This is a genomic window from Kitasatospora sp. NPDC088346, assembly GCF_044740765.1.
Taxonomy (GTDB): Bacteria; Actinomycetota; Actinomycetes; order Streptomycetales; family Streptomycetaceae; genus Kitasatospora.
Genome location: NZ_JBIURH010000004.1, coordinates 283,187 through 338,051, shown reverse-complemented (window position 1 = coordinate 338,051; position 54,865 = coordinate 283,187). Strand labels below are relative to the sequence as shown.

The window sequence follows — 54,865 nt, the reverse complement described above, 5'->3', positions numbered from 1 at the left end:
TAGATGTCCTCGCGGTCGAAGGGCGTGATGAAGGAGGAGTTCAGCTGGTGGAACACCGCGTGGGTGGTGTCGTCCCCGGCGTGCTCGGCGGCGCGCATGCGCTCGACGATGTCCGCGCGGGCCGACACGTCTGCACCCAGCAGTTCCAGCAGGAGCTTCGAGCCGACGACCAGGTTCTCCGCGGCAGCGGCGAACATGTCGTAGAAGCTCGTCTCCTTCGGGGTCAGGCTAAAACGCACGGAAATCTCCGATGTGCGGGGGCGGGACTGAACGATGCTAGGCGCAAGCCGTCCGAACAGTGCAAACGGGGGTTGACGTGACGCCTCAGTGTGGCCCAAACTCGGCCGGTTTGCTCCTGCCCTGCACAGGCCGTCCGTACCCGGCCGCCCGGACGGCGGAACACCGTTCCGGCCCGGGGTGTTGGACACTGGGGGTTCAGACGGAGGCGACCAGCAAGGACGGAAGGCGAGCCGGATGACCACGATCCCGACGCGCACCGAGGACGGACCGGCGCCCGGCGACGCCGGTGCGGGGCACGGTGACGGCGGGCACGGCCCGCACGGTTACAGCTCGCAGAAGGCCGAGCACCTCAAGAGACTGCGGCGGATCGAGGGACAGATCCGCGGTCTGCAGCGGATGGTCGACGAGGACGTCTACTGCATCGACATCCTCACCCAGGTCTCGGCCGGGACGAAGGCCCTGCAGTCCTTCGCGCTCGCGCTGCTGGAGGAGCACCTGCGGCACTGCGTCGCCGCCGCGGCCGAGGAGGGCGGCGCCGAGCTGGACGCCAAGGTGGCGGAGGCCACCGCGGCCGTCGCACGGCTGCTGCGGTCCTGAGCCTGCGCGGTCCTGAGCCTGCGGGGACCTCAGCCTGCGCGGTCCTGAGCCTGCGCGGTCCTGAGCCTGCGCGGCCCTGAGGCTCTGGGGCCCGCGCGGGCGGGTGCCGCGCGGGCAGCCGGCCGGGCGGCGCCGCCGCGTTGAGGGCCGGTCAGCCGCCGGGCCCGTCCGACCGCGGGTCGGTGGTCCGGTCCAGCAGCACCTCGTCGATCTCCTCGGTGGCCAGCCGCTCCTCCGCGCTGGTGGAAGCGGCGATCATCAGCTCACCGGCCAGCTCGATCTCGTCGAGCGCCGTCTTGTCGTGGCCGCCTGCGCGGCCGTCCGCGGACGCCACCTGCACCACCACCCCTTCAGCGCCACCTGCCGGTCCGGACGGCAGCCCCGGCTGTCCAGCGTAGGCAGGACCGGGCCCGGCCACATGGCACGGACGGGTCATCTCTGCCGCCGAAACGGGTGGGACATCGCGGACTACTTCGCCCCGGGGGACTCGGAGCCCGGCATCGTGTAGATGTCGGCCGCCGCGGGCTCGGCCGCCTGCACCGGCTTGCCGAAGTCGTCGAGCGAGACCGTCGAGACCACCTTGACCTGGTCCTTGGCGGCCTTGGAGCCCGCGACACCGGTGAAGTTGAACGTCTCGACCACCTTGCGCAGCCGCCCCTGCGAGTCCAGCCAGGCCTCGTAGGGGACCTCCTTGGTGGTGAAGGTCTGTGCCCCCATCCGCAGCGAGTCGGCCCCGCGGCCACCGGTGGCGTCGGCCGCCTTGGAGAGGTCCAGGGAGCCCTTGTAGTGCTTGAGCTCGACGCCGCCGACCGTCTCGGTGCCGACCAGCTCGGAGGAGGTCACCCCGCGCAGCGCACCGGCGGCGCCGGCCGGGTCGGTGGCGCCGCTGCTGACCAGGTTGCCGTCGGGGAGCTGGCGGACGTCGAGCTTGACCCACTTGCCGGCCGGGATCTTGGCGCCGCTGTTCTGCAGGTAGACCGTGCCGGGCAGGACCACCTCCAGGATGGTGCCGGTGGTCGCCGCCCCGGGCGGCACGGTGATCTCCAGCCGGCCGATCCGCTTGACGTAGTCGTACCCGCCGGTGCCGGTGAACACGGCCTTCTTGTCCGCGGACTCGGTGCTCAGCTCCGTCCTGGCGTGGGCCGAGCCGGTGCGGCCGGTGATGTCGGCGGCGCTGCGGACGGCGGTCAGCGGATCGGCGGAGAGCTGGTCCGCCGAGGTGCCCTGGGGGCGGCCGCCGCTGCCACCGCCACCGCAGGCGGCCAGGGCGGCGGCGAGCACGGCCACCGCCGCGGCCGTCCGGACGGGCCGTGCGGACCGGTGGCTCTTGATCGGCTTCTTCACTCTGGACACAACCCCCTCGGGCGCGGATGCCCGGCAAGCAGCTGCCCCGGGTGGGCAGAGCTCTCCACCGTCCAACGAGCCGACGGCCCGGGGGTTACGCCAATGGGGGCGTGTGGAGGTCGTCGCGCGCCGGGTCCGGCTCGGGTTACCGTGAGGCACGTGTACAGCGAGCTGCCGGCGGAGCCCGGCGCGGCACCCGGGTCGGACCACCGTGTGTCGATCGACGAGCGCGGGTCGTTCTGCTTCGCCGAATGCAGCTGCGGCTGGGCAGCCCCGGCACGGCGCTCCCGGGACCGCGCGAGACGGGACGCCGCGGAGCACCTGGCGGCGACTCAACAGCCCCTGGACAGCCGCTGAAGCCGCTCCGGGGCCGCCTGGGACGGGCCCCGGCCCCGCCTGGGCCCCGGGCGGCTCAGGCCGCCAGGTCGCGTTCCTGCGGGGGTTCCTCGGCGGGGGCCACCGGCCGGGCGCGGCGGGAGGCCGCGCGGCGGCGCCGGGCGGGTGCGGCACGCCGCGGACCGGCCACGATCAGGGGTGACACGGCGGTCCTCGTCAGCGCGTGGCAGAGCGGGACCAGCACCGCCATCGCGATCGGGGCCAGCAGCAGGACCACGGCGGTGGCGAGCGCGTAGCCGCCGAGCACGTCGGTGGGGTAGTGCACGCCCATGAACATCCGGCAGAAGCCCTGGAGCAGGGCCAGCACGCCGGCCACCAGGCCGAGCCGCCGGTTGACCAGCATCAGGGCGACGGCGATGCCCATGGACATCGCCGAGTGGTCGCTGACGAAGGAGAGCGTGCCCTCCTTGCCCTCGACCAGGACGTCCAGCTCGGGGTGGTCGACGAACGGCCGCGGGCGGTCGACGATCGCGGAGATGGGCAGGTTGGCGAGCTCGGCGATGGCGACCGCGAGCGGCGCCCAGAGCAGGCCGGCCACCGCCACCGGGGCGTCGGGGGCCCGGCGGGCGCTCCACCAGGCCGTCAGGCAGACGGCGGCGAGGCCCAGCAGGATGCCGTACTCGCCGATCCAGGACACCAGGCCGTCCACCCAGCTCGGCGCGGATCCGGCCAGGCCGTTGACGGCGCGCAGCAGGTCGAGGTCGGGGTCGCCCGTGTCGGCGAGCAGCGTCGGCACGCCGCACCTCCCTCTCTCGTCACACAGGTCTCAATGGTCCACTGGGCAAGAACGCCGTGGACGGGGTTCAGGTTTCCATCCGGAAAGCCTGTTATGGAAACTTGACTGACCGTCCACTGGACACCCACACGCCGAGCTGTCGCCGGGTCAGCTCTTTGCCGGCGTTTGACCGTCCGCCGACAGGGCCGCCGCGGGGCTCGCCGGGCGACTCGCGGCGGTGGTGCCCGGGAGGCCGGGCGCGGGGGCGGCGAGTGCCTGGGCCGCCGGGCTCGCCGCGCCCGCGCCGGGGTTGCCGCCGCTCGGTCCGCCGCCGCCGGTGATGCTGCCGTCCGCGGCGCGCACCGGCAGCGCCTCGGCGCCGTCCTGGGTGATCCGGGTCGCGCCGATGTAGTCGCGCTGGTCGATCCGGTCGTAGCGGATCACCGCGCCGGTGTGCGGGGCGTCGATCATGTAGCCGCCGCCGACGTAGATCCCGACGTGGTGGATGGAGCGCGGATCGTTCAGGTCGTTGGCGAAGAAGACCAGGTCGCCCGGGCGGAGCTGGTCCCGGGAGGGGTGCTCGCCGGCGTACCACTGGTCGTTGGCGACCCGGGGGAGCTTGATGCCCACGCTCTCGAACGCGGCCTGGGTGAGGCCGGAGCAGTCGAAGCGGCCGTTCTGCGAGGGCAGGCCCTCACCGCCCCAGAGGTAGGGCGTGCCCAGCTTGGTCTGGGCGTAGTAGATCGCGCCGGCCGCCTGGTGGGAGACGGTGACGGCCGCGCCGGCCCCGGCGGCGGGCGCCGTGAAGCTGCGGGCGAGCGCCTGGATGCTGCGGACGTAGCCCTGGGTCTCGCGGTACGCGGGGATGCCGCCGGCCCTTATCACCGCGTAGGGGCCCGCGTTGTAGGCGGCGAGCATGTTGGCCTGGCGGTCGCCGGGGACGTTGGAGACGTCGTGCGCGAGGGCGCAGTCGTAGGTGGCGGCGGAGGCGATGGCGTCGGAGGCGTCCCAGATGTCCCGCTTGCCGTCGCCGTTCCCGTCCGTCCCGTACGTCGCCCAGGTGGCCTCCAGGAACTGTGCCATCCCGTAGGCCTTGGCGGGGCTGCGGGCCGACGGGTCGAATCCGCTCTCCTGGTAGAGCTGCGCGGCGAGCATCGGGGGGGAGATCTCGGGGCAGAGGACGCCCCATTGCTGGATCAGCGGCTGGTACGCGGCGGGCACGGTGCCGCTGGAGAGGCCGAGGTTGTTCGCGGCCTGCTGGGGTGCGCCACTGGCGGCGAACGTCCCGACACTGACCAGACCGACGAATCCGAACGTCACAACTACCGCAGCGGCGGCGGCTGCGCCTGCCTTGCGGAGTACCATCAGCACCATCCCGACGAAGCGTCAGTCAGCAGTGTCTCGGAAGGCGTTGCTCAGCGCAATCAACGCGAACACATAGAGTGAGCCGTATCCTTCGTACGGTGGACATCCTGTCGTACGTGTCCCGTGCCGCACGACCAATCCGCGAGAAGCAGCCAAGTCGACATCAGATCTGGCCAAGAATAGGACCGGCCCCTTCGCTCGACCGTGGTTCGGGGCCTTGAATTTGCCTGATCGGGCGGTGAGATGGAAATGAACCTGAGCAGCGTGGGCAACAAGGTGACCGGGTACCTGGCGGAGGATCCGCCGAAGAAGGCCAATATCGACACCATCATCGGTGGGATCGCGCCCGACTGGGGCCCGTTCGCGAGCCTCGGGTCGGAGGCCCGGGTGATGGTGGAGGTCGTCATGGCCGTGGCCATCCTGGCCTGCCTGGGGCTGGCCGTCTGGGGGGCGGCCAAGCAGCGGATCGGTGCCACCGCGATGAGGGACACGTTCAGCGCCGAACAGGGCAAGGGGCTGATCATCGCGGGCCTGACCGGCGTGTTCATCATCGGTTCGCTCGGCACCCTGTTCACCATTGTCTACGGCATGGCGATCTGACGATCAGATAGTCGTCCCGGCGGACCGGTCGCGCCGCGTCTGCTGGGGCAGTCGTGTTCCACCAGCGGAGCCCCCACCCGGGCTCCCCGCACCAGGAGGGCCGCCGTGCCGTTGTCCGACGACCAGCCGCACACCCGTACGCGGCTACCGGTCGCCGAACAGTCCTCCTACCAGGTGAGCGGGCGTCAGTCACGGCCGCTGCGGACCCTGCTCGCCGTGCTGGTGGTGGTCACCCTGCTGGTGCTGGCCATCTCGATCGCCAACCGCGGCAAGCCGGACCCGGGCGGGTCGGCCGGCTCCGGCGAGCGGACCGGCGGGTCCGCCGGCGACGCCGTACCGGGCGCGGCCGGGACCGCCGCCAGTGGGCAGCAGCCGGTCGCCACCTCCGCCAACGGGGTCGCCAACGGCTTCCCGCACACCGACCAGGGCGCCCAGTCGGCCGCCGCCAACTACGCGGCCGCCCTGGGCTCGGCCGAGATGTTCGGGGCCGACACCCGGCACACCCTGGTGGCCGCCGTCACCGACCCCACCGTCACCGCGCAGCTCCAGGAGCGGCTGGACCGGGCCTTCGGCCCGGAGACCGTCGCCGGCTTCGGACTGGACGCGCAGGGCAAGGCCCCCAAGGGGCAGACCTTCGTCAGCCGCAGCGTCCCGGTCGGCACCCGGACCACCAACTTCGCAGACACCGCCACCCGGGTCGACGTCTGGTGCACCGGACTGTACGGGCTGGCCGGCGAGGGCTCGACCAAGCCGGTGTCCCAGGACTGGTACACGCTGACCGTCACCATGCGGTGGAACGGCGGCGACTGGAAGGTCACCGACTTCTCCCGCGCCGCCGGACCGGCCCCCGTGCCGGGCGACCAGCAGGCGGCCACCGCCGAGGACATCACCAACGCCGTCAGGCAGTTCGGAGGCTTCCGCTATGCCCGCTGACGGCCCGGCCCGCCTGTTGCCCCGGGCGGCCACGCTCGGCGGCGCCATGGCGGCCCTCCAGCTCGCCGCCCTGGTGACGGCGCAGCGGGTCTTCGCCGACCCCACCCCGAGCCCCTCGCCGAGCCCCTCGGTCTCCAAGTGCGCCGGCCAGGAGGCCACCGTGCTGGGCGCCGACCGGCTCTGCGCGCCGCCCGGCGCCGTCGTGGTGCCGGGCAGCGGCACCGTCTCCGGCGTCACCGATCCGCTCGGCTCGCTGGCCAAGGGCTGCGCCCAGGCGGCCGCGTGGGTGGTCCGGAAGCTGTCCGGTGCGATCGACGGCACCACCCAGGTCGACTTCACCAACGCCGCCTTCCTGCAGCAGTACGCGGTGGTCTTCGCCGGCTCCACCATCATCACCCTGGTGCTGTGGCTGCTCGCCGTCACCAAGCGGGCCGTCCGCGGCGCCCCGCTCGGCCAGGCCTTCGCCGAGGCGATCGGCTTCCTGTGGCTGACGGTGGTGGCCTCCGCCTTCACCCCGCTGATCCTGTTCACCCTGGTCAGCGTCACCGACGGGCTGACGGCCGCGATCGCGGCCGGTACCAAGTCGGACACCGGCACCTATCTGGGCGGCTTCGCCGACACCCTGGAGAAGGGCACCATGGGCGGCGGCCCGCTGATCCTGATCATCGTCTCGCTGGTGGCGGTGCTCGCCGCGGCGGTGCTCTGGATCGAGCTGCTGATCCGCGCCGCGATGCTCTACGTCGGTGCGCTGCTGGGCACCGCGGTCTACGCCGGCCTGGTCGACAAGCAGCTGTGGAAGCACGTCCGCCGCTGGGCCGGGCTGATGCTCGCGGTCGACCTGGCCAAGCCGATCATCGTGATCATCCTCGGTCTGGCGGGCGCGGTCGCCACCGGAGCCGGCGCGGACGACGACTTCGCCCGGGTGCTCTCCGGCCTGGCCATCCTGTTCCTGTCGATCTTCGCCAGCGCGGCCGTCTACCGCTTCGTGCCCGGCCTCGGCGACGAGATGCTCCAGCTGCGCAACGCGCGGGCCGGTGCGGTCTCGGCCGGCTCGGCGATGATCAGCGGCCCGGCGAACCTGGTGAAGCAGGGCATCTCCGCCCACGGCTCGCGCGGCGGCCCGCAGACCGCCAACGCCTCCGCCGGCTCCGGTGGCGGCTCCGTCGCCCCCGGCATCGCCGCGCACGCCGGCCGCACCCCCGCGCCCGCACCCCCGCCGCAGGCCCCGCCCATGATCCGTGACAGCAACTCAGCGAAGGGAGGGTGACGGGTCGGTGAGCAGCGAACCGCTCGGCCAGTACGGAACCCAGTACGCCCAGCCGTACGTACACCAGCGCCGCACGTACCTGATCGGCAAGTCCCGGCCCAACGCGCCGATCGGACGCAACCGGGAGACCGGCGAGATCGTGCTGATCATCTTCGGCGCGTTCCTCGGCATGATGTGGGGCCTGCTGCTGCCGATCCTGCCGCTGCGGATCGCCGGCCTGGTCGGCTTCCCGCTGCTCGCCATCATGGCGGTGTACGTGCCGTACCGGCGGCGTACCTTCTACAAGTGGGCCGAGATCAACCGCACGTACCGCCGGACGCTGCGCAGTGGCCGGGCGGTGTGGAAGTCCGAGGTGATCGACGCGGGCACCCGGCTGGACGGGCGCGAGGTCGAGATCGGTCCGCCGCCCGGGGTGGGCCGGCTGCGCTGGCTGTCCGCGCCGTTCGGGCCGGACGAGGTCGCGGTGCTGATGCACCTGGAGCGCCGGACGGTCACCGCCGCGATCGAGATCGAGGGCCCCGGCGTGGGCCTGCGGGACTCCGAGGACCAGGAGACCCTGGTCGACCGGTTCGGAACCCTGCTCAAGCACGTGGCCAACGGCGACGGCTTCGTGACCCGGTTGCAGATCCTGGCCCGGACGCTGCCCGCCGACCCGGACGCGCACGCCAAGGACGTCGAGCGGCGCGGCTCCCAGGAGTCGCCGCGCTGGCTCAAGGAGTCGTACGACCAGCTGCAGTCGATGGTGTCGACCTCCTCCGAGCAGCACCGCGCGTACCTGGTCGCCTGCATGCACTACACCCGCGACCTCGCGGCCGAGGCGCACGCCATGGGCCGGACCGCGGACGGCCGCCGGGTGCGGGACGACGACGGCCTGGCCACCGTGATGGCCCGCGAGCTGACCGACATCTGTGCCCGGCTGGCGGAGGCCGACATCCGGGTCCGCCAGCCGCTGGGCCAGGCCCGGTTGGCCTCGCTGGTGCACTCGATGTACGACCCGGACCACCCGATCGACCACCTGCAGGCGATGAGCCGGCGCAACGCCTGGCCGGCCGAGCTGGACGCCACCCATCCGCAGCTGCTGACGGCCAAGACCAGGGAGTCCGCCACCCGCGAGCCGTGGTGCCACGCCACCGCCTGGATCAAGGAGTGGCCGCTCACCCCGGTGGGCGTCAACTTCCTGGCGCCGCTGCTGGTGCACACCCCGGACGTGATCCGGACGGTCGCGGTGACGATGGACCTGGAGCCGACCGACGTCGCGATCGAGCGGATGCTCACCGAGAAGACCAACGACGAGGCCGAGGCCAACCGCGCGGCCAAGATGAACCGCACCGTCGACCCGCGCGACCTGGCCCACACCGGCCGGGTGGACCAGCGCGGCGACGACCTCGCCTCCGGCGCGGCCGGCGTCAACCTGGTCGGCTACCTCACGGTGTCGGCCCGCAGTCCCGAGGCGCTGGCCCGCGACAAGCGGACCATAAGGGCCTCGGCGGGCAAGAGCTACCTGAAGCTGGAGTGGTGTGACCGCGAGCACCACCGGGCCTTCGTCAACACCCTCCCGTTCGCCACCGGCATCCGCCGCTGACCCCGCAGGAGGCACCGTCATGGCGATCGGCAACCTGACCGAGGCCTTCACCAGCCTGATGTTCGGCAAGGTGGAGACCACCCGGCTCCCCGTCCGCACCTCCACCGGCCAGGCCCAGGCCGTCTACCTGCCCACCGCGGCGCCCGGTCTGGGCGACTCGGGCGTGATCATCGGCCGGGAGGTCTACAGCGGCAAGGGCTACGTCTACGACCCGTTCCAGCTGTACGGCCAGCAGCTGCCGGCCCCGCACTGGCTGGTGCTGGGCGAGTCCGGCAACGGCAAGTCCGCGCTGGAGAAGACGTACGTGCTGCGGCAGTTGAGGTTCCGCGACCGCCAGGTGGTGGTGCTGGACGCGCAGGGCGAGGACGGTGTCGGCGAGTGGAACCTGATCGCCAACGCGCTCGGCATAAAGTCGATCCGGCTCGACCCGATGTCCGCCCGGGACGGCGGCGTGCGGCTGAACCCGCTGGACCCGTCGATCACCACCACCGGCCAGCTGTCGCTGCTGCGCACCATCATCGAGGTCGCGATGGGGCACGGGCTGGACGAGCGGGCCGGCTTCGCGCTCAAGGCCGCGCACGCCTACGTGATCGGCTCGGTGACGGACCGCCAGCCGGTGCTGGACGACATCATCAACACCCTGCGCAGCCCGGAGCTGTCGTCGATCGCCTCGCTCGGGGTGGCGGTGGACGACGTGCAGTCCTGGGGCCTGGACGTGGCGTTGGTGCTGGACCGGCTGGTCGACGGCGACCTGCGCGGCATGTTCGACGGGCCGACCACCGAGGGCATCGACCTGGACGCGCCGCTGATCGTCTTCGACCTCTCGCACATCGACCGCAACTCGATCGCGATGCCGATCCTGATGGCGATCGTCGGGGTCTGGCTGGAGCACACCTGGCTGCGGCCGGACCGGGTGAAGCGGATCTTCCTGGTGGAGGAGGCCTGGCACATCATCAACAGTCCGTTCGTGGCGCAACTGTTCCAGCGGCTGCTGAAGTTCGGGCGCCGGCTCGGCCTGTCCTTCGTGGCGGTGGTGCACCACCTGTCCGACGTGGTGGACGGTGCGGCGGCCAAGGAGGCGTCGGCGATCCTCAAGATGGCCTCCACCCGGACCATCTACATGCAGAAGGCCGAGGAGGCGAGAGCCACCGGCCGGGTGCTCGGGCTGCCGCGCTGGGCGGTCGAGATCATTCCGACCCTCTCGCCCGGCATCGCGGTGTGGGACGTCAACGGCAACGTCCAGGTGGTCAAGCACATCATCACCGAGGCCGAGCGGCCGCTGGTCTACACCGACCGGGCGATGACGGAGGACGCGGTGGCCGAACGGGAGCGCGCCGAACAGCACTTGGCGGCCGAGCCGCGGCGGTGAGGCGGCCCGGGCCTAGTGATGATCACCACTGGTCCGGGCCGGCCGGTGCGGTGCGCGGGGCGGGTGCCCGGCGCTCGGCGCGCCGCGGCGGCCTCCCGGCGGCGCGCCGGGGCCTTCGCCGGTAAGGGCCGTTGGCCGGCGAACCGTCCGGGGGTCGGCCCGGGGCCCGGCCGGGCCGGCCGGGAACGCGGGTCGGACATCAACGGGCCGTCAGGTTCCGGAAACCCGGTCGTTACGTCCAGGGTCCTGACAGCTACGCGCGTTGACCCTAGGCTTCACCCCGTCACACGGCACCTGCCAGCCCGGCCCCGTCCCAGCCGGGGCCCCGACGGTCCAGGGGATCCCTCATGCCCACCACCGGTCTCACCGGTCGCTACCGCAAGGCGGCGTACAGCGCCGCCGCCGCCGCAGGCCTGTTCGGCACCGTGATCGTGCCCGGCGTCGCCCAGGCGCACGACTACGACGACTACGGCTACGGCTACGGTCACCACCACAAGCCGAAGGTCGTCGACCTCCAGCTGCTGGCCATCAACGACCTCCACGGCAACCTGGAGCCCCCGGCGGGCTCCTCGGGCACCATCAAGGAGATCGACCCGGTCACCAAGCAGACCGTCTCCACCCCGGCCGGCGGCGTCGAGTACCTGGCCACCGCGCTGCGCGAGGCCCGCAAGGGCCACTCCAACTCGATCACCGTCGCGGCCGGCGACATCGTCGGCGCGAGCCCGCTGATGTCCGGCCTGTTCCACGACGAGCCGACCATCGAGGCGATGAACAAGCTCGGCCTGGACGTCACCAGCGTCGGCAACCACGAGTTCGACGAGGGCGCCAAGGAGCTGCTCCGGCTCCAGAACGGCGGCTGCCACCCGACCGACGGCTGCTACGCCAAGGGCCGCAAGTTCAAGGGCGCCGACTTCGAGTACCTCGCCGCCAACGTCACCAACGAGAAGACCAACCGCCCGATCCTGGACCCGTACTGGGTGACCAAGGTCGACGGCGTGAAGGTCGGCTTCATCGGCGTCACGCTGGAGGGCACGCCCAACATCGTGACCGCCGAGGGCGTCAAGGGCCTGAAGTTCGGCAACGAGGTCGCCACCATCAACAAGTACGCCGCGGAGCTCAAGCGCAAGGGCGTCAACTCGATCGTGGCCCTGATCCACGAGGGCGGCTACCCGGCCAGCCCGGTCTACGACTTCGACTGCGGCGCGGGCGGCTCCGGCGTCTCCGGGCCGATCGTGGACATCGCCAAGAAGATCGACCCGTCGGTCGGCGCGATCGTCACCGGTCACACCCACAACGCGTACGCGTGCAGCATCCCGGACCCCAACGGCGTCCCGCGCTCGGTGACCAGCGCCGCCTCCTTCGGCCGGCTCTACACCGAGATCGACCTGAAGATCGACAAGCGCAGCGGCACGGTCGTCCGCCCGTCGGTCACCGCCGCCAACCACGTCGTCCGGCAGAACGTGCCGAAGGCCGCGGACATCACCAAGCTGATCGACTACTACCGCACGCTGGCCGCCCCGATCGCCAACCGGGCGCTCGGCTGGATCAGCGCGGACATCAACGGCCGCGGCTCGGCCGACCTGGAGAAGCCGCTCGGTGACGTGATCGCCGACGCGCAGCTGGCCGGACTCGCGCCCAAGGACAAGGGCGGCGCGCAGATCGCCTTCATGAACCCGGGCGGCATCCGTTCCGACCTGGTCTTCAAGGCCTCCGGGGCCGAGGGCGACGGCGTCGTGACCTACGGCGAGGCGTTCACCGTCCAGCCGTTCACCAACATGATGCAGGTCAAGACGCTGACCGGGGCCCAGATCGTCCAGCTGCTCCAGCAGCAGGTGAGCGGGCCCAACGAGGCCGCGCCGAAGATCCTGCAGAACTCGGCGGGCTTCACCTACACGCTGGACATGACCAAGACCGGCGCGGCCCGCGTCCTGGTCGACTCGGTCAGGCTGAACGGTGCCGCGATCGACCCGGCCGCCTCGTACCGCGTCGCGGCCAACGAGTTCCTGGCCGGCGGCGGCGACGGCTTCCCGGCCTTCGCGGCCGGCACCGACAAGCTGGTCGGCGCCTCGGACCTGGACCTGTTCGCGGCCTACCTGGGCGCCAACAGCAAGGCGGGCTCCCCGCTGAAGGTCCCGGCCCAGGACCGGATCAAGATCATCGGCTCGGGCGCGGACAAGGACTGACCCGCTCCAGCGCCGGGAGGGCGGGGCACCTGCGGGTGTCCCGCCCTCGGCGTGCCGCGGCGGGCCCAGGGCGCCGCTACTGCGGCCGGTCCGGCCGGCCGGGCAGCAGGATGGTGGCCAGCGCGCCCGGACCACCGTCCGCGGCCGGGCCGAGCGACACCTCGCCGCCGCCGTCCCGGACGGCCTGCGCCACGATCGACAGGCCCAGCCCCGAACCCAGCAGCTGCCGGGAGGACGGCGAGCGCCAGAACCGGTCGAAGACGTAGGGCAGTTCCTCCGCCGGGATGCCCGGGCCGTGGTCGCGGACGGTCAGCCGGCCGGCGGACAGCGTCACCTCGACGGTCCCGCCGGGCGGGCTGTACTTCACCGCGTTGTCCAGCAGGTTGATCACCGCCCGCTCCAGCGCCGGCCCGTCGCCGTGCACGTACCAGGGGCTGATGGCCAGCTCGAAGGCGAGCCCCGGACCGCGCAGCCGGGCCCGGTCGACCGCCCGGTCGGCGATCTCGTGCAGGGCCACCACGGACATGTTCTGCCCCGGCTTGGGGGAGTCCGGCCGGGAGAGCTGCAGCAGGTCGCCGATCAGCAGGGTCAGCTCCTGCATCTGCGCCTTCATGTTGCCCAGCATCTTGGCCCGGGTGGCGGGCGGCAGCGCCCGGCCGGTGTCGTCGCTGCGGATCAACAGGTCGACGTTGGTGCGCAGCGAGGTGAGCGGGGTGCGCAGTTCGTGGCCGGCGTCCGCGATCAGCCGGGTCTGCCGCTCGCGGGAGTTGGCGAGCGCGGTGGACATCGAGTTGAACGAGGTGGACAGCCGGGCGATCTCGTCGTTGCCGTGCACCGGGATGGTCGTGCCGACCTCCTCGGTACGGGCGATGTGCTCGACCACGTCGGTGAGGTCGTCGACCGGGCGCAGGGCGGACCGGGCGACCAGACGGCCGATGAACCCGGCGCCGACCGTGCCGACGCCGACCACGCCGAGCAGGATCAGGGCGAGGTTGTTCAGGGAGTCCTGCACGGTGTCGACGGGCAGGGCGACCAGCGCCACGTACTGCTTGAGGGGCTGGTCGTCGATGCCGACCGTCACCGGGAAGGCCAGCACCCGGGCGGGGGTGCCGTCGACGTACTGGCCGTCCCGGTAGGAGGCGGTCCGGGAGGTCAGCACCGACAGGTCGGCGGGGGAGGTCTGGACGGCGTGGGAGGCGCCCGGGGGGAAGCAGGCGGAGCCGTCCGCGGCGATCAGCTCGATGTCCCACTTCAGGGGCCGGTGCCGGTCGGTCGAGCTCTTGGCACGGGCGAACGCGGACGCCGGGGTGGTGCCGCAGGCGAGCGTGTTGTCCTGGCGCGGCGGGCCGTTGAAGAACGGGTCGGTGGGCGCCTCCGCCAGGTTGCTGTTGACCTGCTGGTAGAGCCGGTCCCGGACCAGGAACCAGCAGGCCAGCGCGGACAGTGCGATCGCGATGGCCACCGCGGCGGCGGTGAGCATGGACAGCCGGCTGCGCAGCGAGCGGCTGCGGTACCACTCGACCGGTCGCAGGCGCCGTGCGCGCCGCGGCGGGTGGGCGGGCTTCGGCGGGACGGCCTCGCTCACGCTGCCGCGCCGGTGGCGCTCCGCAGGGCGTAGCCGACGCCGCGGACGGTCTGGATGACGCGGGGCATGCCGCCCTGCTCGGTCTTGCGGCGCAGGTACATCACGTACACGTCGAGGGAGTTGGAGGACGGCTCGAAGTCGAAGCCCCAGACCGCCTTGAGGATCTGTTCCCTGGTCAGCACCTGGCGCGGGTGGGCCAGGAACATCTCCAGCAGCATGAACTCGGTGCGGGTCAGTTCGATCGGGCGGCCCTCGCGGGTGACCTCGCGGGTGGCGAGGTTCATCCGCAGGTCGGCGAAGGCGAGCACCTCGCTGGCGTCGGCGTCGACCGAGGCGCGGGCGGCGGCCTCGGCGGCGAGGGCGTTGCGGCGCAGCAGGGCGCGGACCCGGGCGAGCAGTTCGTCCAGCTCGAAGGGCTTGGCGAGGTAGTCGTCGGCGCCGACGTCCAGGCCGGTGACCCGGTCGCCGACCGCGTCGCGGGCGGTGAGCATCAGCACCGGTACGGCGTCGCCGCGCGAGCGCATCCGGCGGACGGTGGTGAGCCCGTCCATCCGGGGCATCATGATGTCGAGCAGGACGAGGTCGGGCCGCTGGCGTTCGACCGCCTCCAGGGCCTCGTAGCCGTCGGTGGCGGTGGCCACCTCGTAGCCCTCGAAGGCGAGGCTGCTCTCCAGGGCGTCCCGCAGGGCGGGTTCGTCGTCGACCACCAGGACGCGGGCGGTGGGGCCCGCGGCCTCGGCAGAGGTGCGGTCGTCGGCGGGGGGATTCATGGGCTCGGGCCCTTTCTGAGTCCGTACGGTCTGGCCATTGTCCTGCGGTGGGGCCCGGTTTACAGGTTCTGACCGGCCTGCAGCCGGGGGAGGACCTGCCTGACGTCGTTGATCGGGATGGCGAAGCCGAGGCCGACGCTGCCCGCGGTGCCGGAGTCCGCGGTGGAGCCGGCGCCGCTCGCCGAGTACATCGCGGAGTTGATCCCGACCACCTGGCCGTTGGCGTTGAGCAGCGGGCCGCCGGAGTTGCCGGGGTTGAGCGCGGCGTCGGTCTGCAGCGCCTGGTAGGTGGCGGTGTCGCCGCCGGACGCGGTGGAGCGGTTGCCGTTCAGGCCGGGCAGGTTGGGGAAGCCGAAGCCGCCGTTGCCCCGGGTGGAGCCCTCGTCGACCTGGACGGTGACCTTGCGGTTCATGGCGCTGATGATGCCGGAGGTGACCGTCCCGGTCAGGCCCTCGGGGTTGCCGATGGCGACCACCTCGTCGCCGACCCGGACGCCGGAGGAGTCGCCGAGTGCGGCGGCGGTGAGCCCGGAGACGCCGGCGGCGTCGATGACGGCGACGTCGAGGCCCTTGTCGGTGCCGGTGACGGTGGCGGTCGCGGTGCGGCCGTCCTTGAAGGTGACGGTGATCTGGCCGCCGTCGGAGACCGCGCCGGAGATCACGTGGTAGTTGGTGAGGATCTGCCCGCCGGAGGTGATGACCACGCCGGTGCCGGTGGCGGTGCCGTCCGCGGTCCTGACGGTGATCTGGACGACGCTGGGGGAGACGGCGGCGGCGATCGCGGAGACGTTCGCGGTGCCGTCGGACTTCGCGGAGACCGGGCTGACCAGGGTGGAGGCCGCGCCGGCCTGGTCGCCCCGGGCGTCGGCGAGCACGCCGCCGGTGACGCCGCCGATCAGCGCGGCGACGGTGGCGACCGCGGCGACCAGGACGAGCCGGCTCCTGAGCAGTCCGCGGCGGGCCCGGCCGCCGCGGTGGTCGGCGGGTCCGGTCGCGGGGCCGGACGCCGGCTCGGGCGGGGCGGGCGGCTCGGGGGTGCCGGGCCGGTCGTGGTGGGAGCCACCGGTGTCGTCCCGCAGGACGGTGCCCTCCAGGACGTGGGCGGTGGGCGCCTCGGCGGGCTGCGGCGGGGCCCAGCCGGCCTGGTCGCCGTACGGGTCGTGGGAGCCGTGGGGGGCGGGGGCGCCGTACGGGTCGTGGGAGCCGTGGGGCGCGTCGGGGTGCCGGTCGGGGTTGCTGCGCTGCTGGTCGCTCATGGAGTCACGGTCCGTCCGGATCATGAAGATCCCATGAGAGCCCGGTCAGAGCCTCCCGAGAAGCCCGTTGACTTCTCATAAAGCCTGGTCAGCGTACGGATGACCGCCGGACGGCATCACTGCTGGTCGGCGCCGCCGCAGCCGCAGGAACGCCGGACCACCAGGCGGGACTGGAAGGTGCGCACCCGCTCGGTGCCGGAGCCGGGGACCATCAGCGAGTCGTCCAGCACCAGGTCGACGGCGGCCCGGGCCATCGCGTCCCGGTCCGAGGCGACGGTGGTCAGCGGCGGGTCGGCGAGGGCCGCCTCGGGGATGTCGTCGAAGCCGGCCACCGCGAGGTCCTCCGGGACCCGCAGGCCGACCTCGCGGGCGGCCCGGAGCACGCCGATCGCCTGGTCGTCGGTGGAGCAGAAGATGGCCGGCGGCCGCTGCGGCGAGCGCAGCAGCTCGACCGCGACCTCGTAGGCGCCGTAGCGGTGGAACGGGGCGTCGATCAGGTTCGGCTCGACGGGCAGCTCGTGCGCCTCCATGGCGCGCTGCCAGCCCTCGACGTGGTCGATGACCGGGTCGCCGGGCGCGGGGGACTCCACCGGGCCGCCGAAGCAGACCACGTACGGGTGCCCGTGCACCTCCAGCAGGTGGCGCACGGCGGTCTCGGCGCCGCCGACGTCCTCGGTGACCACCGCGACGTCGTCGATCGCCTCGGGACGGCGGTGCAGCAGCACCACCTTGGCGCCCTCCATGGCGGCGAACTCCTCGGCGGCGCGCTGCGAGGGCCCCTGGCTGACCAGGATCAGGCCGGAGACCCGCATGCCCAGGAAGGCGCGGACGTAGTGGACCTCGCGGTCGTCGACGTAGTCGGAGTTGCCGATCAGCACCAGCTTGCCGCGCTCGGAGGCGGCGCGTTCCACGGCGTGCGCCATCTCGGCGAAGAAGGGCTGCCGGGCGTCCGGCACCACCATGCCGATCAGGTTGGTGCGGCGGGAGGCCATCGCCTGGGCGACGCTGTTGGGGCGGTACCCGAGCTGCTCGATGGCAGCGAGCACCTTCTCCTTGGTCGCGGGCGCGACAGGACGCGGCCCGTTGTTGATCACGTAGCTGACGACCGCGGTCGAGGTCCCAGCCAGTCGGGCTACATCGTCGCGCGTCACCTTGGCCACGCAGGGAGTCTACGCGGGTGGCGCGGCGGCGGTACGAGCAGTGTCACGACGCTTCGGGCGGCGGCGAGGGGCGATTCGGGCATAGCCCGACAAGCCGGGCGGCCGGCGGGGTGAAGGCCCCGCCGACCGCCGGTTCAGGCCTGCTGCGCGGCGCCGGTCGAGGTGCGCGACTCGTTGCCGGGACGCTCGCCCTTGTCCGGCTTCTCCGGCACCACGAACCGGTAGCCGACGTTGCGGACGGTGCCGATCAGCTGCTCGTGCTCGACGCCGAGCTTGGCCCGCAGCCGCCGGACGTGCACGTCCACCGTGCGGGTGCCGCCGAAGTAGTCGTAGCCCCAGACCTCCTGCAGCAGCTGCGCCCGGGTGAAGACCCGGCCGGGGTGCTGGGCGAGGTACTTGAGCAGCTCGAACTCCTTGAAGGTGAGGTCGAGGACGCGGCCCTTGAGCTTGGCGGAGTAGGTGGCCTCGTCGACCGAGAGGTCGCCGTTGCGGATCTCCATCGGGCTGTCGTCGGTGACCACCTGCAGCCGGCCCATGGCCAGCCGCAGTCGGGCCTCGACCTCGGCCGGGCCCGCGGTGTCCAGCAGGACGTCGTCGATGCCCCACTCCGCGGTGACGGCGGCCAGGCCGCCCTCGGTGACCACCAGGATCAGCGGGCAGCCGATGCCGGTGGAGCGGAGCAGCTGGCACAGGCTGCGGATCTGCGGCAGGTCACGCCGGCCGTCGACCAGGATGACGTCGGCGCTCGGGGTGTCGACCAGCGCCGAGCCCTCGGCGGGCGCCACCCGGACGTTGTGCAGCAGCAGCCCGAGCGCGGGCAGAACCTCGGCGGACGGCTGGAGGGCGTTGGTGAGCAGGAGGAGAGAACTCATACCCGGTAGTCCCCTTTCCGGGTCGTCGCGGTCGCAGGGCGTCGGGTGCCGTGGCCGCCCGTCGCGACTGCGTGGTGGGGTGGGGGGACGTCCGCAGGGTGAGATCCGGCCGGCACGGCGGCGCGCACGGCGGTGCGGAGCGGGTGCCGGGGGTCCCGCAACCCCTGGTGGTGCTCCGCAGCTGCCCTGCCCATCCGCGAACCTTCCGGTCTGTGCCCGCGCCGGGCGGGGGCCCGGCGCCGATTGCGACGCCCCGGCGGACCGCGGCACACCGTCGTGCCGCGCTCGCGGGGCGGTCCTCGCTGAGCGGCGCGGGTGGGGCGCCGTTCGCAAGGACGTCCGTACTGGCGTCCTGAAAGCACAAAAGGACCCGGGGGCGACTCTGCCCGGATCCCTCACGGCACCGAGAATAGCCGACCACGCCGCGCAGCGGGAGGGTGCGCAGCGTGACAGGGCCGGGATCCGGGCCCGTCGGGGCGTGACGTCCGCCACCCGTGGGCGCTTCCGGTGCCCGGTCCGCGACCTGGGGTGTTGCCGCGCGGACGGGTGATGGGGTCATCATGGGAGCCGCACCGGCCGCACCGTACGTGTACACCTTTGGCGTGGGCGGCCCGGCACGGGAGCCGGCCGCCGCACCGGGCGAGGACCACTGGAAGGGGTTGCCATGACTGCGACCACCGATGTCCGGACCGCGGACGCCTCACCCGTTCGAGTGAGCGGGACGCTGCGCTACTGGGCCGCCGCCAAGGCCGCGGCGGGGGTGGCCGAGGAGCCGTACCTGGCCGCCACGCTGGCCGAGGCGCTGGCCGGGGCGCGGGAGCGGCACGCGGACCGGCCGGAGCTGCTGCGGGTGCTCGGGGTCTGCTCGTACCTGGTCGACAGTGACCCGGTCGGCGGGCGGGACCACGCCTCGGTGCGGCTGAGCGCGGGCGGCACGGTCGAGGTGCTGCCGCCCTTCGCCGGGGGCTGAGCCCGGCGCTGCCGGGCATCCGCCAGGAACCATGGCGCCCGGGGTGATCGTCGTATCCCCGTACGGCTGTGAGGATGGACGACTGCACGCCGTTCGGCGGCGACGACCCACGGGGGAGTGAGATGCGGGGCTGGCTGAAGCTGACGATCGGTCTTGGGGTGCTGACCGGCCTGCTGGTCGGGGCGGACCGGGTCGCGGTCGGGGTGGCCGAGGACGAGGCCGCCGACCAGCTGGTGAGCAGCGGCCGGCTGAACACCCGGCCGCACGTGTCGATCGACGGCTTCCCCTTCCTCACCCAGGCGCTGTCCGGGGAGTTCGACGGCGTCCACCTCTCCGCGGACGGGGTGCAGGTCAGCGACGGGCGCCAGCAGGTCTCGGTGCACGCCTTCAAGGCCGGTCTCTCGGGCGTCTCGGTCGGCGACTCCTACCGCAGCGCCACCGTGCGCACCGCCACCGGCAGCGGACTGATCTCGTACCCGGACGCGGCCAAGCTGGTGCAGGGCGCGGACCGGCTGGACCTCTCCTACGGCGGGCCCGGCAAGGTGAAGGCCTCGGTGGCGGGGATCTCGATCGGCGAGGGCAAGGTGCACAGCGAGGGCAACACCGTGGTCGCCGACGGGTTCCAACTCACCGGCATGGCCGCGGCGTTGAACGGGAAGGTGAAGGACCTGCTGTCGCCGCGGAGCTTCACGCTGAGCCGGCTGCCGGCCGGTTTGAGCCTGGCGGGGGTGACCCCGGAGCCGGAGGGGCTGCTGCTGGACTTCCGCGGCAGCGACGTCCGGCTGATCGGCTGACGCCGGGCCCCGCGTTCCCTCCGTCCTCCCCGAGCCCTTCGTTCGCTCCGATCCCTTCGTTCGCTCCGTCCCGCTCCGCGAGACGCGCTGTCCAGCGCCGACCCGCGGAGCGGTGCCGTCCGGGCGTCCGGGAGGTGTCCGGGGCGCCCCGGCGCGGTGGAGTGGAGCCGGTGATTCGGCAAATCTCGCTATTCGGCCATTCTGGTCTCACTATTCGACACGCTGATGACAGCGGGCCCGGGATGTCCCTAGCATCGTCGACATGAAGCGACAGGCGGATCTCACGAAGCGGCGGGCGGTAGACCTGTGCCGCGTGTCCACCTGCCTGTGTCGAATGCGCTGACCGGGCAGTTCTGACCGGTATCTCCGGCTCGCCCGACCCGCTGCGACGACCCGACCCACGATAGTGGGCAGCGTTCGCACCTCCAGCTCCAGCACTGCCGGCCCCGGCCTCCCGCACTCCGCCCTGTCCCAGTATTCGGACAGAAGTCCGGACGGGCAGCCCCGGGCGCCCCCTGAACAGCCCTCTTCCGCCAACCGCCCCCGGATGGAGAAACCACCATGAGCCGCAGCGACGTCCTGGTAGACGCCGACTGGGTCCAGGCCCGCCTGGACGACCCGAAGGTCGTCGTCGTCGAGGTCGACGAGGACACCTCCGCGTACGACAAGAACCACATCCGCAACGCCGTCCGGATCGACTGGAAGAAGGACCTCCAGGACCCGGTCCGCCGCGACTTCATCGACCAGGCCGGCTTCGAGGCGCTGCTCAGCGCCAAGGGCATCGCCAACGACGACACCGTGGTGCTGTACGGCGGCAACAACAACTGGTTCGCCTCGTACGCCTACTGGTACTTCAAGCTGTACGGCCACGGCGACGTCCGCCTGCTGGACGGCGGCCGCAAGAAGTGGGAGCTGGACTCCCGCGAGCTGGTCGTCGAGCAGCCGGAGCGGGCCGCGACCCAGTACGCGGCGCAGCCCGTCGACTCCTCGATCCGCGCCTTCCGCGACGACGTCGTGAACGCGATCGGCACCCTGAACCTGGTCGACGTGCGCTCGCCCGACGAGTTCTCCGGCCGCCTGCTCGCCCCGGCCCACCTGCCGCAGGAGCAGTCGCAGCGCCCGGGCCACGTCCCGACCGCCCGCAACATCCCGTGGGCCAAGAACGCGAACGACGACGGCACCTTCAAGTCGGACGAGGAGCTCGCGGCGCTCTACACCGCCGAGGGCGTCGACCTGGCGAAGGACACCATCGCCTACTGCCGCATCGGCGAGCGCTCCGCGCTCACCTGGTTCGTGCTGCACGAGCTGCTGGGCCAGGAGAACGTCAAGAACTACGACGGCTCGTGGACCGAGTACGGCAGCCTCGTGGGCGTGCCGATCGCGCTCGGCGACAACTGAGCCTCGGCTCCACCGTAAGAGAGGGAAGACAGACATGTGCGGTGCGAAGGCCGGCGGCCCGGACCTGGCAGGAGTTGACGTGGCCAGCGAGACGATCATCCAGGGTTCGGTGACCCGGGACCAGGAGCCGGTGCACGGTTACGTGCGCCTGCTCGACCAGAACGGCGATTTCACGGCGGAGGTGCCCACCTCGTCGACCGGACAGTTCCGGTTCTTCGCCCGGCCCGGCACCTGGACGCTGCGTGCGCTGGTACCCGGCGCGACCGTCGACCGGGTGGTGGTCGCCTCCCAGGGCGAGCTCACCGAGGTCGCGATCGCGGTCTGAACCGACCGATCGCGGTCCGGACGGACCGTGAGCACCGAGGGCCCCCGCTCCGCGGGGGCCCTCGGTCATACCCTGGAGGTGTGCGGGCACACCGGCGCCACGTGCGCTACTTCGTGATGATGGGGGTCTGCCTCGGCCTGTTCGTGCTGGCCTGGGGCGTGGTGCGGTTCTGGTCGGTGCCGGCCGCGATCGGGATGTGCGTGGTGGCGATGGTGATCCCGCCGCTGGCGGCGATCCTCGCCAACCGGCGCGACCCCGAGGACGACTGGTGGAACGACCCGCGCTGGGACGACCCGAAGTGGGACGACCCCGGCCACGACCGGGACCACCCCGACCACGAGCGCCGCCCGTAGGGCGTCCTCAGTAGACCAGGGCCTGCACGCCGTCGGCCATGATCTCGCTCAGGAAGACCTGGGCGCCCGCGATCCGGACGCCCTCGACGGTGTCCTTCTCCTCGATCCCGCGCCGCGCCGCGCACTGGGTGCACAGGGTGACCGTCCCGGCCGCCAGCACCGACTCCAGCAGGTCCGGCAGCGGCGCCGCGTGCGGCAGCTCGAAGTCGGCGGCCCGGCCCGGCAGCGCGAACCAGGACGACTCCCCGGTCAGCCAGAGCGAGACCTCGACCCCGCTGGCGACCGCGACCGCGGCCACCGTGAAGGCCTGCGAGCAGCGCTCCGGCGCGTCGGCCCCGGCGGTGACCTTGATGACCAGCTTCTTCGACATGGCGACACCCTAGCCCGACGTGGTGGGGCTCACCGTGAGCGCCGGATCACCGTTGGATAGACTCGGCCGCGTCCGCCCTGTATGCCAATGCCGTCAATGGGAGCACCCCGTGTCCGGTCTCGAAATCTTCTTCGACAGCCTGCTGGCTCTGATGGCCGTGCTGATCACCTGGTTCGCGATCTTCTCGGTGATGAAGCTCTACCAGGGCCAGCGCTGACCGCGACTGCCGTACGGTTGATGGCGAACCCGTCCCGACGACAGTGACCAGGAACATGATCGAGATCCCTTCAGACCTCCACAAGGACGTCGTCCCGCTGGCCTTCCTCCTGGGGACCTGGGAGGGCGCCGGCGTCTTCGACTTCCCCGGCAGCGAGAAGTGCAACTTCGGCCAGGAGGTCGTGTTCCGGCACGACGGCCGCGCCTTCCTGGAGTTCCGCTCCCGTACCTGGGTGCTGGACAACGAGGGCGAGAAGGTCCGGCCGCTGGAGAACGAGCACGCCTTCTGGCGCGTCACCACCAACCAGCACGGCAGCTCCGGCGAGCGCGAGATCGAGGTCTCCTCCGTCCGCGACGACGGCACCGTGGAGATCTGGTACGGCAAGCTGCACGACGGCAAGCCGCAGATCGACCTGGCGACCGACGCGGTCGCCAGGATCGAGGGCTCGGCGGCGTACAGCGGCGGCAAGCGGCTCTTCGGGCTGGTCGGCGAGGAACTGCTGTGGGTCGGCGAGAAGTCCGCCCCCGAGGTGCCGCTGCGGCCGTACATGTCGGCCCAGCTCAAGAAGGTGCTCAACCCCGCCAAGCTGATCCAGGACATCGCGGACCTTCCGGACGACGGCATCGCCTTCTTCCGCTGAGCCCGCCCGGCACGGCGCAGGACGAGGGACCGACCACCCGGTCGGTCCCTACACTTGTCTCACGACCTCGACCGGGCAGGGACGACACCGTGGCCAACACCGACACCCCCAGCGGACTCCAGGGCACCACCGACTGGAAGACCGACCTGCGCGAGCGCGGTTACCGGCTCACCCCCCAGCGCCAGCTGGTGCTGGAGGCGGTGGACACCCTCGACCACGCCACCCCGGACGAGATCCTCTCCCAGGTCCGCAGGACGGCCAGCGGGGTCAACATCTCCACCGTGTACCGCACGCTGGAGCTGCTGGAGGAGCTCGGCCTGGTCAGCCACGCGCACCTCGGGCACGGCGCGCCCACCTACCACCTGGCCGGCCGGCACACCCACCTGCACCTGGTCTGCCGGGACTGCGACAAGGTCACCGAGACCGACACCGCGATCGCCGCCCCGCTGATCGACGGCCTGCGGGCCGAGCACGGCTTCGACACCGACCTCAAGCACTTCGCGATCTTCGGCCGCTGCGCCGACTGCACGGCGAAGCGGGAGCAGTCGCAGACCGGTTGAGCGGCGGACGTAAGCTGGCCGGTATGAAGAGCCCGCTGCTTGCCCTGCCCGGTGCCGTCCCCGCCGAGGGGGCCGACGAGGGCGTCGCCGCCCACTACGGCAACATCTTCCGCGAGCAGCGCGAGCTCGCCGAGGGACGTGGTTTCGTGGACCTCTCGCACCGCGGCGTGGTCACCGTCAGCGGCGCGGACCGCCTCTCCTGGCTGCACCTGCTGCTCACCCAGCACGTCAGCGAGCTGCCGCCGCAGCAGGCCACCGAGGCGCTGGTGCTCTCCCCGAACGGCCACGTCGAGCACGCCCTGTACCTGGTCGACGACGGCACCACGACCTGGGCCCACGTCGAGCCGGGCACCCAGCAGGCGCTGGTCGCCTACCTGGAGAGCATGAAGTTCTTCTACCGGGTGGAGGTCGCCGACGCGACCGCCGACTACGCGGTGGTGCACCTGCCCGCCGGCTCCACGGCCTCCGCCGAGGGCGCCGCGGCGGTACGCGAACTCCCCTACGGCCGGGACCTGTTCGTGCCGCGCGCCGAGCTCGCGGAGCTGGTCGGGGGCTACGGCCCGGCCGCCGGGGTGTGGGCGTACGAGGCGCTGCGGGTGGAGGGCCACCGGCCGCGGCTCGGCTTCGAGACGGACCACCGCACCATCCCGCACGAGGTGGACTGGCTGGGCAGCGCCGTCCACCTGCAGAAGGGCTGCTACCGCGGCCAGGAGACGGTCGCCCGGGTGCACAACCTCGGCCGTCCGCCGCGCCGGCTGGTCTTCCTGCACCTGGACGGCACCGAGGAGAAGCTGCCCGCGCACGGCACCGAGGTCCGGCTCGCCGCGGACGGCGGGGCGGGCCGCGCCCTGGGCTTCGTCACCTCCTCGGCCCGCCACCACGAGCTCGGCCCGATCGCGCTCGCGCTGGTGAAGCGCAACGTGCCGGTGGACGCGGTGCTGCTGGCCGGCACGGTGCCGGCCACCCAGGACGTGGTGGTCCCGCAGTAGCGGCTCAGACCTCCAGCAGCACGGTGAACGGTCCGTCGTTCACCAGCGCCACCTTCATGTCCGCGCCGAACCGCCCGGTCGCCACCGTCGCGCCCAGCGCCCGCAGTTCGTCCACCACCGCGTCGACCAGCGGCTCGGCGAGCGGGCCGGGCGCGGCGGCGTTCCAGGTGGGGCGGCGACCCTTGCGGGCGTCGCCGTAGAGCGTGAACTGACTGATCACCAGGAGCGGTGCGCCCAGGTCCGAGCAGGACCGCTCGGCCCCGTCCCCGCCGTCGAAGAGCCGCAGGGTCCAGAGCTTGCGGGCGAGTTGGGCGGCCTTCGCCGGGGTGTCGTCGTGGGTCACGCCCACCAGGACGCACAGCCCCGGGCCCTCGATCGACCCGACGCTCTCGCCGTCCACCGTCACGCCCGCCCCGGCCACCCGCTGCACCACTGCTCGCATGCCGCCATTCTGCCGGAGTGCAAGGGCGCGAATGACCTGTCCGCACGCCGGGGTGGCGCGCTGCGCGCCCCTGAGGGCGCGTGCCTGCCTGCGGATTGCTCCGGTCGTATCAGCCACCCCCGTTCGCCACGGGGCCGTTCGGGTGCTCGGGCGTGCACATGCCCGGGCGGGGGTGGCACGCTGTCGGACGGTGCCGTACGGTGCGCCGTCCGACGGTGTGCGGGCGGCTCGTACACCCGTACCGGCCGCAGTCGCCCGGGCGGGTGGCAGCGGGGTGCCGGGGGAACCCCCGGGGATGTCCGGGCGTGCTCCAGTACGGGCCCCGTACTGGAGTCAGGGCGGGATCGGATCACGGCAGGTGGTTGGATGATGGACGCGAGCGGGACGGCCCGGGAACAGGCCGGCTGGATCGGCCGGCTGGGCCTGGAGGAGCTGCGCGCGCTGCGCCGGGACGCCCAGGAGCAGGAGGCCGACCTCTCGTACCTCCGCCGTTTGCTGCACGGCCGGCTGGACATCCTGCGGGCCGAGCTCGACCGCCGGGAGGTGCCGCTCGACGAGTCCGCGATCGCCGCGTTCGACGTCGGCGCGCTGCTGGACCGGCTGCCGGCCATCCTGGCGGACCCCCCGTCCTCCGTCCGGCGCCCGGCCCGGCACGTCACCCTCGGGCCGCCGCGCAGCGAGCAGGCCCGCACCGAGGCGGACGAGCTGATGGGCGACGTCCAGCTGGCCGACCTGGCCGCGCACCCGACCGCCGACCTGCTGGCCGCGGTGGAGCGGCTGACCCAGCACGAGCGGGAGGTCTCCGGCCGCCGCCAGCTGCTGCAGCGGACGGCGGACGACTGCAGCGCGGAAATCACCCGCAGGTACCGTGAGGGTGAAGCACGGGTCGACGACCTGCTCACCGGGGGCTGAGGGGACCCGCCGGGGGCGGGACGGCGGCCGGGCCACCCTCACCCTGTGCCCCTGGAATCACTGGAGTCACCCCATGCCGCAGTCCACTCTGCCCGTACTCGCCGAGGTCGTCCGCTCCGGATTCACCGAGAGCCGTCACCGCGGCTCGCTGGTCCTGCTGGCCGCCGACGGCACGGTCGACCTCGCCCTCGGCGAGCCGGACGCCCCGATCTTCCCGCGGTCCACCGCCAAGCCCTTCCAGGCCGTGGCCACCCTGCGGGCCGGGCTGGCGATCGAGGGCGAGCTGCTGGCGCTGGCCGCCTCCAGCCACTCCGCTGAAACGTTCCACCTCGACGCCGTGCGGCGCATACTCGCCGAGGCCGGACTCTCCGAAGCCGACCTGAGGACCCCGGCCGACCTCCCCCTGGACGCGACCGAGGCCGAGCAACTGCTGCGCCGGGGCGGCGATCGCAGCCCGATCCTGATGGACTGCTCCGGCAAGCACGCCGGCTGGCTCGCCGCCTGCGCCGCCAACGGCTGGGACACCGCGAGCTACCTCGACCCGGCCCACCCGATCCAGTTGCTCGCCCGCGAGGCGCTGGAGGAGGCCACCGGCGAGCAGCCCGCCCACCTCGGCACCGACGGCTGCGGCGCCCCGCTGCTCGCCGTCTCGCTGACCGGCCTGGCCCGTGGCTACCGCGAGCTGCTGCTGGCCGAGCCCGGTACCGCGCCGCGCCGGGTGGCCGACGCGATGCGGGCACACCCGGAGTACGTGGCCGGCACCCGCCGGATCGACACCTGGCTGATGCGGGCCGTGCCCGGGGCACTGTCCAAGATGGGCGCGGAGGCCATCCAGGTGGTCGCGCTGGCCGACGGCCGGGCGCTCGCCTTCAAGATCGAGGACGGGACCGAGCGGGCCTGCGGCCCGGTGCTGGCCGAGGTGCTGCGCCGCCTGGGCGTCGAGCACGAGGTGCTGGACCGGATCGGCGCCGCGCCGCTGCACGGCGGCGGTGCGGTGGTCGGAGAGGTCCGGGCGGCCTTCTGAAGGGCTTCTGACTGGCTCCTGACGGCCTTCTGCGCGGGCGCCTCGCGGCGGTCGGGCGGCGTTCGCGGCGGCGCGGTGGCTCTTCCGGCGGCCCTTGCGGCGGCCCTTGCGGCCGCCCGCCACGGGCGGGTGCTCCGGCGCGCGGGGTGCGGCCGGGTGCGGCACGGTGGACCGGGGGACCTCGGACGTGCCGTACCGGACTGCTCAGGAGACTGCCATGACGGACCACATCTACCGCGTCACCGAGATCGTCGGCTCCTCCGGCGAGGGCGTCGACCAGGCGATCAGGAACGCCGTCGACCGGGCCGCCCAGACGCTGCGCAACCTGGACTGGTTCGAGGTGGTCCAGGTGCGCGGGCACATCGCGGACGGCCGGATCGAGCACTACCAGGTGGGGCTGAAGGTCGGCTTCCGGCTCGACGACGAGGGCTGATCCGGCGGGCCGCCCCACGTACGGTCGGGCAGCACCAGCGGCGCCCCGGTGCGGGGATGGTCCAGCACCTCCACCGGATGGCCGTACACCTCGGACAGCAGCGGCCCGGCGAGCACCTCGCGCACCGGGCCGTCGGCGACCGCCCGCCCGGCCGCCAGCAGCACCACCCGGTCGGCGTAGGCCGCCGCCAGTGACAGGTCGTGCAGGACGACCACCACCGCGTCCCCGGCGGCGGCGCGCTGCCGGGCCAGCCGCAGCACCAGCTCCTGGTGGCGCAGGTCGAGCGCGGCGGTCGGCTCGTCCAGCAGCAGCAGGCAGGCCCGCTGCGCGAGCACCCGGGCGAGTGCCACCCGGGCCCGTTCGCCGCCCGACAGGGCCGTGAACGGGCGTCCGGCGAACTGCGCCGTCCCGGTCAGCTCCAGCACCTCGGCGACCACCGCGTCGTCCTGCGCGGCGGCGGGAGTGCCGGCCCAGGGCGCGCGGCCCATCCGGACCACCTCGTCGACCGGGAAGGGGAACGACAGCCCGGAGGACTGCGGGAGCAGGGCGCGGTGCAGGGCCAGGTCGGCGACCTTCACCTCGGCCAGCGGCCCGCCGTGCAGCAGCAGGCTCCCGGTGGTGGGGGCGAGGTCGCCGGCGAGCACCCCGAGGAGGGTGGACTTGCCGGCGCCGTTCGGCCCGAGCAGGGCCAGCAGCTCACCGGCCCGCACGCCCAGGTCCACGCCCGCCAGCAGTTCGCGGCCGCCGAGTTCGAGCCGCAGCCCGGTCGCCGTCAGCACCTCGGCACCGGCGGCCGGCCGCTCGGGAAAGCGTCGCGCGCGCCTCATGCCCACCCTCCCTGACGGCTCCGGGTCCGGCGCAGCAGCCAGAAGAAGAACGGGCTGCCGATCAGGGCGGTGAGCACCCCGAGCGGGAGCTCGGCGGGCTGGGCGACGGTCCGTGCGGCGAGGTCGCCGGCGGCCAGCACCAGGGCGCCGCCGAGGATGCCGGCCGGCAGCAGGAAACGGTGGCCCGGCCCGGCGGCCATCCGCAGCAGGTGCGGGACGATCAGGCCGACGAAGCCGATCACGCCGCTGACCGACACGGCCGCCGCGGTCAGCAGCGCGACCACGGTGATCAGGGTGAGCCGCATCCGCTCGACGTCCACGCCGAGGTGCCGGGCGGGCTTCTCGCCGAGCGCCAGCAGGTCCAGCCGGCGGGCGTACAGCGGGGCGACGGCCAGGCCGACCACGGCGAACGGGAGGACGCCGAGCACCTTGCCCCAGGTGGCCTGGGCGAGCGAGCCGAGCTGCCAGAAGGTGACCTGGTTGATCGCCGCGCTGTCGGCGGTGAACAGGAAGATGCCGATCAGCGCGCCGCAGAAGGCGTTCACCGCGACCCCGGTGAGCACCAGGGTGACCACCTCGGTCCGGCCGCCGGAGCGGGCGAGTGCGTACACCGCGAAGACGGTCAGCAGGCCGGCGGCGAACGCGAAGACGGTGACCGTCCAGCTGCCGAAGGCGTCCAGGCCGAGCACGATGCAGCCGACCGCGCCGACCGCGCCGCCGGAGGAGACGCCGATCACGCCCGGCTCGGCGAGCGGGTTGCCGAAGACGCCCTGCATCAGGGTGCCGGCGCAGCCGAGCGAGCCGCCGACCAGCAGGGCCAGCACCACCCGGGGGAGGCGGACGTTCCAGAGCACCGACTCGGGCACCCGGTCCAGCGGGTGGCCGCCGAGTCCCAGGCGGTGGGCCAGCGAGGCGAGGATGTCGCCGAGCGGGATGTCGTACGCGCCGACGCCGGCGGCCAGCAGGGCGATGGCGACCAGCGCGGCGCCGAGGGCGGCGGTGAGCAGCGTGGTGCGGCGCGGGCGGCGGCGGCCCGGTGCGGCGGTGGGCGCGGTGGGCGTCACGGTCGGCGCGGTCACCCGGCGGTCCCGCGGTGGAGCTGGTCGGCGATCGAGCGGAGCACCTGGGGGGTGCGCGGGCCGTAGCTGAGCAGCATGCCGTCCTCGACGGAGACGATCCGGCGGTCCAGCCCGGCGGGGGTCTCGGCGACGCCGGGCAGCTTGAGCAGCGCGTCCACGCCGCCGACCGAGTCCAGGCCCTTGCTCATCACCAGGATGGCGTCGGGTGCGGCCTTGACCAGGGCTTCGCTGGTGAGCGGGGTGAAGTCGGAGGTGAGGCCGGAGGCGGTGCCGGCGTCGACGGCGCCGACGGCCTCCAGCAGGGAGGGGGCTCCGGAGCGGGCGCCGCCGAGCAGGTAGACCGAGGCCGAGCCGCGCAGGTAGAGGAAGGCGACCTTGGGCCGGGGGCCGGTGGGGGCCGTGGCGCGGACCTCGGCGGTGCGGGCGTCGGTGCGGTCGGTCAACTCCTTGCCGGCGGCGGGGACTCCGAGGGCGGCGGCGACCCCGGAGATCCGGCCGTCCACGTCGGAGAGCTGCTTGGCGTCGTCCAGGACGAGCAGCGGGACGCCGGCGGCGCGGATCTGCTCGACCGCCTCCGCCGGGCCGGTGGAGCGGTCGGCCAGGACGACGGTCGGGTGCAGGGAGAGCACGCCCTCGGCGGAGACGTCGTGGGCCTGGGTGATCACCGGCAGGGCGGCGGCCTGCTCGAAGGTGGTGGAGACGTCGCGGGCGACCACCCTGGAGCCGAGGCCGAGGCTGAAGACGATCTCGGAGAGGCTGCCGCTGAGCGGGATGATCCGCTCCGCGCTCGCGACGGTGACCTGCCGGCCGTCGGCCGAGGCGGTGGTCGTCGGGAGGGCCGGGGCGACGGCCGCGGTGACGGGTTCGACCCGGTCGGCGGCGGCCGGGGCGGCGGAGGTGCCGTGCCCGGCGCGGTCGGTGGCGCCGGTGCAGGACACCGCGGCGAGCAGGAGCGCCGCGACGGCCAGCGCGCGGGCCCGGAATGTGGTGGTGCTGCTCAACTGCGGCCCCTTCGTAGACCTTTGCCGCCGCGGTCGCTCCGGTGGGAACTGTTGACCGAGTACGGTCCCGGATGCATATATTAGGTTAGCCTTACCTTGGAAGCGCAAGAGGGTGGGTCGCCGCCGCCCCCGAACGCGCCGCCCTCCACCCCTGCCGAGATGAGCTTCGCCATGCCCTTTTCCCGACGGCTGCGCCGGATCGCCGCAGTCCTGGTCGCCGCGCTGGCCGCGCTGCTGCTGACGCCGCCGCAGGCCGGAGCGGCGGAGGGCAGGGTCTCCGGCGGGCGGCTCGACTGGGGCATCAAGCAGTCCTTCCTCGGCTACGTCACCGGCCCGATCGCGCACGGCAGTTGGAACCTCACCGGGGGCGCGGCCACGGTCGGCGGCGCCGGCTTCCGGTTCCACTCGGCGACCGGCTCGTACGACCCGGCGAGCGGCGCACTCACCGCCTCGTTCTCCGGCGGCGTGCGCTTCCTCGGCCACCAGAACGCCGACGGCAGCCACCAGCTCGACCTCCAGCTGGGGCGGTTCGCGCTGCGGACGGACGGCAGCGGCGGCGCCGGCCTGTACGCCGACGTCACCGGCAAGGACAAGGACAGCGGCGCCGTCTCCAGCGTCTCCCAGGCAAGGTTCGCGGACCTCTCCCTCGGCGGCCTCAACCTGCGCGGCGCCACCGGCACGCTGACCCTCGGCAACGTACCGGCGACCCTGACCGCCGCCGGGGCCAAGGCCTTCGGCGGCTTCTACACCGCCGGGACGGCGCTGGATCCGGTGACCGTCTCGGTCAACCTGCCCGCCGAACCGGCACCGCAGCCCTCGGCCCCCGGCACGAAGCCCACCGACCGCACCGGGTCGAGCCCGTCCACCACGGCCACCACCGCGGCCCCGGGCCCGAGCCCGGGTGCGTCGACGCCGCCGGCCCGTACCGAGTTCGCCGCCGGCGCGCTCGACTGGGGCGTCCGCAGGACCTTCCGGGACTACGTCACCGGGTCGATCGCCAAGGGCGGCTGGCAGCTCGCGGACGGCGCCGCGGACGGCGGCGCGTTCTTCCGCTGGGCCGCCGGCCGGGGCAGCTACGACCCGGCCACCGGCGCGCTCACCGCGGCCTTCACCGGGCGGGTGCAGTTCCGCGGCCTGCAGAGCGGCGACGGCTACGGCCTCGACCTCACCCTCGCCAACCCGGCGGTCTCGGTCGCCGCCGGCCGGGGCACGCTCACCGCGGACGTCCTGGGACGCACCCCGGACGGCGCCGCCCAGCAGCGCCCCGCGGTGCCGATCGGCACCTTCGACCCGGCCGGGCTCAAGGCCGAGGGCGGCCTGCTGAAGGCCGTCGAACTGCCGCTCCGGCTCACCGAGGACGGCGCCGGGGCGTTCGGCTCGCTCTACCCGGCGGGCACCGCGATGGACCCGCTGAGCTTCGCGATGGCGCTCGACCCGGCCGCCGCGCTCCCCCCGCTGCCCGACATCGGCAGCGTCTCCCCGTCCGCCCCGTCCGCCCCGTCCGCCCCGTCCGCCCCGTCCGCCCCGTCCGCCCCGTCCGCCCCGTCCGCGCCGGCCCCGCCCGCGGCCTCCCCGGTGGCCGCGGCCACCGCCGGGGGCTCCTCGGCCGGGCCCGCCCTCGCCGTGGTCGGCGTCCTGCTCGCCGCGGCCCTGGCGGTGGCCGGCGTGGTCCTCCTGCGGCGCCGCCGCCGCGCCTCCTGATCCCGTCCCCTTCCCCCGCCACAAGGAGCCCTCGTTCCATGAACTCCCGCACCACGAACCGCGGTCGCCGCAGCCGCCCGCCGCTCGCCGCGCTCGCCGCCGCCGCGGTCGGCCTCGGGCTGACCGCCGTCGGCGCCCCGGGCCCGGCCTTCGGGGCCGGCCCCACCGAGGTGGTCTACGACCAGGGCGGGCTGGACTGGGGCGTCAAGCAGAGCTTCCGCACCTACCTGGAGGGCCCGGCCTCCGACGGCGGGAAGATCCAGACGACCGGCGGCGCCACCCGGAACGCCTCCGGCGCCCTGCACCTCGGCCTCGGCTCCGGCCGCTACGACCTGGCGACGCACACCCTGTCGGCCGCCTTCACCGGCGGGGTGCACTTCACCGCGCACCGGGGCGCCCTGGACATCACCCTGGACGACTTCAGGCTCACCACCACCGGCACCACCGGCACCCTGACCGCCGACACCGCGACCCGGGAGACCCCCGAGGGCTCGACCACCCCGCAGATCGTCAACCGCCAGGACGTCGCCCTGGTGACCTTCACGGTCGGCCGCGACACCACGGCCGGCGGCGACACCGCCACCGCCCTGACGGCGGACGGCGCCAAGGTGTTCGCGCCGTTCTACCCGGTCGGCACCGTGATGGACCCGCTGAACCTGGTGCTGAAGTCCGCTGCGCCGGCCAGCCCCTCGGCCTCCGCACCGGCCTCCGACGCCGCGTCGCCGTCGGCGGGCGCCTCGGCCTCGACGAGCGCCTCCGCGGGCGCCTCGGCCTCGGCGAGCGCTTCCGTCTCGGCGAGCGCGCCGGTCTCGCCGAGCGCCTCCGTCTCGCCCGGCACGCCCCCGGCGGGCGCCCGGCTGCCGATCGTCGACGGCGCCCTGAACTGGGGCTTCAAGGAGAGCTTCCGCAGCTACCTGGCCGGTCCGGCAGCCCAGGGCCGGGTCGAGTTCGGCTCCGGTGCGGCCGACTACCGCTTCGCCGGCGGGACGGGCGAGTACGACACCGCCACGCACGGGGTCACCGCCGCCTTCGCCGGTACCGTGCGCTTCCTGGGCCACCCGGACGCCTCCGGCGGCCACCAGCTGGACCTCGCCTTCGCCCGGCTCGGCCTGAAGGTCGACCGGACCGGGGCCTTCCTGGTCGCCGACGTCACGGCCAAGGGCATGGACGGGAAGACCACCACGCTGACCGCCGTACCGGTGGCCCGGCTGGACCTCTCCAAGGCGAGCTTCACCCCGGTCAAGGGCGTGGTGACGCTCGCCGACCTGCCCGCCACCCTCACCGAGCAGGGCGCCCCGGCCTTCGGGGGCTTCTACCGGGCCGGCGCCGCGCTCGACCCGGTGACCGTCGTGCTGGCCTTCGAGAAGGGCGCGGCGCTGCCGACCGGCGCACCGAGCACCCCGGCCACCACCGCCGCCCCGGTGCCGGCCGGCCCCGGCCTGACCCTCACCGGCGCCACCGGCTACTCGACCGGCGGGGTGCTCGCCTCCACCGGCACCGACACCCCGTTCGTTCCGCTGCTCGCGACCGCGACCGGCCTGCTCCTGCTGGGCGGCGGGACCACCGTCCTGCTCCGCCGCCGGACCGCCCGCGACAGCTGACGCACAGCCACCGGTCCCCCGGCGCGCCACCGCCGGGGGACCGGTCGTGTCCCGCCCCGCGCGCCACCGCCGGAACGCGGTGAGCCGCCGGGTCGTCCACCGACCCGGCGGCTCACCGTCCGCGCCGGCGGGGGTCAGGCACTCAGCGGGTACCGGGTGTCCAGATCGGCGAAGACCGCGCCGTTCAGGGTGAAGGCCCGCTTGCACTCCTCGACCACCCGGCGCCGTTCGACCTCGTCCATCGCGAGGCCCGCCGCGTCGAGCTTCTCCCGGTAGTCGCGCTTGTACGCGGCCGGGTTGGAGATCTCCGCGAAGACGTAGAACTCCACGCCGGCGCCCTTGCGTTCGAAGCCCCAGGTCCGCTCGGCGATGCCGCGGATGATCTGACCGCCCGACAGGTCGCCCAGGTAGCGCGTGTAGTGGTGGGCGAGGTAGCCGTTCGGCCACCGCTCGGCGAGCTCCTCCAGCCGGGCCACGTACGCGGCGGTGGCGGGCAGCGGGGCGAGGCCGTCCCGCCAGCCGGCACCGAGCAGGTGGGCCAGGTCGCGCTCCAGCGCGGCGGTGCGCAGCAGCGCCGGGTCGATCAGCGGGCCGACCACCGGGTGGTCGGCGAGCTCGGCGGCCCGGCCCTCCAGGGCCCGGTAGACGAACCACAACTGGCCGGTGAGCTCGGCGTAGGCGTCCACTCCGAGGCGGCCGTTCAGCAGGTGGCCCATGAAGGGCGAGTGCTCGGCGGCCTCGTGCTCCTGGCTGCTGGCGGTCCGCAGCACGGCGGAGAAGGCGAGGGGCTCGGAGTTGGGCATGCGGTGGCCTCCGGTTCCGGACGGACTGTCCCTACGATTCTTCTGGTTAGGGTTACCTAAGTCAATGTCATGCCGACACCCTGTCGGTAAAAATCCGCCGGCCGCACCCGGCCCCGCGCCGCAGCCCGGTCCGCCCCGGGGCGGACCCCTCCGGACCCCGAGCCGGACCCCTCCGGACGGCAGAAGGCCGGGACGAGCGATTCGCTCGTCCCGGCCTCCCGGTCACCCCGCACGACGGCGGGACGGCGGTTCAGTGACCGCCCTGGTCCTTCAGCCGCTCGATCGAGGCGACGATCTCGGCCTCGGCCTCGACCCGGCCCACCCAGTTGGCGCCCTCGACGGACTTGCCGGGCTCCAGGTCCTTGTAGACCTCGAAGAAGTGCTGGATCTCCAGACGGTCGAACTCCGACACGTGGTGGATGTCCCGCAGGTGCTCCCAGCGCGGGTCGGTCGCCGGGACGCAGAGCAGCTTGTCGTCGCCGCCGGCCTCGTCGGTCATGTGGAACATGCCGATCGCGCGGCACTTGATCAGGCAGCCGGGGAAGGTCGGCTCGTCCAGGATGACCAGCGCGTCCAGCGGGTCGCCGTCCTCGCCCAGGGTGCCCTCGACGTAGCCGTAGTCGGCCGGGTAGCGGGTCGAGGTGAAGAGCATCCGGTCCAGACGGAGGCGGCCGGTCTCATGGTCGACCTCGTACTTGTTCCGCGAGCCCTTCGGGATCTCGATCAGGACGTCGAACTCCAACGGTTCCTCCAAGGTAGGGACTGACAGAATCCAAGTGTCTCCTACGGCAAGGTGTGCTCTGGAAAGGGGCCGGTCGGTGAACGGTGGTACAGGGGTGGGACGGCGGCGCAGGGCCGCGGTCGCGGGCGTGCTGGGGGCGGCCCTCGCGACGTCCGGGCTGGCGGTCGGGACGGAACGGGCGCTCGCCGCACCCTCCCCCGCCGCGGGGCAGAGCGGCAGCCGGGCTCCGGGGACGGCGGCCGTCCCGCTTCCGGGCGGGGCGGTGCTGGCACCGGTGGCGGACGCCGCCGACACCGTGCCGACCGCCCAGGGCCTGCAGCAGGCGCTGGCCCCGCTGCTCCAGGACAAGTCGCTCGGGACGCTGAACTTCGCCGTCTCGGACGCCGCCACCGGCCAGTTCCTGTTCGGCGCGGGCGAGAACGTCCCGGCCACCCCGGCCTCCACCACCAAGCTGGCCACCTCGGTCGCGGCCCTGTCGTCGCTGCCCGCCGACCACCGGATCACCACCCGGGTGGTCGCGGGCGCCAAGCCGGACGAGATCGTCCTGATCGGCGGCGGCGACCCGACCCTCACCGCCCTCCCGGCCGATCAGGTGCAGGTCGGCGGCCTCCCGGTGGACCCGGACAACGCCCCCGCGTCGATGGCCGACCTGGCCGCGCAGACCGCCGCCGCGCTCAAGGCCGCCGGCACCACCACCGTCCGGCTCGGCTACGACACCTCGCTTTACACCGGCCCGATCCGGCACATGGAGAAGGACGACTACAACGTCGCCCCCGTCACCCCGCTGATGGTGGACGAGGGCAAGTACGAGCCCCGCTCCCTGCTGGAGGCGCCGGCCCGGGTGCCCGACCCGGCCGCCCAGGCGGCGGACGCCTTCACGGCGGCGCTCAAGGCCGTCGGGATCACCGTCCAGGGCCGGCCGGCCGCCGCCACCGCGGGCGCCGACGCCCGCACCCTCGGCACGGTCTCCTCGCCCACCCTGGCCCGGCTGGTCGAGCGGCTGCTCACCTACTCGGACAACACCATCGCCGAGGCCGTCGCCCGGCAGGTGGCCGTCGCCGCGCACCAGCCCGCCAGCTTCGAGGGCGCCGCGGGCGCGGTCACCCAGGTCCTGGCCAAGCTCGGGATCCCGACCACCGGCGTGCTGCTCAACGACGGCAGCGGGCTGAGCACGGCCAACCTGATCCCGCCGACCACGCTGGTGAAGCTGCTGGCGACGGCCGCCTCCCCGGACCACCCCGAGCTGCGCCCGGTGCTCACCGGCCTGCCGGTCGCCGGCTTCACCGGCACCCTGGCCGGCCGGTTCGGCGCCAGGTCCGGCGCGGGTGAGGCGTCCGGCATCCTCCGGGCCAAGACCGGCAGCCTCTCGGGTGTCAACACGCTGGCGGGCACCGTGGTGGACGCCGACGGCCGGGTGCTGGCCTTCGCGATGATGACCAGGACCGGGGCCGGCGCGGACACCGCGCGGGCCGCCGTCGACCGGATCGTCGCGCGGCTGGTCGCCTGCGGCTGCCACTGACCTCCCGGCCCGGTCGCCGGGGGAGGGGCGTTCCGCTGCGGACTCCCTCCCCCAGGCGCGTCCGAGCACGTACCGTGAGGGCATGACGAGCGCGAGCGGCAGGGTGGACATGGTCGACTGGGATCTCGCGGTCGCGACGGCGACCCGGCTGGTCCGTCCCGGCCCCGAGGTGTCCCGGGAGGAGGCCCGCAGGGTCGTCGCCGAACTGCGCCGGCACGCGCTGGAGGCGGAGGAGCACGTCCGCGAGTTCACCCGGATGCGCTCCAGCAGCCTGGCCGACGCGGTCGCCACCCCCGTCCTGGTGGTCGACCGGCCGGGCTGGGTGCGGGCCAACGTGGCCGGCTTCCGCACCATCGTCCAGCCGCTGGTCGACAAGCTCCAGGCCCGTCGCGGCTCCGGCGCGGGCACGGCGGTGATGGGCTCCTTCGGCGAGAAGGCCACCGGCGTCGAGGTCGGCGCGGTCCTGGCCTTCCTGTCGACCAAGGTGCTCGGGCAGTACGAGACCTTCGCCCCGGCCGAGCTGCCGGCCCCGCCGGACAGCCCGGCCGGACTGTTCGACAAGCCGCGCCGCGGCCCCGACCTGCCGGGCCCCGGGCGGCTGCTGCTGGTCGCGCCGAACATCGTGCACGTCGAGCGCGAGCTGGACGTCGACCCGCACGACTTCCGGCTCTGGGTCTGCCTGCACGAGGAGACCCACCGCACCCAGTTCACGGCCGTGCCCTGGCTGCGCGACCACATCCAGTCCGAGGTGCAGGCGTTCCTGGCCCAGGCCGACGTCGACCCGGGCGCGCTGCTGGAACGGGCCAGGGAGGCCTTCGGCGGCGGCCTGCCGGGCCTCGGCGGCCGCGGTGACGGATCCGGGCCCAGCACCCTGCTGGAGGCCGTCCAGTCGCCCGCCCAGCGCGAGATCCTGGGCCGGCTGACGGCGGTCATGTCGCTCCTGGAGGGTCACGCCGACGTGGTCATGGACGGCGTCGGCCCGGCCGTGGTGCCCTCGGTGGCGGAGATCCGGGAGAAGTTCCAGCAGCGCCGCGACCGCGGCGCCGGCCGGCTCGACCTGGTCCTGCGCCGGCTGCTCGGCATGGACGCCAAGCTGCGCCAGTACCAGGACGGCGCGGTCTTCGTGCGCGGCGTGGTGGACCGGGTCGGGATCGAGGGTTTCAACCGGGTCTGGACGTCGCCGAACACCCTCCCGACCAAGGAGGAGATCCACGATCCGGCCGCCTGGGTGGCCCGGGTGGTCGGCTGAGCGCCCCAGCGCGCCGCCGACCCCGGCCGGTGGCGCTCCGACGGCGTCCGGTGGCGCTCCCGGGGCCGGCCGCCGGCGCCCGCAGGAGTGGCGCAGCCGTGCAGACGGAGCCCGAATGAACGTTTCTTCATTCACCCGTACGTGGGACGGTGGTCGTACCGGTGGCGCGGGTGGCGTAGCCGGCGGCCGGATTCTGCGACCATCTGTGAGCGCATGGTGACAGAGAGCTGACCGGGTGTTCCCCGCACCCTGTGGCGCTGCCTCCGGCCTGCCCGTTCCCCCCTCCGCCAAGGAGTGCATCCCCGTGGGCCCACATCCTGCTGTCGCGGCGATACGCCTCGCCGTCCGCCGTACCCTCGCCGAACTCGCCGCCGAGGCCGGTGTCGTCCCGGGCTCGCCGACCCGGGCGCCGCGGTTGCGCCCGGCCGCCGCGCCCGAGGCCGCCCTGGCCGGCGCCACCACCCTGATCGGCAACGCCCGCCGACACCCTTCCGGCCTGCCCAGGACCCCGGCCGCGCCGGGGTCCCCACTCGTCCTGGTCGCGGTCAGCGGCGGCGCGGACTCCATGGCGCTGGCCACCGCCACCGCGTTCGAGGCGCCCAAGCTGGGGCTGCGGGTCGGCGCGGTCACCGTCGACCACGGGCTGCAGAACGGGTCCGCCGAGCGGGCCCGGCAGGTCGCCGACCGGCTCGGGGAGCTCGGGCTGGAGCCGGTCGAGGCGATCCGGGTCCGGGTCGGCCGCGACGGCGGCCCGGAGAACGCCGCCCGCGACGCCCGGTACGCGGCGCTGGACGACGCGGCCGACCGGCTCGGGGCCCTCGCCGTGCTGCTCGGCCACACCCGTGACGACCAGGCCGAGACCGTCCTGCTGGGCCTGGCCCGGGGCTCCGGCTCCCGCTCGCTGGCCGGCATGCCCGCGCAGAAGGGCCGCTACCGCCGGCCGCTGTTGGAACTGGACCGCGCGGCCACCCGGCAGGCCTGCACCGCCCAGTCCATCCCGGTCTGGGACGACCCGCACAACACGGACCCCGCCTACACCCGCTCCCGGGTCCGCCACGAGGTGCTGCCGGTGCTGGAGAAGCACCTGGGCGGCGGCGTGGTGGAGGCCCTGGCCCGCACCGCCCGGCTGTTCCGCGACGACGCCGACGCCCTCGACCAGTGGGCCGCCCTCGCCGAGCCCGACCTCCGAACGGCCGAAGGCGCCCTGGACGTCGGCAAACTCACCGGTCTGCCGCCCGCCGTCCGCCGCCGGGTGCTGCGCCGGGCCGCCCTGCGCGCGGGCTGCCCGGCCGGGGACCTGTTCGCCCGTCACCTCGAAGCGGTGGACCTGCTGGTCACCGGGTGGCGCGGTCAGGGGCCGCTGCACCTACCCGGGGGAGTGGAAGCCGTCCGCCGGTGTGGCACGCTGGTCTTTCGGCGACAGGGCGATCAGCGGGCGTGAGCCCGTCCGCTGGTCCCAGGGCCGCCGCCGAACCCAGACCCCGAACGTTTGAGGACGTATCCCCGGTGGATCAGAACGACATGGGCGCCGACCTGGCGAAGGTGCTCATCAGCAAGGACGAGATCGACGCCAAGCTGGCCGAGCTGGCCGAGCGGATCGACCAGGACTACGCCGGTCGCGATCTGCTGATCGTCGGGGTGCTCAAGGGCGCCGTGATGGTCATGGCCGACCTCGCCCGGGCCCTGCACTCGCGGGTGACCATGGACTGGATGGCGGTCTCCTCGTACGGGATGGGCACCAAGTCCTCCGGCGTGGTGCGGATCCTCAAGGACCTGGACACCGACATCGCCGGCCGGGACGTCCTGATCGTCGAGGACATCATCGACTCCGGTCTGACCCTGTCCTGGCTGCTGGGCAACCTGGGCTCGCGCGGCCCGGCCTCGCTGGAGGTCTGCACCCTGCTCCGCAAGCCGGACGCGGCGAAGGTGACCATCGACGTCAAGTACGTCGGTTTCGACATTCCCAACGAGTTCGTGGTGGGCTACGGCCTGGACTACGCCGAAAAGCTGCGAAACCTGCCCTTCATCGGCACCCTGGCACCGCACGTCTACGGGGGCTGAATCGTTCGGGCTACGGGTGGGAACGGAGCACCGTTCCCACCCGTTGAGCCGGGGTAGGAAAATACGTCGTGTCGTCGGTGCTCTCGCCTTGAGCGAGTGGGACTGCGGTACGGTCCAATAAACCGCTCTTCTCATGAGCACATACCCGGATGCGCCCGCGACTCCCGTCGCGCAGCGCCGTTGAGTGGCAGGAGGGACGGGGCGGCAACGCCCCGCATGGATGGACGTCAAGCGATACTTCCGTGCGCCGATCATGTGGATCGTGCTGGCCGTCCTCGCCGTCGTTGTGCTGATGCAGGTCGTCTCCGACTCCGGCGGCTACAAGACGGTGGACACCGGTCAGGTCGTTGCTGCGATCGACAAGCAGCAGGTGAAGTCGGCGGAGATCACCACTGGTGACTCGAACCTGATCAAGATTGAGCTCAAGGGCGACCAGAAGCTGCCCTCCAACAGCTCCGGCAAGCAGCCATCGGGCAGCAAGTTCCAGGCGTCCTACGTCTCGGACCAGCAGGCCAAGGACATCGCGGACCGGCTTCAGACCCAGTTCGCCAACGGCCAGCTGCCGGACAACTACACCATCAGCCCCGAGAAGCAGTCGACCTTCATGAGTCTGCTGCTGTCGATGCTGCCCATCGTGATCATCGTGCTGGTCTTCCTGTTCCTGATGAACCAGATGCAGGGTGGCGGCTCGCGGGTCATGCAGTTCGGCAAGTCCAAGGCCAAGCTGCTCACCAAGGACACCCCGAAGACCACGTTCTCCGACGTGGCCGGTGCGGACGAGGCGGTGGAGGAGCTCCAGGAGATCAAGGAGTTCCTGCAGGAGCCGTCAAAGTTCCAGGCGGTCGGTGCCAAGATCCCCAAGGGCGTGCTGCTCTACGGCCCGCCCGGTACCGGCAAGACCCTGCTGGCGCGCGCCGTCGCGGGCGAGGCCGGCGTGCCGTTCTACTCGATCTCCGGCTCCGACTTCGTCGAGATGTTCGTCGGTGTCGGTGCCTCCCGGGTCCGCGACCTGTTCGAGCAGGCCAAGGCAAACGCGCCGGCGATCATCTTCGTCGACGAGATCGACGCCGTCGGCCGGCACCGCGGTGCGGGTCTCGGCGGCGGCCACGACGAGCGCGAGCAGACCCTCAACCAGCTGCTGGTCGAGATGGACGGCTTCGACGTCAAGGGCGGCGTCATCCTGATCGCCGCCACCAACCGCCCGGACATCCTCGACCCGGCGCTGCTGCGCCCGGGCCGCTTCGACCGGCAGATCGCGGTCGACCGCCCCGACCTCCAGGGCCGTCTGGACATCCTCAAGGTGCACCAGAAGGGCAAGCCGATCGCGCCCGACGTCGACCTCTCGGCCGTCGCCAAGCGCACCCCCGGCTTCACCGGCGCGGACCTCAGCAACGTCCTCAACGAGGCCGCCCTGCTGACCGCCCGGTCGGACAAGAAGCTGATCGACAACTTCATCCTGGACGAGGCCATCGACCGCGTGGTGGCCGGCCCGCAGAAGCGCAGCCGGATCATGTCCGACAAGGAGAAGAAGATCACCGCGTACCACGAGGGCGGCCACGCCCTGGTGGCGGCGGCGTGCAACTACTCCGACCCGGTGCACAAGATCACCATCCTGTCCCGGGGACGGGCGCTCGGCTACACCATGGTGCTGCCGGACGAGGACAAGTACTCCACCACCCGTAACGAGATGCTCGACCAGCTGGCGTACATGTTGGGCGGCCGCGCGGCGGAGGAGCTGGTCTTCCACGACCCGACCACCGGCGCCTCGAACGACATCGAGAAGGCCACCGCCACGGCGCGGGCCATGGTCACCCAGTACGGCATGAGCGAGCGCCTCGGCGCGATCAAGTTCGGCTCCAGCGACTCGGAGCCGTTCCTCGGCCGCGAGATGGGCCACCAGCGCGACTACTCGGAAGAGGTCGCCGGGCTGGTGGATGAGGAGGTCAAGAAGCTCATCGAGACGGCGCACAACGAGGCCTGGGAGATCCTGGTCGAGAACCGCGACGTGCTCGACAACCTCGTCCTGGAGCTGCTGGAGAAGGAGACGCTCAACAAGGAGCAGATCGCGGAGGTCTTCGCCCACGTGATCAAGCGCCCGCACCGTCCGGCCTGGACGGGCTCCTCGCGGCGTACCCCCTCCACCCGCCCGCCGGTCCAGTCGCCCAAGGAGCTCGCGCTCTCCAACGGCATCGCGGTGCCGTCCGTCGACGCCCCGGCGGTCGACGTGCGCAAGCTGCCGGAGGGCCCCGCCGAGGCCTGATCCACTCGGCACACCGGACGGAATGGATGCCGCGTCACCAGGGTTTGTACCCTGGAGGCGCGGCATCCGTGCTGCCAGACCCGTTCCTTCCGCCCACTCCGCAGCCAAGCGAGGCACGCATGATCGATCCGGTGACTCTCGAGGGTGAAGCCGCCGTCGGGGACTTCGACCAGAAACGGGCCGAGAACGCGGTGCGCGAGCTGCTGATCGCGGTCGGCGAGGACCCGGACCGCGAGGGGTTGCTGGAGACGCCCGCCCGGGTCGCCCGGGCGTACCAGGAGATATTCGCGGGCCTGCGGCAGCGCCCGGAGGACGTCCTCACCACCACCTTCGACCTCGGCCACGACGAGATGGTGCTGGTCAAGGACATCGAGGTGTTCTCGACCTGCGAGCACCACCTGGTGCCGTTCCGGGGCGTCGCCCACGTCGGCTACATCCCGTCCACCACCGGCAAGATCACCGGGCTGTCCAAGCTCGCCCGGCTGGTCGACGTCTTCGCCCGCCGCCCGCAGGTGCAGGAGCGCCTCACCAGCCAGGTCGCCGACTCGCTGATGCGGATCCTGGAGCCCCGCGGGGCGATCGTCGTCATCGAGTGCGAGCACATGTGCATGTCGATGCGGGGCATCCGCAAGCCCGGCGCCAAGACCCTCACCTCCGCGGTGCGCGGCCAGCTCCGCGACCCCGCCACCCGCGCCGAGGCGATGAGCCTCATCATCGGGCGCTGACCGGGAGCGGGCGCCGACCCGGCCGGGAGCTCACAGGCCGGGACGCTCACCGGGCCGGGGCGCTCACCGGGCCGGACCGGTCCTAAGGGCGGTCGTTGACCCACTCGAAGGTCCCCAGCCGGTCGCCCAGCCAGGTCAGCGCCGCCGGCAGCTCGCGCTGCCAGGAGTCGAAGTTGTGGCCACCGTCGTCCAGGAACGTCGACTCCACCGTGAACTCCGGATGGGCCTGCGCCACCTGCTGCGCGACGGCGACGAAGTCCTCGGTCGCCTTGAAGTTCTCCTCCGTCCTGGTGCTGACCACCAGCAGGGAGGTGTGCGGCGCCGGCAGGTTGCGCAGCCGCCACAGCACGTCGGACTGGCTGGCCAGCGCGGCGTCGCCCTGGAACAGGTCGCCGCCCGTCCAGCTGTCGTTGGGCACCTGGTAGTCGGCGTGCAGGGCGGCCGCGGCGGTGAACCGCTCGGGGAAGCGCATGGCCAGCCGCAACGCGCAGCTGCCGCCGGTGGAGTAGCCGAGCACGCCCCAGGAGTTCGCCGAGTCGCGCACCCGGTACGCCGAGTGGACGGCGTTCGGCAGGTCCTTGGCGAACCAGGTCTCGGTGAGCGGCCCGTTCGGGACGTCCACGCACTCGGTGTTGCGCGGCGGGGCCACGGTGGGCCGGGCCATCACGATCACGGTCGGGGTGACCTGGCCGGCCCGGTGCAGCGTGGAGACGGTCTGAGGCAGTCGCAGGCTGTCCAGCAGGTGCAGCGAGGTGCCGGGGAAGCCGCCGATCGCCAGGACCGCCGGGAAACGCATCTTCGCGTACTCGGGGGCGAAGTACTCCGGCGGCAGGTAGACGAAGACCTGGTCGGACAGGCCCGAGACCGGACCGGTCACCCGGACCGACTCCACCTTGCCGACCTCCTGCGGGGTGCCGGGGGGAAGGAGGTCCTTGACCGTCTCCATCCCGCCCTCGGCGGTCGGCTGGACCAGCTTCTCCGGGTCCGGCGCCGCGCCCCGGGGGGCGGACGCGCCGGCCAGCACGAGCGGGGCGCCGCCGGGGCGCAGCAGGTCGTCCCAGGAGGTGTAGAAGCCGAACGAGTTGTTCACCGTCAGAGCCAGCACGGCCATCACCGAGACCTGAACCACGCTCAGCAGTCCGAGTCGGCCGAGCATCGGGAGCGGCCGCTGCCGGGCCAGCCGGGGCCAGAGCCAGAGTGTGGCGAGCAGGCCCACGGAGCCCAGCGCAGTCAGCGAGTACACCAGCGCGCTGCTCGTCAGTTCCATCCGGGCTCGTCCTCCTCGGGTTGCTGTCGGGCCAGGGTTCATCGTGCGTTGGGCCGCAGGTTCCGGCCACCGGGGCTAGCCTGACCGGGCGTTCGGCGCCGAACGGCCCGCGGCTGAAACCGGGCGCAACCGAGGCCCTAGAATGCGGCGTCCACCGTGTGTAAACGCGTCGGCGACCCTTTCCCGGCGCCGATGCGGTCATGCTGGTCCCATGCCACCCGTGCCGCGGGGGGCACCCGTTTCCCGTTCTCCGCTGTCGCCGTCCCGCCCGACCAGCCGTCCTGCTGGACGGACCGGGCCCGGCACCACCTGTCCCCAGGCTCCGGCGGCCGGGGGAGTCCCGTGTCCCCGGGCGGTCCGACCGCCCGAGGGATTCCCTTGACCAACGGATTGCCAGACCAAGGAATAGTCATGAAGGTCCATCACAGCTCCTCCTCCGGAGTGACAGGACAGTCCCAGGCAGCCTCTAGGCTGAGCTTCCATGAGCGTTCCCGTGTCCGTTGAGCCGTCGCCCGAGCAGCCCCGCCGCCGGGGTCTGCAGACGCTCCGTTCCCAAGCCGCGTCCGTCCCGCGAGCCTGGCTGCCCGGAGCGGTCGGGTACGCCTGTCTGCTGATCGGGCTCCTGGACATCTGCAGTGCGGTCTTCCCGAAGCTGCGGCACACCAAGGTGCACACCTTCGCCGGTCAGCTGCCCGGCGCGACCACCACGCTGGCGGCGGTCGGCACCCTGATGATCGGCATCCTGCTGGTGCTGCTGGCGCACGCGCTGCGCCGCCGCAAGCGCCGGGCCTGGCGGGCGGTCTGCGTGCTGCTGCCGCTCGGCGCCGCGCTGCAGGCGCTGCGCTGGCACCAGCCCGGGCCGTGCGTGGTGTCCCTCGTGCTGTTCGTGGTGGTGCTGATCCACCGCCGCGAGTTCTACGCCAAGGCCGACCCGCGGACCCGCTGGCGGGCCGTCGCCAACCTGATCGTGATGGCGCTGGTCAGCCTGGGCCTCGGCCTGCTGATCGTGTCGGTGCACCCGAAGTCGGAGATCGGCGACCCGAGCCTGGCCGAGCGGCTCCAGGAGACGCTCTACGGCCTGTTCGGCTTCGACGGCCCGATCCAGTACGGCAGCGACCGGGTCGGCGACCTGGTCGCGTACTCGCTCGGCGCGCTCGGTCTGCTGACCGCGTTCACCACCGCCTACCTGGCCCTGCGGCCGGAGAAGCCGGAACCCGAGCTGACCCCGGAGGACGAGGTCCGGGTGCGGGAGCTGCTGGCCCGGCACGGGCAGCGCGACTCGCTCGGGTACTTCGCGCTGCGCCGGGACAAGAGCGTGCTGTTCTCGCCCTCGGGCAAGGCGGCGATCTCCTACCGGGTGGTGTCCGGCGTGATGCTGGCCTCCGGTGACCCGGTGGGCGACGTCGAGGCCTGGCCCGGCGCGATCAAGGTCTTCATGGCCGAGGCGCGCGAGCACGCCTGGGTGCCGGCCGTGATGGGCTGCAGCGAGGTCGGCGGCGAGGTCTGGACCCGGGAGGCCGGGCTGGACGCGCTGGAGCTGGGCGACGAGGCCATCGTCGACACGGCGGCCTTCTCGCTCTCCGGTCGCGCGATGCGCAACGTCCGGCAGATGGTCAAGCGGATCGAGCGCAACGGCTACTCCTGCAAGGTCCGCCGGGTCGGTGACCTGAGCCAGGAGGAGAAGCGGCAGATCGCGGACGCCGCGGCCCGCTGGCGCGGAACGGACACCGAGCGCGGGTTCTCGATGGCCCTCGGGCGCTTCGGCGACATCGGGGACGACGACTGCGTGGTGGTCACCGCGCACAAGGCGCCCGAGGGTGCCGAGGCGGGGGCCGCCGAGGGCGGCGCGCCGGCCGGGGTCGGCGACGACCTCAAGGCGGTGCTGCACTTCGTGCCCTGGGGGCCGGACGGGATCTCGCTGGAGCTCATGCGCCGCGACCGGGAGGCCGACCCGGGCCTGAACGAGCTGCTGATCGTGGCGGCCCTCCAGGAGGTGCCGGCGCTGGGCGTGCGGCGGGTGTCGCTGAACTTCGCGATGTTCCGCTCGGCGCTGGCGCGCGGTGAGCGGATCGGTGCCGGGCCGGTGCTGCGGGCCTGGCGGGGGCTGCTGGTCTTCCTCTCGCGCTGGTTCCAGATCGAGTCGCTGTACAAGTTCAACGCCAAGTTCCAGCCGGAGTGGGAGCCGCGGTTCCTGGTCTACCCGGCCACCCGGGACCTGCCGCGGATCGGTTTCGCGGCGATGCAGGCGGAGGCCTTCATCACGCTGGGCATGCCGCGGTTCGGGCGCAAGCGGCAGCGGCAGGGGCTGATGCCGGAGGCCGTCAAGGTCGGCGCGGTGACCGAGGCGGCGTGAGGCCGACCGGTCCGGCCGGGGCCGGCTCGACCGGCTGAGTGTGATGGGTTGACGGACGACGGCTGACAGATTTCAGAATCTGTCAGCCGTCGTCCGTTCTCTGTCGTTCGTCGTCCGTCCGTCATCGCCCGTCCGACGCGCACGCCCGACGTCAGCGGCCCGGCCGGTCCCGCGTCCGCTCGATAATGACCCCATGAACAACCGTCTTCCCGGCCTCCCCACCCTCGGTCGCTGCGCCGTCATGGGCGTCGTCAACGTGACCCCCGACTCCTTCTCCGACGGTGGTCTCTGGCTCGACCCGGCCGCCGCCGTGGCGCACGGTCTGGCCCTGACGGCCCGCGGGGCGGACCTGGTCGACGTCGGCGGGGAGTCCACCCGTCCGGGCGCGCAGCGGGTCACCGAGGAGGAGGAACTGCGCCGGGTGATCCCGGTGGTCCGCGAGCTGGCCGCCGCCGGCGTGGTGGTCTCCGTCGACACCATGCGGGCCGCCGTCGCCGACCGGGCGGTCGCCGCCGGCGCCCGGCTGGTCAACGACGTGTCCGGCGGACTCGCCGACCCGGCGATGGCGGAGGTGGTGGCCCGCACCGGCGTCCCGTTCGTGGTGATGCACTGGCGCGGCCAGTCCGCCGACATGGACAGCCTGGCCGTCTACGACGACGTGGTGGCCGACGTGGCCGCCGAGCTCGCCGGCCGGATGGCCGCGCTGCGGGCGGCCGGCGTCGAGGAGGAGCAGCTGATCCTCGACCCCGGTCTGGGCTTCGCCAAGACCGCCGAGCACAACTGGGCGCTGCTCGGCCGCCTGGACGCGCTGACCGCGTTGGGCCGCCCGGTCCTCGTCGCGGCATCCCGCAAGCGCTTCCTGGGTACGCTGCTCGCCAACCCGGAAACCGGGGAGCCGCGCCCGGCCCGGCAGCGGGACGACGCCACGGCGGCCGTCTCGGTGCTCTCGGCCCGGGCAGGCGCCTGGGCCGTCCGGGTGCACGACGTGGCCGGCACGGCCGACGCCGTTCGAGTGGTCGCGGCCTGGGAGCAGGCCGCACAGAGGGGGTAAGGCGTGGCAGAAGCGGTGAGCGGCAACGACCGGAGCAACCCGGCGGCGGCTCCGGAGCTGGACCGCGAGGCGGTCCTGGCCGCCAACCAGGCCCTCTACGAGGCGCTGGAGACGGGTGACCTGGAGGCGGTCGAGTCCATCTGGCTGGGCGCGGCGGACGCGGACGACAAGAACGGCGTGGTCTGCGTCCACCCCGGCTGGCCGGTGCTGCGCGGACGGGCGCAGGTCACCCGTTCGTACATGTTGATCATGATGAACACGGAGTACATCCAGTTCTTCCTGACCGACGTCGAGGTCGAGGTCCAGGGCGATGTGGCACTGGTCACCTGCACCGAGAACATCCTGTCCGGCGGGGAGTCGGAGGAGGAGGGCGAGCTCGGCCCGCTGGTCGGCGGGAAGGTCGTCTCCACCAATCTGTTCCGCCGGACGGCGGACGGCTGGCGGCTCTGGTCGCACCACGGCTCACCCGTCCTGACCAGCGGCGACGACGAGGACGAGGACTGACCGCACGGCGTAGTGCCGGGCCCGGCCGGCCGGTCGCCCCGATGTCCGCACAACGGCACCGAACGTTCACGTCAATCGCCGAACCGGTGCGCGTGGCGCCCCGCCGTGCCGGGTAGACGGTCAGGCGGTGTCCGCGCCCGCGGGTAGATTCGGGGGCAACGGGCGACGGGGCCCGCCACCACCCTGCCTGCGCAGGGGCCGAATCTGGGAGCAGTGATTCGTTTGCTGGACCGCGTCACCCTGCGGGGCCTGCGCGCCCGGGGCCACCACGGCGTCTTCGAGCGCGAGCGGATCGAGGGCCAGACCTTCGTCGTCGACCTCGTGCTCCACCTGGACACCCGGCCCGCCGCCGCGGGGGACGACCTCACGCGCACGGCCCACTACGGGATCATCGCGGAGGAGGTCACCGCGGTCATCGCGGGAGACCCGGTCGACCTGATCGAGACCCTCGCCCAGCGGATCGCCGACCAGTGCCTCACCCACCAGACCGTCGAGGAGGTCGAGGTGACCGTGCACAAGCCGGACGCCCCGATCACCGTCCCGTTCGACGACGTCACCATCACCATTCACCGGGGCCGCGCATGAGGTGCGCCGCCCCCATCTCCAGCGGCCGCAGCCTCCCGCCGCCCCGAGCAGAGGGATTCCGATGAGCACCAGCGACCCGACCGCCTCGCCGACCACGTTCGACCTGGAGCGCCGGGTGGACTGCGCCGAATCCACCCTGCACACCACCCGCTCCGCCGTGGTCGCCCTCGGCAGCAACCTCGGCAACCGGCTGGAGACCCTGCAGGGCGCCGTGGACGCACTCGCGGACACCCCCGGCATCAGGATCACCGCCGTCTCGGCCGTGTTCGAGACCGAGGCCCTCGGTGGCCCGGACGAGCAGCCGAACTACTTCAACGCCGTCGCCGTGCTGCGCACCAGCCTGCCGCCGCACGACCTGCTGGACCGTGCCAACGCGGTCGAGGACGCCTTCGGTCGGGTCCGCGACGTGCGCTGGGGCGCCCGCACCCTGGACGTCGACATCCTCGCGTACGAGGGCGTCACCAGCGACGACCCGGTGCTGCTGCTGCCGCACCCGCGGGCGCACCAGCGGGCCTTCGTGCTCGCCCCCTGGCAGGACGCCGACCCCACCGCCGAGGTCCCGGGCCAGGGCCCGGTCGGCGAGCTGCTGGCCGGCATCGCCGACCAGCCCGGCCAGGTGGTCACCCGCCGCGAGGACCTGCAGCTGCGGCTGCCGGAGTAGTCCGCTCCGGGGCGCCCGGGGCCGGCGCCGGGAACCTTCCACCGGTCAGGGCCGTACGAGTAAGTACTGCGGGTGCTGCGCCCGGTACGGTGGCCTGGCCGCCGCCCAGCGACGGCCCGGCAGTCTCCCCGGCACCCGGCCGGGGTTGCCCCGGTCGCCGCGATTGTCGGGAAGGGACCTCCTGCGCGTGAAGCCGCTCCGTCTCCGTCTGCTGCTCGGCATCGCCGCGGTGGCCGCGGTGCTGTCCTGGGCCGGTGCCAAGCTCTGGGACGCGCGCGGCGCGCTGCCCGGAGTGCCGGTCTTCGCGCCCTTCGTGATGGCCGGGATCGCGGTGGTGCTGCTGGCCACCGCGATCTCGCTGCGGTCCAGGCTGAAGGCCGTCCGGGAGCGGCAGCCGGGAGCCAAGGGGGTCGACCCGCTCGGTGCGGCCCGGGCCCTGGTGCTGGCCCAGGCCAGCGCACTGGTGTCGGCGGTGGTGTCCGGGGTGTACGCGGGCGTGGGCATCGTGCTGCTCGGCCAGCTCGACATCGCGGTCCGCAGGTCGCAGGCGATCACCGCGGGCTTCGCCGTCCTGGCGGGTGCGGCGGTGATCGCGGTCGCCCTGTGGCTGCAGCACATCTGCCGGCTCCCCGAGGACCACGAGGGCGGCCCGGCCGGCCGGCCGGCCGCCCACCGCTGACCCGACGGGCGCCCCGGCGGACCCTCCACGGACCCCGGCGGACCCCCGCGGACCTGACGGACCTGACGGACCTGACGGAGCGACACCCTCCCCGGCAGGGGGTGCGCACAGGGTCACCCGGCGGTCGCTCGACGTGTTTCCGACGCGCTGTCAAGAGCGGAATGAGTGGCGAGGCTGACAGCGCCCCAATTCGCACGCTAGTTTCTTTGGCATGTCTCGTGGACGCCACCGCCATTCCTCTTTCCTCGGCCGAACCGCACCCCCGGCCGCCACCGGTGTTCTCGTCGTCGCGGCCCTCGCCGCGCTGGTGGCCAGTCCGGACCAGGTGGTCGCCCGCTCGGTCGGCGTCGCGGCGGTCTTCGCGGCCGTCGGCCTCGGCGTGGTGCTGCGCCAGCGCGACAAGGCCGCCCGGGCGGCGGCCCAACTCGCCGTGGTGCAACGGCTGCGGGCCGAGGAGCGGTACGAGGAACAGCTGGCCGAGGCCGAGTACGCGGCCGAGGTCGCGGAGGAGCGCGCGACCAGGTTCGGGCGCCGGCTGACGGCCGAGAAGTCCCGGCTGGCGAAGGCCGAGACGGAGATCGCCCGCCTGCTGCGCGAGCGCGCCGTGACCGTCGCCGAGCAGGCCCTGAAGGACGCGGAGGCGGCCCGGCGGGCGCTGGCGGAGTCCCGCCCCAAGCACCCGGTCGGCCAGGCCGCGTACGTCCGCGCCGCGGCCGCTCTGCGGCACCTGGAGCGGAAGGCGGAGCACGCCGCGGCGCGCCGGGCCGGCGAGGCCAGGACGCAGCTCGCGCCGGGCCGCCACGTGCCGGAGCTGGTCGCGGCCGGTGCGGCGGCGCGGGCCGCCGCGGAGCCGCCGGTCAGGCCGGCGGTGGCCGCCGCGCCGGAGCGGCCCGAGCTGGCCGGCCCGGTGCCGCCCTCGCAGCTGCCCGCCGTCCCCGCCGCACCGGCCGCCACGGTGGTGTCCGGTGGGCGCCAGCGGGTGCGGCCGGCCCAGCCGGGGGCCGGGCGCGGCTCCGGGTTCAGCTTCTTCGGCGGCCGTCCGGGCGCGGCCAGGGCGGCCGTGCGGGCCGCCGCACCGGCGCCGTCCGTCGGTGACCTGGCCGACGTGGTCGGCGACGAGGCGGTGGCGGCCAGTGCCCGCTACGCCGTGCCGCCGGCGCTGTCGACCGATCCGCAGGCCGAGCCCGTGGTGGAGCGGGAGGAGGAGGCGGAGCCGGTGCACGGCCGTCCCGAGGTGGTCGACCTGACCCCGGACGAGGAGACCGAGCTGCTGGAGCTGCCGGAACTGCGGGCGAGCCGGTCGTCCTGACGGCCCGGCAGTCGCGGACGTGACAACGGGCGGCGCCCGGACCCGTGAGGGTCCGGGCGCCGCCCGTTCCGGCGACCGGGCGTGGACGCCTCAGACAGTGACGCCTCAGACGTCCATGCTCCAGCCGTCCACGCTGCAGACGTCTCAGACGTTGACGCCGAAGTCCTGGGCGATGCCGACCAGGCCGGAGGCGTAGCCCTGGCCGACGGCGCGGAACTTCCACTCGGCGCCGTTGCGGTAGAGCTCGCCGAAGATCATGGCGGTCTCGGTGGCGGCGTCCTCGGAGAGGTCGTAGCGGGCGATCTCGGCGCCGCCGTTGGCGTTCAGCACGCGGATGTAGGCGTTGCGGACCTGGCCGAAGCTCTGGCCGCGGGTGACCGCGTCGTAGATCGAGACCGGGAAGGTGATCTTCGTGACGTCGGCCGGCAGCGCGGCGAGGTTCACGTTGATCGCCTCGTCGTCGCCCGCGCCCTCACCGGTGCGGTTGTCGCCGGTGTGGACGACGCTGTTGTCCGGGGTGCTGGTGTTGTTGAAGAAGACGAAGTGGCGGTCGGAGTAGACCTTGCCGCCCTCGTTGAGCACGATCGCGCTCGCGTCCAGGTCGAACTCGGCACCCGTGGTGGTGCGAACGTCCCAGCCGAGGCCGACGGTGACCGCGGTCAGGCCCGGGGCCTCCTTGGTCAGCGAGACGTTGCCACCCTTGGAGAGGCTCACTGGCATGCTGTTTGGTGTCCCTTCGATCGCTTCTGCCGGGAGAACGCGGTCCGGCCCGTCCATGGTTCCATCAGGGCGGCGAGTTCTCTCACGAACCATCACCCGATCGTCACCCGAACCGCCCCACCGGCGCGCCGCGCGCCCCCGTTCAGACCCGCGGGAACCTGCCCTGAACCGTCCAGACCGCCGGGTTGTCGGCGAGTCCGTCGTGCAGGTCGGTGAGGTCGGCCAGGACGTCCTGGAGGAAGTCCCTGGCCTCCCGCCGCAGCTCGGCGTGGCGGACCACCAGCGGTTCGGCGTCCCGGAGCCAGGTGGCGCTGATCTCGACCCAGCCGAACCGGCGGGCGAACCGCAGCAGCTCGGTGTTCTGGGTGAAGTCCAGATCGGCGGTCTGCACGGCGGCGGCCCGGCTGCCCTGCGGGTCGGCGTCCAACTGCTCGACGACGTCGCACAGCGCCCAGGCGAAGTCCAGCACCGGCACCCAGCCCCAGCGCGTGGACAGCTCCTCGCCGTCCAGGTCGAGGTAGACGTCGCCGCAGAACAGGTCGTACCGCAGGCTGCGCACCGAGGCGCCGCGGTAGTCGGTCTGCGGGGGGTCGGGGAAGCGGTTGGACAGGGCGTAGCCGAGCTCGATCACGTACGCCATTGTCCGGCACCGGCGGGGTGCCGCGGTGCCGGGGATAACCGGGTGACCGGTGGCCGTCCGGCGCGGGATGATGGGCGCATGCCTGAGCCCATCCGCGTACGGGGGTCGGTGGTCGTCCCCGACGCCGAGCTCGTCTGGCGCTTCTCCCGTTCGTCCGGCCCCGGTGGGCAGCACGTCAACACCTCCGACACCCAGGTCGAGCTGCGCTACGACCTGGCGGCCAGCGCCGCGCTGCCCGAGGTGTGGAAGGCCCGCGCGCTGGAGCGGCTGGCCGGCCGGCTGGTGGACGGGCGCGTGCTGGTGGTCCGCGCCTCCGAGCACCGCTCGCAGTGGCGCAACCGCGAGGTCGCGGCGGCCCGACTGGCGTCGCTGCTGGGGGAGGCCACGGCGCCGCCGCCGAAGGCCCGCCGGGCGACCCGGCCCAGCCGGGGGATGGTGGAGCGCCGGCTCGACAACAAGCGGCGCCGGGCCGAGCTGAAGCAGGGCCGCAGCAGGCCGCGTCCGGAGTGAGCTGCGGCCGCCCGCGGGGACCGTGCGGGCAGGTGTCCCGAGGGTCAGCCGATCCGGCGGTAGCCGCCGCGGAAGTACAGCAGCGGGCGCTCGGACGGTCCGGGGACGGTGGCCTCCAGCACCCGGGCGATCACCAGCACGTGGTCGCCGGCCTCGACGCGCTGCTCGGTGCGGCACTCCAGGGTGGCCAGCGCCCGGTCGACCAGGGGCGCGCCCGACCACCGGCCGCGGCGGTGCGGGGTGTCGGCGAACAGCAGCCGGTCGCTGAGCCGGCCCTTCATGGCGAACCGCGAGGCGAGGGTGCGCTGCTCCTCGGCGAGCAGCGAGACCGCCCAGCCGTCCACCCGGGCGAGCAGCTCGTCCATCCGTGAGTCCGTCCGGACCGAGACCAGCACCAGCGGCGGGTCGAGCGACACCGAGAGCACCGAGGTCGCGGTCATCCCCACGTCCTCGCCGTCCTCCGGGTCGTGGGCGGTCACCAGCGACACCCCGGAGGCGAGCTGGCCGAGGGCGGCCCGGAACTCGTCGGGGGTCGCCACCGGGACGGCCGGGGCGGCGGGAGCGGCGGAGGGCTGTGGGGAGCTGTGCACGTACCGCACGGTAGTCGTCCGGCCCGGCCGCCGGTATCGGGCCCTGGTCGTAGGACCGGATCGGCCCGTCGCCCTGGACGGGTGCGGCCGGGGGGCTGGTCCCGCTCACTCCCAGGGGTGATGATGCAGGGCCCGGCGCCCGCCCCGGCACGCCGGTCGAGGGGCCGTGGTGGCCGGGTGCCGGACGGTCCGGCGTCAGGGAATGTCCCGGTATCGGATGACTCAAAGCGCCCGAACCGGTTCAACCCTGTGTGATTTGAGTCACAGTGGCTACCTATTGCTGACCGAGCGTGCCTATCGCAGTGCTCCCTGTGATTCAGTTCTTCTGGCAATCGGACGATAACCAGTCACGAACAATCCGAAGCAGCCGGGGAGCCCCCGCATGGAAGCCGAGTCGGAGCCCTACGTCCGCCTCGCGACCCTCCGCACCTTGCACCGGGTCGTGGCGGACCTCAACGCTGCCCGGAGCCTGGCCGGCACCCTCCAGGCCGTGGTCGAGGGCGCCGTGCACGGGCTCGGATTCGACGCCGCCGCGGTCAGCCTGGTCCGACCGGACGGGGACCTGGTGGTCGCCGCGGTCTGGGAGATCGAGGAGAGCGCCCTCGGCGGGCCCGCCGTGCTGCTCGGCCAGGTCGGCTCCCGCGAGTCCTGGGAGCGGCTGCTGGGCGTCTGCGACCACTGGGGCACCCTGCGCTTCCTGCCGCACGACCGCGGCTGGGCGGTCGCCTCGGACATCCCGACCTGGACCGGCGACGGCCCGCTGCCGG

General features: G+C 73.2%; 57 protein-coding genes (2 of these 57 cut by a window edge). 36 read left to right on the top strand and 21 right to left on the bottom strand.

Translation table 11 applies throughout. The annotated features are described in order from the left end of the window. Positions 1–239 carry the 5' portion of a DUF47 domain-containing protein gene (locus ACIOFR_RS09330; RefSeq protein ID WP_371498541.1) on the bottom strand. Its footprint begins 382 nt before the window's first position, so only the first 239 of its 621 coding nucleotides appear in the window; its start codon is at positions 237–239; its stop codon lies off the left edge, out of view. Between the two features lie 235 nt (positions 240–474). Here ACIOFR_RS09330 and ACIOFR_RS09325 point away from each other — a divergent pair, with 235 nt between their 5' ends. Then, complete coding sequence (locus ACIOFR_RS09325) at positions 475–837, top strand: metal-sensitive transcriptional regulator (RefSeq protein ID WP_400993958.1); 363 nt, start codon at positions 475–477, stop codon at positions 835–837. A 151-nt stretch (positions 838–988) separates the two neighbouring features. Here the strand turns inward: ACIOFR_RS09325 and ACIOFR_RS09320 are convergent, their stop codons facing one another. The 4 genes from ACIOFR_RS09320 to ACIOFR_RS09305 form a co-directional block, all read right to left on the bottom strand. Continuing rightward, positions 989–1,177, bottom strand: a complete 189-nt coding sequence (locus tag ACIOFR_RS09320; protein WP_400993955.1) for a hypothetical protein — start codon at positions 1,175–1,177, stop codon at positions 989–991. A 128-nt stretch (positions 1,178–1,305) separates the two neighbouring features. After that, positions 1,306–2,181: a hypothetical protein gene (locus ACIOFR_RS09315; protein WP_400993952.1), complete on the bottom strand. Its 876-nt coding sequence runs from the start codon at positions 2,179–2,181 to the stop codon at positions 1,306–1,308. Positions 2,182–2,593: 412 nt separating this feature from the next. Then, the gene (locus ACIOFR_RS09310; protein WP_400993950.1) at positions 2,594–3,313 is read right to left on the bottom strand and encodes a phosphatase PAP2 family protein; all 720 of its coding nucleotides are present in this window, start codon (positions 3,311–3,313) and stop codon (positions 2,594–2,596) included. Between the two features lie 147 nt (positions 3,314–3,460). Further along, the gene (locus ACIOFR_RS09305) at positions 3,461–4,657 is read right to left on the bottom strand and encodes an NlpC/P60 family protein (protein WP_400993948.1); all 1,197 of its coding nucleotides are present in this window, start codon (positions 4,655–4,657) and stop codon (positions 3,461–3,463) included. 288 nt (positions 4,658–4,945) lie between these two features. Between ACIOFR_RS09305 and ACIOFR_RS09300 the strand changes: the two genes are divergently transcribed. The 6 genes from ACIOFR_RS09300 (at position 4,946) to ACIOFR_RS09275 (ending at position 12,591) form a co-directional block, all read left to right on the top strand. Further along, positions 4,946–5,257 carry a hypothetical protein gene (locus ACIOFR_RS09300; protein ID WP_400994021.1) on the top strand — a complete coding sequence of 104 codons (312 nt, stop codon included), beginning with the start codon at positions 4,946–4,948 and terminating at the stop codon, positions 5,255–5,257. Positions 5,258–5,362: 105 nt separating this feature from the next. After that, positions 5,363–6,190 (top strand): hypothetical protein, encoded by an 828-nt coding sequence (locus ACIOFR_RS09295; RefSeq protein ID WP_400993946.1) that lies wholly within the window; start codon positions 5,363–5,365, stop codon positions 6,188–6,190. After that, entirely contained in the window at positions 6,180–7,457 is a 1,278-nt protein-coding gene (locus tag ACIOFR_RS09290) for a hypothetical protein (protein WP_400993944.1), read from the top strand. The genes ACIOFR_RS09295 and ACIOFR_RS09290 overlap by 11 nt, the downstream gene beginning before the upstream one ends. A 7-nt stretch (positions 7,458–7,464) precedes the next feature. Continuing rightward, positions 7,465–9,039, top strand: a complete 1,575-nt coding sequence (locus ACIOFR_RS09285) for an SCO6880 family protein (protein ID WP_400993941.1) — start codon at positions 7,465–7,467, stop codon at positions 9,037–9,039. A gap of 19 nt (positions 9,040–9,058) precedes the next feature. Next, the gene (locus ACIOFR_RS09280) at positions 9,059–10,408 is read left to right on the top strand and encodes an ATP-binding protein (protein WP_400993939.1); all 1,350 of its coding nucleotides are present in this window, start codon (positions 9,059–9,061) and stop codon (positions 10,406–10,408) included. A 347-nt stretch (positions 10,409–10,755) separates the two neighbouring features. Further along, entirely contained in the window at positions 10,756–12,591 is a 1,836-nt protein-coding gene (locus ACIOFR_RS09275; RefSeq protein WP_400993937.1) for a bifunctional metallophosphatase/5'-nucleotidase, read from the top strand. A 76-nt stretch (positions 12,592–12,667) separates the two neighbouring features. Here the strand turns inward: ACIOFR_RS09275 and ACIOFR_RS09270 are convergent, their stop codons facing one another. The 5 genes from ACIOFR_RS09270 to ACIOFR_RS09250 all read right to left on the bottom strand — a co-directional run bounded on the left by ACIOFR_RS09270 (position 12,668) and on the right by ACIOFR_RS09250 (position 18,234). Next, positions 12,668–14,176, bottom strand: coding sequence for a sensor histidine kinase (locus ACIOFR_RS09270; protein ID WP_400993934.1), 1,509 nt, complete (start codon positions 14,174–14,176; stop codon positions 12,668–12,670). After that, the gene (locus ACIOFR_RS09265; protein WP_400993932.1) at positions 14,173–14,946 is read right to left on the bottom strand and encodes a response regulator transcription factor; all 774 of its coding nucleotides are present in this window, start codon (positions 14,944–14,946) and stop codon (positions 14,173–14,175) included. The genes ACIOFR_RS09270 and ACIOFR_RS09265 overlap by 4 nt, the downstream gene beginning before the upstream one ends. Before the next feature lie 59 nt (positions 14,947–15,005). Next, positions 15,006–16,202 carry a S1C family serine protease gene (locus ACIOFR_RS09260; protein ID WP_400993930.1) on the bottom strand — a complete coding sequence of 399 codons (1,197 nt, stop codon included), beginning with the start codon at positions 16,200–16,202 and terminating at the stop codon, positions 15,006–15,008. 116 nt (positions 16,203–16,318) lie between these two features. Beyond that, entirely contained in the window at positions 16,319–17,362 is a 1,044-nt protein-coding gene (locus ACIOFR_RS09255; protein ID WP_400993928.1) for a LacI family DNA-binding transcriptional regulator, read from the bottom strand. 134 nt (positions 17,363–17,496) lie between these two features. Next, entirely contained in the window at positions 17,497–18,234 is a 738-nt protein-coding gene (locus ACIOFR_RS09250; protein ID WP_400993926.1) for a response regulator transcription factor, read from the bottom strand. A gap of 664 nt (positions 18,235–18,898) precedes the next feature. Between ACIOFR_RS09250 and ACIOFR_RS09245 the strand changes: the two genes are divergently transcribed. The 6 genes from ACIOFR_RS09245 (at position 18,899) to ACIOFR_RS09220 (ending at position 22,074) form a co-directional block, all read left to right on the top strand. Then, positions 18,899–19,204, top strand: coding sequence for a MoaD/ThiS family protein (locus ACIOFR_RS09245; RefSeq protein ID WP_400993924.1), 306 nt, complete (start codon positions 18,899–18,901; stop codon positions 19,202–19,204). 122 nt (positions 19,205–19,326) lie between these two features. Beyond that, positions 19,327–19,998: a DUF2993 domain-containing protein gene (locus ACIOFR_RS09240; RefSeq protein ID WP_400993921.1), complete on the top strand. Its 672-nt coding sequence runs from the start codon at positions 19,327–19,329 to the stop codon at positions 19,996–19,998. A gap of 262 nt (positions 19,999–20,260) precedes the next feature. Then, positions 20,261–20,341, top strand: coding sequence for a putative leader peptide (locus ACIOFR_RS09235; RefSeq protein WP_350637490.1), 81 nt, complete (start codon positions 20,261–20,263; stop codon positions 20,339–20,341). A gap of 218 nt (positions 20,342–20,559) precedes the next feature. Continuing rightward, positions 20,560–21,396: a sulfurtransferase gene (locus ACIOFR_RS09230; RefSeq protein WP_400993919.1), complete on the top strand. Its 837-nt coding sequence runs from the start codon at positions 20,560–20,562 to the stop codon at positions 21,394–21,396. A 34-nt stretch (positions 21,397–21,430) separates the two neighbouring features. After that, on the top strand, positions 21,431–21,721 hold the full coding sequence (locus tag ACIOFR_RS09225; protein ID WP_400993916.1) for a DUF1416 domain-containing protein: 291 nt from the start codon (positions 21,431–21,433) through the stop codon (positions 21,719–21,721). A gap of 80 nt (positions 21,722–21,801) precedes the next feature. Continuing rightward, complete coding sequence (locus tag ACIOFR_RS09220) at positions 21,802–22,074, top strand: DUF3099 domain-containing protein (RefSeq protein WP_400993913.1); 273 nt, start codon at positions 21,802–21,804, stop codon at positions 22,072–22,074. A gap of 7 nt (positions 22,075–22,081) precedes the next feature. Here ACIOFR_RS09220 and ACIOFR_RS09215 read toward each other — a convergent pair whose 3' ends face one another. Then, a complete protein-coding gene (locus tag ACIOFR_RS09215; protein WP_400993911.1) occupies positions 22,082–22,444 on the bottom strand; it encodes a DsrE family protein in 363 nt (120 codons plus the stop codon). Positions 22,445–22,716: 272 nt separating this feature from the next. Here ACIOFR_RS09215 and ACIOFR_RS09210 point away from each other — a divergent pair, with 272 nt between their 5' ends. The 3 genes from ACIOFR_RS09210 (at position 22,717) to ACIOFR_RS09200 (ending at position 24,850) form a co-directional block, all read left to right on the top strand. Beyond that, a complete protein-coding gene (locus tag ACIOFR_RS09210) occupies positions 22,717–23,301 on the top strand; it encodes an FABP family protein (RefSeq protein WP_400993909.1) in 585 nt (194 codons plus the stop codon). Between the two features lie 89 nt (positions 23,302–23,390). After that, the gene (locus tag ACIOFR_RS09205; RefSeq protein WP_400993906.1) at positions 23,391–23,861 is read left to right on the top strand and encodes a Fur family transcriptional regulator; all 471 of its coding nucleotides are present in this window, start codon (positions 23,391–23,393) and stop codon (positions 23,859–23,861) included. 23 nt (positions 23,862–23,884) lie between these two features. Then, positions 23,885–24,850, top strand: a complete 966-nt coding sequence (locus ACIOFR_RS09200; protein WP_400993904.1) for a YgfZ/GcvT domain-containing protein — start codon at positions 23,885–23,887, stop codon at positions 24,848–24,850. A 4-nt stretch (positions 24,851–24,854) separates the two neighbouring features. Here ACIOFR_RS09200 and dtd read toward each other — a convergent pair whose 3' ends face one another. Then, complete coding sequence (gene dtd / locus ACIOFR_RS09195) at positions 24,855–25,292, bottom strand: D-aminoacyl-tRNA deacylase (RefSeq protein ID WP_400993901.1); 438 nt, start codon at positions 25,290–25,292, stop codon at positions 24,855–24,857. A 366-nt stretch (positions 25,293–25,658) separates the two neighbouring features. Here dtd and ACIOFR_RS09190 point away from each other — a divergent pair, with 366 nt between their 5' ends. The 3 genes from ACIOFR_RS09190 to ACIOFR_RS09180 all read left to right on the top strand — a co-directional run bounded on the left by ACIOFR_RS09190 (position 25,659) and on the right by ACIOFR_RS09180 (position 27,661). Continuing rightward, a complete protein-coding gene (locus ACIOFR_RS09190) occupies positions 25,659–26,204 on the top strand; it encodes an ABC transporter substrate-binding protein (protein WP_400993898.1) in 546 nt (181 codons plus the stop codon). Positions 26,205–26,277: 73 nt separating this feature from the next. Beyond that, positions 26,278–27,228, top strand: a complete 951-nt coding sequence (locus ACIOFR_RS09185) for an asparaginase (protein WP_400993895.1) — start codon at positions 26,278–26,280, stop codon at positions 27,226–27,228. A gap of 217 nt (positions 27,229–27,445) precedes the next feature. Beyond that, positions 27,446–27,661, top strand: coding sequence for a dodecin (locus tag ACIOFR_RS09180; protein WP_400993892.1), 216 nt, complete (start codon positions 27,446–27,448; stop codon positions 27,659–27,661). Here the strand turns inward: ACIOFR_RS09180 and ACIOFR_RS09175 are convergent. Genes ACIOFR_RS09175 through ACIOFR_RS09165 form a run of 3 tightly spaced genes read right to left on the bottom strand, consistent with a single transcriptional unit; the run spans position 27,613 to position 30,568 of the window. Then, the gene (locus ACIOFR_RS09175; RefSeq protein ID WP_400993889.1) at positions 27,613–28,488 is read right to left on the bottom strand and encodes a heme ABC transporter ATP-binding protein; all 876 of its coding nucleotides are present in this window, start codon (positions 28,486–28,488) and stop codon (positions 27,613–27,615) included. The two genes, ACIOFR_RS09180 and ACIOFR_RS09175, sit on opposite strands and share 49 nt — an antisense overlap. Further along, positions 28,485–29,567, bottom strand: coding sequence for a FecCD family ABC transporter permease (locus ACIOFR_RS09170; RefSeq protein ID WP_400993887.1), 1,083 nt, complete (start codon positions 29,565–29,567; stop codon positions 28,485–28,487). Before ACIOFR_RS09170 ends, ACIOFR_RS09175 begins: the two co-directional genes overlap by 4 nt. Further along, positions 29,564–30,568 carry a hemin ABC transporter substrate-binding protein gene (locus ACIOFR_RS09165; RefSeq protein ID WP_400993884.1) on the bottom strand — a complete coding sequence of 335 codons (1,005 nt, stop codon included), beginning with the start codon at positions 30,566–30,568 and terminating at the stop codon, positions 29,564–29,566. The genes ACIOFR_RS09170 and ACIOFR_RS09165 overlap by 4 nt, the downstream gene beginning before the upstream one ends. A 171-nt stretch (positions 30,569–30,739) precedes the next feature. On the opposite strand from ACIOFR_RS09165, the gene ACIOFR_RS09160 reads away from it, so the two are divergent. Next, positions 30,740–32,269 (top strand): HtaA domain-containing protein, encoded by a 1,530-nt coding sequence (locus ACIOFR_RS09160; RefSeq protein ID WP_400993882.1) that lies wholly within the window; start codon positions 30,740–30,742, stop codon positions 32,267–32,269. Between the two features lie 38 nt (positions 32,270–32,307). After that, positions 32,308–33,870, top strand: coding sequence for an HtaA domain-containing protein (locus ACIOFR_RS09155; protein WP_400993879.1), 1,563 nt, complete (start codon positions 32,308–32,310; stop codon positions 33,868–33,870). Positions 33,871–34,004: 134 nt separating this feature from the next. Here the strand turns inward: ACIOFR_RS09155 and ACIOFR_RS09150 are convergent, their stop codons facing one another. Beyond that, positions 34,005–34,673, bottom strand: a complete 669-nt coding sequence (locus ACIOFR_RS09150; protein WP_400993876.1) for a heme oxygenase (biliverdin-producing) — start codon at positions 34,671–34,673, stop codon at positions 34,005–34,007. 250 nt (positions 34,674–34,923) lie between these two features. After that, positions 34,924–35,415: an inorganic diphosphatase gene (locus tag ACIOFR_RS09145; protein ID WP_400993874.1), complete on the bottom strand. Its 492-nt coding sequence runs from the start codon at positions 35,413–35,415 to the stop codon at positions 34,924–34,926. Between the two features lie 76 nt (positions 35,416–35,491). On the opposite strand from ACIOFR_RS09145, the gene dacB reads away from it, so the two are divergent. The 6 genes from dacB to folE all read left to right on the top strand — a co-directional run bounded on the left by dacB (position 35,492) and on the right by folE (position 43,229). Then, a complete protein-coding gene (dacB, locus tag ACIOFR_RS09140) occupies positions 35,492–36,934 on the top strand; it encodes a D-alanyl-D-alanine carboxypeptidase/D-alanyl-D-alanine-endopeptidase (RefSeq protein WP_400993872.1) in 1,443 nt (480 codons plus the stop codon). Between the two features lie 82 nt (positions 36,935–37,016). Continuing rightward, on the top strand, positions 37,017–38,183 hold the full coding sequence (locus tag ACIOFR_RS09135; protein WP_400993869.1) for a zinc-dependent metalloprotease: 1,167 nt from the start codon (positions 37,017–37,019) through the stop codon (positions 38,181–38,183). A gap of 304 nt (positions 38,184–38,487) precedes the next feature. Next, positions 38,488–39,624 (top strand): tRNA lysidine(34) synthetase TilS, encoded by a 1,137-nt coding sequence (gene tilS / locus ACIOFR_RS09130; protein WP_400993865.1) that lies wholly within the window; start codon positions 38,488–38,490, stop codon positions 39,622–39,624. Between the two features lie 65 nt (positions 39,625–39,689). Beyond that, positions 39,690–40,244, top strand: coding sequence for a hypoxanthine phosphoribosyltransferase (gene hpt, locus ACIOFR_RS09125; RefSeq protein ID WP_400993862.1), 555 nt, complete (start codon positions 39,690–39,692; stop codon positions 40,242–40,244). 220 nt (positions 40,245–40,464) lie between these two features. Then, complete coding sequence (ftsH, locus tag ACIOFR_RS09120) at positions 40,465–42,504, top strand: ATP-dependent zinc metalloprotease FtsH (RefSeq protein WP_400993859.1); 2,040 nt, start codon at positions 40,465–40,467, stop codon at positions 42,502–42,504. Between the two features lie 119 nt (positions 42,505–42,623). Beyond that, entirely contained in the window at positions 42,624–43,229 is a 606-nt protein-coding gene (gene folE / locus ACIOFR_RS09115) for a GTP cyclohydrolase I FolE (protein ID WP_400993857.1), read from the top strand. Positions 43,230–43,311: 82 nt separating this feature from the next. On the opposite strand, the gene ACIOFR_RS09110 is transcribed toward folE, so the two are convergent. Further along, positions 43,312–44,496: an alpha/beta hydrolase gene (locus ACIOFR_RS09110; RefSeq protein ID WP_400993855.1), complete on the bottom strand. Its 1,185-nt coding sequence runs from the start codon at positions 44,494–44,496 to the stop codon at positions 43,312–43,314. A gap of 481 nt (positions 44,497–44,977) precedes the next feature. On the opposite strand from ACIOFR_RS09110, the gene ACIOFR_RS09105 reads away from it, so the two are divergent. The 7 genes from ACIOFR_RS09105 to ACIOFR_RS09075 all read left to right on the top strand — a co-directional run bounded on the left by ACIOFR_RS09105 (position 44,978) and on the right by ACIOFR_RS09075 (position 51,638). Further along, positions 44,978–46,849: a phosphatidylglycerol lysyltransferase domain-containing protein gene (locus ACIOFR_RS09105; RefSeq protein ID WP_400993852.1), complete on the top strand. Its 1,872-nt coding sequence runs from the start codon at positions 44,978–44,980 to the stop codon at positions 46,847–46,849. Between the two features lie 193 nt (positions 46,850–47,042). Then, positions 47,043–47,900, top strand: a complete 858-nt coding sequence (gene folP, locus ACIOFR_RS09100; protein ID WP_400993850.1) for a dihydropteroate synthase — start codon at positions 47,043–47,045, stop codon at positions 47,898–47,900. Between the two features lie 3 nt (positions 47,901–47,903). After that, positions 47,904–48,404 (top strand): nuclear transport factor 2 family protein, encoded by a 501-nt coding sequence (locus ACIOFR_RS09095; RefSeq protein ID WP_400993847.1) that lies wholly within the window; start codon positions 47,904–47,906, stop codon positions 48,402–48,404. A gap of 225 nt (positions 48,405–48,629) precedes the next feature. Continuing rightward, positions 48,630–48,989, top strand: a complete 360-nt coding sequence (gene folB / locus ACIOFR_RS09090; protein WP_400994019.1) for a dihydroneopterin aldolase — start codon at positions 48,630–48,632, stop codon at positions 48,987–48,989. Between the two features lie 61 nt (positions 48,990–49,050). Next, the gene (gene folK, locus ACIOFR_RS09085) at positions 49,051–49,650 is read left to right on the top strand and encodes a 2-amino-4-hydroxy-6-hydroxymethyldihydropteridine diphosphokinase (RefSeq protein ID WP_400993845.1); all 600 of its coding nucleotides are present in this window, start codon (positions 49,051–49,053) and stop codon (positions 49,648–49,650) included. 187 nt (positions 49,651–49,837) lie between these two features. Next, positions 49,838–50,329: a DUF3180 domain-containing protein gene (locus tag ACIOFR_RS09080; RefSeq protein WP_400993843.1), complete on the top strand. Its 492-nt coding sequence runs from the start codon at positions 49,838–49,840 to the stop codon at positions 50,327–50,329. A 211-nt stretch (positions 50,330–50,540) separates the two neighbouring features. Continuing rightward, positions 50,541–51,638: a hypothetical protein gene (locus ACIOFR_RS09075; protein ID WP_400993840.1), complete on the top strand. Its 1,098-nt coding sequence runs from the start codon at positions 50,541–50,543 to the stop codon at positions 51,636–51,638. 144 nt (positions 51,639–51,782) lie between these two features. Here the strand turns inward: ACIOFR_RS09075 and ACIOFR_RS09070 are convergent, their stop codons facing one another. After that, positions 51,783–52,358 (bottom strand): TerD family protein, encoded by a 576-nt coding sequence (locus tag ACIOFR_RS09070; RefSeq protein ID WP_033819606.1) that lies wholly within the window; start codon positions 52,356–52,358, stop codon positions 51,783–51,785. Positions 52,359–52,500: 142 nt separating this feature from the next. Next, entirely contained in the window at positions 52,501–52,998 is a 498-nt protein-coding gene (locus tag ACIOFR_RS09065) for a hypothetical protein (protein WP_400993837.1), read from the bottom strand. Positions 52,999–53,076: 78 nt separating this feature from the next. Here ACIOFR_RS09065 and arfB point away from each other — a divergent pair, with 78 nt between their 5' ends. After that, entirely contained in the window at positions 53,077–53,508 is a 432-nt protein-coding gene (gene arfB / locus ACIOFR_RS09060; protein ID WP_371498586.1) for an alternative ribosome rescue aminoacyl-tRNA hydrolase ArfB, read from the top strand. A 44-nt stretch (positions 53,509–53,552) separates the two neighbouring features. On the opposite strand, the gene ACIOFR_RS09055 is transcribed toward arfB, so the two are convergent. Continuing rightward, positions 53,553–54,098 carry a flavin reductase family protein gene (locus tag ACIOFR_RS09055; RefSeq protein WP_400993835.1) on the bottom strand — a complete coding sequence of 182 codons (546 nt, stop codon included), beginning with the start codon at positions 54,096–54,098 and terminating at the stop codon, positions 53,553–53,555. Between the two features lie 382 nt (positions 54,099–54,480). On the opposite strand from ACIOFR_RS09055, the gene ACIOFR_RS09050 reads away from it, so the two are divergent. Then, positions 54,481–54,865: the start of a diguanylate cyclase domain-containing protein gene (locus ACIOFR_RS09050; protein ID WP_400993833.1), read on the top strand. Its footprint extends 1,526 nt past the window's final position; the window shows 385 of its 1,911 coding nt (coding positions 1–385); the start codon lies at positions 54,481–54,483; the stop codon falls past the right edge of the window.

Excerpts from the sequence above, each read along its gene's own strand:
- ACIOFR_RS09070 (WP_033819606.1), bottom strand. The coding sequence starts at position 52,358 with ATGCCAGTGAGCCTCTCCAAGGGTGGCAACGTCTCGCTGACCAAGGAG.
- ACIOFR_RS09160 (WP_400993882.1), top strand. The coding sequence starts at position 30,740 with ATGCCCTTTTCCCGACGGCTGCGCCGGATCGCCGCAGTCCTGGTCGCC.
- ACIOFR_RS09065 (WP_400993837.1), bottom strand. The coding sequence starts at position 52,998 with ATGGCGTACGTGATCGAGCTCGGCTACGCCCTGTCCAACCGCTTCCCC.
- ACIOFR_RS09260 (WP_400993930.1), bottom strand. The coding sequence starts at position 16,202 with ATGAGCGACCAGCAGCGCAGCAACCCCGACCGGCACCCCGACGCGCCC.
- ACIOFR_RS09325 (WP_400993958.1), top strand. The coding sequence starts at position 475 with ATGACCACGATCCCGACGCGCACCGAGGACGGACCGGCGCCCGGCGAC.
- ACIOFR_RS09110 (WP_400993855.1), bottom strand. The coding sequence starts at position 44,496 with ATGGAACTGACGAGCAGCGCGCTGGTGTACTCGCTGACTGCGCTGGGC.
- ACIOFR_RS09155 (WP_400993879.1), top strand. The coding sequence starts at position 32,308 with ATGAACTCCCGCACCACGAACCGCGGTCGCCGCAGCCGCCCGCCGCTC.
- ACIOFR_RS09075 (WP_400993840.1), top strand. The coding sequence starts at position 50,541 with ATGTCTCGTGGACGCCACCGCCATTCCTCTTTCCTCGGCCGAACCGCA.
- folK (WP_400993845.1), top strand. The coding sequence starts at position 49,051 with ATGAGCACCAGCGACCCGACCGCCTCGCCGACCACGTTCGACCTGGAG.
- ACIOFR_RS09215 (WP_400993911.1), bottom strand. The coding sequence starts at position 22,444 with ATGTCGAAGAAGCTGGTCATCAAGGTCACCGCCGGGGCCGACGCGCCG.
- ACIOFR_RS09265 (WP_400993932.1), bottom strand. The coding sequence starts at position 14,946 with ATGAATCCCCCCGCCGACGACCGCACCTCTGCCGAGGCCGCGGGCCCC.
- ACIOFR_RS09135 (WP_400993869.1), top strand. The coding sequence starts at position 37,017 with ATGACGAGCGCGAGCGGCAGGGTGGACATGGTCGACTGGGATCTCGCG.
- ftsH (WP_400993859.1), top strand. The coding sequence starts at position 40,465 with ATGGACGTCAAGCGATACTTCCGTGCGCCGATCATGTGGATCGTGCTG.
- ACIOFR_RS09280 (WP_400993939.1), top strand. The coding sequence starts at position 9,059 with ATGGCGATCGGCAACCTGACCGAGGCCTTCACCAGCCTGATGTTCGGC.
- dtd (WP_400993901.1), bottom strand. The coding sequence starts at position 25,292 with ATGCGAGCAGTGGTGCAGCGGGTGGCCGGGGCGGGCGTGACGGTGGAC.
- ACIOFR_RS09275 (WP_400993937.1), top strand. The coding sequence starts at position 10,756 with ATGCCCACCACCGGTCTCACCGGTCGCTACCGCAAGGCGGCGTACAGC.
- ACIOFR_RS09190 (WP_400993898.1), top strand. The coding sequence starts at position 25,659 with ATGATGGACGCGAGCGGGACGGCCCGGGAACAGGCCGGCTGGATCGGC.
- ACIOFR_RS09225 (WP_400993916.1), top strand. The coding sequence starts at position 21,431 with ATGTGCGGTGCGAAGGCCGGCGGCCCGGACCTGGCAGGAGTTGACGTG.
- folP (WP_400993850.1), top strand. The coding sequence starts at position 47,043 with ATGAACAACCGTCTTCCCGGCCTCCCCACCCTCGGTCGCTGCGCCGTC.
- ACIOFR_RS09240 (WP_400993921.1), top strand. The coding sequence starts at position 19,327 with ATGCGGGGCTGGCTGAAGCTGACGATCGGTCTTGGGGTGCTGACCGGC.
- ACIOFR_RS09235 (WP_350637490.1), top strand. The coding sequence starts at position 20,261 with ATGAAGCGACAGGCGGATCTCACGAAGCGGCGGGCGGTAGACCTGTGC.
- ACIOFR_RS09250 (WP_400993926.1), bottom strand. The coding sequence starts at position 18,234 with ATGAGTTCTCTCCTCCTGCTCACCAACGCCCTCCAGCCGTCCGCCGAG.
- ACIOFR_RS09175 (WP_400993889.1), bottom strand. The coding sequence starts at position 28,488 with ATGAGGCGCGCGCGACGCTTTCCCGAGCGGCCGGCCGCCGGTGCCGAG.
- ACIOFR_RS09150 (WP_400993876.1), bottom strand. The coding sequence starts at position 34,673 with ATGCCCAACTCCGAGCCCCTCGCCTTCTCCGCCGTGCTGCGGACCGCC.
- ACIOFR_RS09200 (WP_400993904.1), top strand. The coding sequence starts at position 23,885 with ATGAAGAGCCCGCTGCTTGCCCTGCCCGGTGCCGTCCCCGCCGAGGGG.
- ACIOFR_RS09185 (WP_400993895.1), top strand. The coding sequence starts at position 26,278 with ATGCCGCAGTCCACTCTGCCCGTACTCGCCGAGGTCGTCCGCTCCGGA.
- ACIOFR_RS09305 (WP_400993948.1), bottom strand. The coding sequence starts at position 4,657 with ATGGTACTCCGCAAGGCAGGCGCAGCCGCCGCCGCTGCGGTAGTTGTG.
- ACIOFR_RS09245 (WP_400993924.1), top strand. The coding sequence starts at position 18,899 with ATGACTGCGACCACCGATGTCCGGACCGCGGACGCCTCACCCGTTCGA.
- ACIOFR_RS09180 (WP_400993892.1), top strand. The coding sequence starts at position 27,446 with ATGACGGACCACATCTACCGCGTCACCGAGATCGTCGGCTCCTCCGGC.
- ACIOFR_RS09290 (WP_400993944.1), top strand. The coding sequence starts at position 6,180 with ATGCCCGCTGACGGCCCGGCCCGCCTGTTGCCCCGGGCGGCCACGCTC.
- ACIOFR_RS09230 (WP_400993919.1), top strand. The coding sequence starts at position 20,560 with ATGAGCCGCAGCGACGTCCTGGTAGACGCCGACTGGGTCCAGGCCCGC.
- folE (WP_400993857.1), top strand. The coding sequence starts at position 42,624 with ATGATCGATCCGGTGACTCTCGAGGGTGAAGCCGCCGTCGGGGACTTC.
- ACIOFR_RS09105 (WP_400993852.1), top strand. The coding sequence starts at position 44,978 with ATGAGCGTTCCCGTGTCCGTTGAGCCGTCGCCCGAGCAGCCCCGCCGC.
- arfB (WP_371498586.1), top strand. The coding sequence starts at position 53,077 with ATGCCTGAGCCCATCCGCGTACGGGGGTCGGTGGTCGTCCCCGACGCC.
- ACIOFR_RS09210 (WP_400993909.1), top strand. The coding sequence starts at position 22,717 with ATGATCGAGATCCCTTCAGACCTCCACAAGGACGTCGTCCCGCTGGCC.